The organism is Paenibacillus sp. JGP012 (assembly GCF_014203995.1).
GTDB classification, from domain to species: Bacteria; Bacillota; Bacilli; order Paenibacillales; family Paenibacillaceae; genus Paenibacillus; species Paenibacillus silvae.
On sequence record NZ_JACHKG010000001.1, the window covers coordinates 519,043 to 572,325 of the forward strand.

General features: G+C 48.1%; 51 protein-coding genes (1 of these 51 only partly in view). 44 read left to right on the forward strand and 7 right to left on the reverse strand.

The annotated features are described in order from the left end of the window. From HNR77_RS02310 to HNR77_RS02420, 23 genes are all read left to right on the forward strand, one after another. On the forward strand, window positions 1-153 hold the 3' portion of the coding sequence (locus HNR77_RS02310; RefSeq protein WP_145402751.1) for a DUF3243 domain-containing protein. 111 nt of this gene lie to the left of the window's left edge; 153 of the gene's 264 nt are visible here — the last part of the coding sequence; its start codon lies beyond the left edge, outside the window; its stop codon occupies window positions 151-153. Window positions 154-350: 197 nt separating this feature from the next. Further along, complete coding sequence (locus HNR77_RS02315) at window positions 351-1,118, forward strand: DUF3388 domain-containing protein (protein ID WP_145402750.1); 768 nt, start codon at window positions 351-353, stop codon at window positions 1,116-1,118. A gap of 66 nt (window positions 1,119-1,184) precedes the next feature. Beyond that, entirely contained in the window at window positions 1,185-2,264 is a 1,080-nt protein-coding gene (locus HNR77_RS02320; RefSeq protein ID WP_184180340.1) for a helix-turn-helix domain-containing protein, read from the forward strand. Between the two features lie 73 nt (window positions 2,265-2,337). After that, window positions 2,338-2,502, forward strand: a complete 165-nt coding sequence (locus tag HNR77_RS02325; protein WP_184180342.1) for a hypothetical protein — start codon at window positions 2,338-2,340, stop codon at window positions 2,500-2,502. 152 nt (window positions 2,503-2,654) lie between these two features. Beyond that, window positions 2,655-3,146 carry a YajQ family cyclic di-GMP-binding protein gene (locus HNR77_RS02330; RefSeq protein WP_110893041.1) on the forward strand — a complete coding sequence of 164 codons (492 nt, stop codon included), beginning with the start codon at window positions 2,655-2,657 and terminating at the stop codon, window positions 3,144-3,146. A 341-nt stretch (window positions 3,147-3,487) separates the two neighbouring features. After that, on the forward strand, window positions 3,488-4,075 hold the full coding sequence (pgsA, locus tag HNR77_RS02335) for a CDP-diacylglycerol--glycerol-3-phosphate 3-phosphatidyltransferase (protein WP_145402748.1): 588 nt from the start codon (window positions 3,488-3,490) through the stop codon (window positions 4,073-4,075). A 140-nt stretch (window positions 4,076-4,215) separates the two neighbouring features. Next, complete coding sequence (locus HNR77_RS02340; protein WP_184180344.1) at window positions 4,216-5,472, forward strand: competence/damage-inducible protein A; 1,257 nt, start codon at window positions 4,216-4,218, stop codon at window positions 5,470-5,472. A 240-nt stretch (window positions 5,473-5,712) separates the two neighbouring features. Then, the gene (gene recA, locus HNR77_RS02345) at window positions 5,713-6,777 is read left to right on the forward strand and encodes a recombinase RecA (protein ID WP_111268738.1); all 1,065 of its coding nucleotides are present in this window, start codon (window positions 5,713-5,715) and stop codon (window positions 6,775-6,777) included. 222 nt (window positions 6,778-6,999) lie between these two features. Beyond that, window positions 7,000-7,773 (forward strand): regulatory protein RecX, encoded by a 774-nt coding sequence (locus tag HNR77_RS02350; protein WP_397365954.1) that lies wholly within the window; start codon window positions 7,000-7,002, stop codon window positions 7,771-7,773. Window positions 7,774-8,087: 314 nt separating this feature from the next. Further along, window positions 8,088-9,629 (forward strand): ribonuclease Y, encoded by a 1,542-nt coding sequence (gene rny / locus HNR77_RS02355; protein WP_184180346.1) that lies wholly within the window; start codon window positions 8,088-8,090, stop codon window positions 9,627-9,629. Window positions 9,630-9,709: 80 nt separating this feature from the next. After that, window positions 9,710-10,504, forward strand: a complete 795-nt coding sequence (locus tag HNR77_RS02360; protein ID WP_184180348.1) for a TIGR00282 family metallophosphoesterase — start codon at window positions 9,710-9,712, stop codon at window positions 10,502-10,504. Between the two features lie 117 nt (window positions 10,505-10,621). Further along, the gene (locus tag HNR77_RS02365) at window positions 10,622-10,882 is read left to right on the forward strand and encodes a stage V sporulation protein S (protein ID WP_007430104.1); all 261 of its coding nucleotides are present in this window, start codon (window positions 10,622-10,624) and stop codon (window positions 10,880-10,882) included. A gap of 119 nt (window positions 10,883-11,001) precedes the next feature. Next, the gene (locus HNR77_RS02370; protein WP_184180351.1) at window positions 11,002-11,979 is read left to right on the forward strand and encodes a dipeptidase; all 978 of its coding nucleotides are present in this window, start codon (window positions 11,002-11,004) and stop codon (window positions 11,977-11,979) included. 153 nt (window positions 11,980-12,132) lie between these two features. Next, window positions 12,133-12,705, forward strand: a complete 573-nt coding sequence (gene pduL, locus HNR77_RS02375; RefSeq protein WP_184180352.1) for a phosphate propanoyltransferase — start codon at window positions 12,133-12,135, stop codon at window positions 12,703-12,705. Between the two features lie 380 nt (window positions 12,706-13,085). Continuing rightward, on the forward strand, window positions 13,086-14,642 hold the full coding sequence (gene miaB, locus HNR77_RS02380) for a tRNA (N6-isopentenyl adenosine(37)-C2)-methylthiotransferase MiaB (protein WP_184180355.1): 1,557 nt from the start codon (window positions 13,086-13,088) through the stop codon (window positions 14,640-14,642). Window positions 14,643-15,205: 563 nt separating this feature from the next. Beyond that, on the forward strand, window positions 15,206-15,619 hold the full coding sequence (locus tag HNR77_RS02385) for a YlbF/YmcA family competence regulator (protein WP_221443664.1): 414 nt from the start codon (window positions 15,206-15,208) through the stop codon (window positions 15,617-15,619). Between the two features lie 284 nt (window positions 15,620-15,903). Further along, on the forward strand, window positions 15,904-16,308 hold the full coding sequence (locus HNR77_RS02390; RefSeq protein ID WP_184180359.1) for a PaaI family thioesterase: 405 nt from the start codon (window positions 15,904-15,906) through the stop codon (window positions 16,306-16,308). Window positions 16,309-16,440: 132 nt separating this feature from the next. After that, a complete protein-coding gene (locus HNR77_RS02395) occupies window positions 16,441-17,202 on the forward strand; it encodes an NUDIX hydrolase (protein WP_184180483.1) in 762 nt (253 codons plus the stop codon). Window positions 17,203-17,250: 48 nt separating this feature from the next. After that, a complete protein-coding gene (locus tag HNR77_RS02400; RefSeq protein WP_145402742.1) occupies window positions 17,251-17,808 on the forward strand; it encodes a cysteine hydrolase family protein in 558 nt (185 codons plus the stop codon). A 91-nt stretch (window positions 17,809-17,899) separates the two neighbouring features. Beyond that, window positions 17,900-19,354 carry a nicotinate phosphoribosyltransferase gene (locus HNR77_RS02405; RefSeq protein ID WP_184180361.1) on the forward strand — a complete coding sequence of 485 codons (1,455 nt, stop codon included), beginning with the start codon at window positions 17,900-17,902 and terminating at the stop codon, window positions 19,352-19,354. A gap of 359 nt (window positions 19,355-19,713) precedes the next feature. After that, on the forward strand, window positions 19,714-20,391 hold the full coding sequence (locus HNR77_RS02410) for a hypothetical protein (RefSeq protein ID WP_184180363.1): 678 nt from the start codon (window positions 19,714-19,716) through the stop codon (window positions 20,389-20,391). Between the two features lie 13 nt (window positions 20,392-20,404). Continuing rightward, window positions 20,405-21,412 carry an oxidoreductase gene (locus HNR77_RS02415; RefSeq protein ID WP_184180365.1) on the forward strand — a complete coding sequence of 336 codons (1,008 nt, stop codon included), beginning with the start codon at window positions 20,405-20,407 and terminating at the stop codon, window positions 21,410-21,412. Between the two features lie 95 nt (window positions 21,413-21,507). Continuing rightward, window positions 21,508-22,122 carry a hypothetical protein gene (locus HNR77_RS02420; protein WP_184180367.1) on the forward strand — a complete coding sequence of 205 codons (615 nt, stop codon included), beginning with the start codon at window positions 21,508-21,510 and terminating at the stop codon, window positions 22,120-22,122. A 22-nt stretch (window positions 22,123-22,144) separates the two neighbouring features. Here HNR77_RS02420 and HNR77_RS02425 read toward each other — a convergent pair whose 3' ends face one another. Continuing rightward, a complete protein-coding gene (locus HNR77_RS02425; RefSeq protein WP_184180369.1) occupies window positions 22,145-22,663 on the reverse strand; it encodes a MogA/MoaB family molybdenum cofactor biosynthesis protein in 519 nt (172 codons plus the stop codon). 186 nt (window positions 22,664-22,849) lie between these two features. On the opposite strand from HNR77_RS02425, the gene HNR77_RS02430 reads away from it, so the two are divergent. The 4 genes from HNR77_RS02430 to HNR77_RS02445 all read left to right on the forward strand — a co-directional run bounded on the left by HNR77_RS02430 (window position 22,850) and on the right by HNR77_RS02445 (window position 27,308). Further along, window positions 22,850-23,935, forward strand: a complete 1,086-nt coding sequence (locus HNR77_RS02430) for a CobW family GTP-binding protein (RefSeq protein WP_184180370.1) — start codon at window positions 22,850-22,852, stop codon at window positions 23,933-23,935. 192 nt (window positions 23,936-24,127) lie between these two features. After that, window positions 24,128-24,463 carry a four-helix bundle copper-binding protein gene (locus HNR77_RS02435; RefSeq protein WP_184180373.1) on the forward strand — a complete coding sequence of 112 codons (336 nt, stop codon included), beginning with the start codon at window positions 24,128-24,130 and terminating at the stop codon, window positions 24,461-24,463. A 455-nt stretch (window positions 24,464-24,918) separates the two neighbouring features. Beyond that, the gene (gene argS / locus HNR77_RS02440) at window positions 24,919-26,625 is read left to right on the forward strand and encodes an arginine--tRNA ligase (protein ID WP_397365960.1); all 1,707 of its coding nucleotides are present in this window, start codon (window positions 24,919-24,921) and stop codon (window positions 26,623-26,625) included. Window positions 26,626-26,753: 128 nt separating this feature from the next. After that, on the forward strand, window positions 26,754-27,308 hold the full coding sequence (locus HNR77_RS02445) for a hypothetical protein (protein WP_184180375.1): 555 nt from the start codon (window positions 26,754-26,756) through the stop codon (window positions 27,306-27,308). A gap of 156 nt (window positions 27,309-27,464) precedes the next feature. On the opposite strand, the gene HNR77_RS02450 is transcribed toward HNR77_RS02445, so the two are convergent. Together HNR77_RS02450 and HNR77_RS02455 are read right to left on the reverse strand one after the other, a co-directional pair. Beyond that, the gene (locus tag HNR77_RS02450; RefSeq protein ID WP_184180377.1) at window positions 27,465-29,558 is read right to left on the reverse strand and encodes an ABC transporter ATP-binding protein; all 2,094 of its coding nucleotides are present in this window, start codon (window positions 29,556-29,558) and stop codon (window positions 27,465-27,467) included. A 12-nt stretch (window positions 29,559-29,570) separates the two neighbouring features. Then, entirely contained in the window at window positions 29,571-31,316 is a 1,746-nt protein-coding gene (locus HNR77_RS02455; protein ID WP_184180379.1) for an ABC transporter ATP-binding protein, read from the reverse strand. A 514-nt stretch (window positions 31,317-31,830) separates the two neighbouring features. On the opposite strand from HNR77_RS02455, the gene HNR77_RS02460 reads away from it, so the two are divergent. Beyond that, window positions 31,831-32,130 carry a HesB/YadR/YfhF family protein gene (locus HNR77_RS02460; protein WP_184180381.1) on the forward strand — a complete coding sequence of 100 codons (300 nt, stop codon included), beginning with the start codon at window positions 31,831-31,833 and terminating at the stop codon, window positions 32,128-32,130. A 672-nt stretch (window positions 32,131-32,802) separates the two neighbouring features. After that, a complete protein-coding gene (locus tag HNR77_RS02465) occupies window positions 32,803-33,267 on the forward strand; it encodes an NUDIX domain-containing protein (RefSeq protein ID WP_184180383.1) in 465 nt (154 codons plus the stop codon). A gap of 269 nt (window positions 33,268-33,536) precedes the next feature. Here the strand turns inward: HNR77_RS02465 and HNR77_RS02470 are convergent, their stop codons facing one another. From HNR77_RS02470 to HNR77_RS02480, 3 genes are all read right to left on the reverse strand, one after another. Then, window positions 33,537-34,049: an ADP-heptose synthase gene (locus tag HNR77_RS02470; RefSeq protein WP_111268950.1), complete on the reverse strand. Its 513-nt coding sequence runs from the start codon at window positions 34,047-34,049 to the stop codon at window positions 33,537-33,539. A gap of 174 nt (window positions 34,050-34,223) precedes the next feature. Further along, entirely contained in the window at window positions 34,224-34,667 is a 444-nt protein-coding gene (locus tag HNR77_RS02475; protein WP_184180385.1) for a DUF441 domain-containing protein, read from the reverse strand. A 5-nt stretch (window positions 34,668-34,672) separates the two neighbouring features. After that, window positions 34,673-35,692, reverse strand: coding sequence for a YpdA family putative bacillithiol disulfide reductase (locus tag HNR77_RS02480; protein ID WP_184180387.1), 1,020 nt, complete (start codon window positions 35,690-35,692; stop codon window positions 34,673-34,675). Window positions 35,693-35,869: 177 nt separating this feature from the next. On the opposite strand from HNR77_RS02480, the gene HNR77_RS02485 reads away from it, so the two are divergent. From HNR77_RS02485 to HNR77_RS02510, 6 genes are all read left to right on the forward strand, one after another. Beyond that, complete coding sequence (locus HNR77_RS02485) at window positions 35,870-36,463, forward strand: DUF2087 domain-containing protein (RefSeq protein WP_184180389.1); 594 nt, start codon at window positions 35,870-35,872, stop codon at window positions 36,461-36,463. A gap of 643 nt (window positions 36,464-37,106) precedes the next feature. Beyond that, window positions 37,107-38,210, forward strand: a complete 1,104-nt coding sequence (gene rsgA / locus HNR77_RS02490) for a ribosome small subunit-dependent GTPase A (RefSeq protein ID WP_184180391.1) — start codon at window positions 37,107-37,109, stop codon at window positions 38,208-38,210. 58 nt (window positions 38,211-38,268) lie between these two features. Next, window positions 38,269-38,607, forward strand: a complete 339-nt coding sequence (locus tag HNR77_RS02495) for a L,D-transpeptidase (RefSeq protein ID WP_145402730.1) — start codon at window positions 38,269-38,271, stop codon at window positions 38,605-38,607. A 90-nt stretch (window positions 38,608-38,697) separates the two neighbouring features. Then, window positions 38,698-39,240: a GNAT family N-acetyltransferase gene (locus HNR77_RS02500; RefSeq protein WP_184180393.1), complete on the forward strand. Its 543-nt coding sequence runs from the start codon at window positions 38,698-38,700 to the stop codon at window positions 39,238-39,240. 52 nt (window positions 39,241-39,292) lie between these two features. After that, complete coding sequence (locus HNR77_RS02505) at window positions 39,293-40,774, forward strand: aldehyde dehydrogenase family protein (protein ID WP_184180395.1); 1,482 nt, start codon at window positions 39,293-39,295, stop codon at window positions 40,772-40,774. Between the two features lie 245 nt (window positions 40,775-41,019). After that, window positions 41,020-41,169 (forward strand): hypothetical protein, encoded by a 150-nt coding sequence (locus tag HNR77_RS02510; RefSeq protein ID WP_167433928.1) that lies wholly within the window; start codon window positions 41,020-41,022, stop codon window positions 41,167-41,169. A gap of 133 nt (window positions 41,170-41,302) precedes the next feature. On the opposite strand, the gene HNR77_RS02515 is transcribed toward HNR77_RS02510, so the two are convergent. Then, window positions 41,303-41,542, reverse strand: coding sequence for a hypothetical protein (locus tag HNR77_RS02515; RefSeq protein WP_024630323.1), 240 nt, complete (start codon window positions 41,540-41,542; stop codon window positions 41,303-41,305). Window positions 41,543-41,963: 421 nt separating this feature from the next. Between HNR77_RS02515 and HNR77_RS02520 the strand changes: the two genes are divergently transcribed. The 9 genes from HNR77_RS02520 (at window position 41,964) to HNR77_RS02560 (ending at window position 53,016) form a co-directional block, all read left to right on the forward strand. Continuing rightward, the gene (locus HNR77_RS02520) at window positions 41,964-42,284 is read left to right on the forward strand and encodes a hypothetical protein (RefSeq protein ID WP_111268942.1); all 321 of its coding nucleotides are present in this window, start codon (window positions 41,964-41,966) and stop codon (window positions 42,282-42,284) included. Between the two features lie 54 nt (window positions 42,285-42,338). Then, complete coding sequence (gene essC, locus HNR77_RS02525) at window positions 42,339-46,343, forward strand: type VII secretion protein EssC (RefSeq protein WP_184180397.1); 4,005 nt, start codon at window positions 42,339-42,341, stop codon at window positions 46,341-46,343. 16 nt (window positions 46,344-46,359) lie between these two features. Beyond that, on the forward strand, window positions 46,360-47,190 hold the full coding sequence (locus tag HNR77_RS02530; RefSeq protein WP_184180399.1) for a hypothetical protein: 831 nt from the start codon (window positions 46,360-46,362) through the stop codon (window positions 47,188-47,190). Window positions 47,191-47,196: 6 nt separating this feature from the next. Continuing rightward, window positions 47,197-47,745 carry a WXG100 family type VII secretion target gene (locus HNR77_RS02535; RefSeq protein WP_184180401.1) on the forward strand — a complete coding sequence of 183 codons (549 nt, stop codon included), beginning with the start codon at window positions 47,197-47,199 and terminating at the stop codon, window positions 47,743-47,745. 184 nt (window positions 47,746-47,929) lie between these two features. Continuing rightward, on the forward strand, window positions 47,930-48,205 hold the full coding sequence (locus HNR77_RS02540; RefSeq protein ID WP_110892970.1) for a WXG100 family type VII secretion target: 276 nt from the start codon (window positions 47,930-47,932) through the stop codon (window positions 48,203-48,205). A gap of 179 nt (window positions 48,206-48,384) precedes the next feature. Beyond that, a complete protein-coding gene (locus HNR77_RS02545; RefSeq protein ID WP_184180403.1) occupies window positions 48,385-50,436 on the forward strand; it encodes a protein kinase family protein in 2,052 nt (683 codons plus the stop codon). A 34-nt stretch (window positions 50,437-50,470) separates the two neighbouring features. After that, the gene (locus HNR77_RS02550) at window positions 50,471-51,223 is read left to right on the forward strand and encodes a vWA domain-containing protein (RefSeq protein WP_110892966.1); all 753 of its coding nucleotides are present in this window, start codon (window positions 50,471-50,473) and stop codon (window positions 51,221-51,223) included. 10 nt (window positions 51,224-51,233) lie between these two features. Continuing rightward, window positions 51,234-52,076 (forward strand): protein phosphatase 2C domain-containing protein, encoded by an 843-nt coding sequence (locus HNR77_RS02555; RefSeq protein WP_184180405.1) that lies wholly within the window; start codon window positions 51,234-51,236, stop codon window positions 52,074-52,076. A gap of 133 nt (window positions 52,077-52,209) precedes the next feature. Next, window positions 52,210-53,016, forward strand: coding sequence for an SDR family oxidoreductase (locus tag HNR77_RS02560; protein ID WP_184180407.1), 807 nt, complete (start codon window positions 52,210-52,212; stop codon window positions 53,014-53,016). Window positions 53,017-53,283 lie beyond the last annotated feature (267 nt).

A 53,283-nucleotide genomic window follows, 5' to 3' on the forward strand; every position in this document is an offset into this window, starting at 1 on the left:
CTCGCGTACGAGATCGGTGACTTTCTGGATGAGAAGGTTGATCCGGCGAACCATTCCAACCGGGCATTGAAGGAACTATGGGATGTCGGCGATGCAGATGAGCGTCGTACGATTGCGTGCCTGATGGTCAAATTGGCCAAACAAAACGCATAAGGTAAAAGATGGAGAGCTCCCGCAAGGGGGCTTTTCTCTAATGATTACAAACGGATTACAGAGCTGTTCTTGTAATTCATTTTCATTTTATATATCATTAACGTGACCCATTTTTAGAAGATGACTCCGAATTTCGTTCAGTGGACGCGTTCAGATGTTGTCGAATAATGTGGAATAATGCATTACGGGGTGTATAAATGGAAACTAAACAATGGTATATGGAATATAAAATACATAAGAACAGACCTGGTCTTCTAGGGGATATTGCCTCTATGCTGGGTATGCTGGAAGTCAATATATTGACCATCAACGGTGTAGAAGGCAAAACAAGGGGCATGCTGCTTGAATCCGATGATGACGAGAAAATCCGTCTGCTTGGAGAGATGCTTAGCAAAGTCAACAGTATTACGGTATCGGCCTTGCGTCAGCCCAAGCTGGTGGATATTCTTGCTGTTCGTCATGGCCGGTATATTGACCGGGATTCGGATGACCGCAAAACATTTCGTTTTACTCGTGACGAACTTGGGTTACTTGTGGATTTTTTGGGTGAAGTATTTAAAAGAGAAGGCAATCAGGTCATTGGCTTGCGCGGAATGCCGCGTGTAGGCAAAACAGAGTCAATTATCGCAGGCAGTGTATGCGCCATGAAACGGTGGACCTTTGTATCCTCCACCCTTCTTCGTCAAACGATTCGGAGTCAGATGTCCGAGGATGAGCTGAATCCGAACAACGTGTTTATTATTGACGGCATTGTGAGTACAATTCGATCCAGTGAAAGGCATTATAATCTGCTTCAGGATATTATGACGATGCCAAGCACGAAAGTGATTGAGCATCCGGATATTTTTGTGCAGGAATCCGAATATGACTATAATGATTTTGATATTATTATTGAACTGCGTAACAACCCTAACGAAGAAATTATTTATGATACCTTTACGGCAAGCTACACCGACGAACTGTAAAGCTCCGTACGGAATCATGGAATAGATGAGCAACTACTGAAGAGATAAACATAAGGAGGAGATGGCATGTCTGAACTGGGTCAGCAGTTAAGAGAGGCCCGGCTGCAAAAAGGGATGAGTCTCGACGATGTACAGGAAATGACTAAAATTCGCAAGAGGTACCTGGAGGCGATAGAGGCGGGGGACTATAAAGTGTTGCCCGGCAGCTTCTATGTGCGTGCATTTATTAAAACCTATGCGGAAACCGTGGGACTGAATCCGGATGAGCTGCTGGAAGGACATAAAAAGGACGTGCCTGCAGAGGCAGCAGAAGCAACGATGGAGCCTGTAATCCAGAAGCGCGCAAACAGACCGGTGGAGCGGAGCAATCGATGGATGTCTGTTGCGCTGATGTGGACGTTCCCTATTCTGATTATCGTTCTTTTGTATGTTTACATGGCTAACAACAAAGCAGACGATACCAATCCCCAAGGACTGGATGATACGAAAATTACAGACAGCCAGAAGCCGCCTGCGGACAAACCTGATCCATCGACGGACAACGGTCAAGCAGCGACTCCGCCTGCAACGGACTCGGGTTCGGAAGATACGGGTAAAGGTGAAGCAGGTGGCAACGGTGGCGGTACGGAAAGTAACGGTCAGACCGATGAACAAGGCAGCGGGCAGACTGAAGGGCAAACGGATGGACAGACAGGTGATAACCAAGGAGAACAGACTCCTCCAAGTACACCTGGCTCAGTCACCGTTTCGGAAGATGGCAAGTCAGGTAACATTACAAACTTCAAGGTTGCCGGAAGTGCGGGTCAGCCTGTAACGGTGACGATCAAAGCGACGGGAAACAGCTGGCTAGAAGTGTATAAAGGCGAGAATTCGAGCGGGGAAAAGCTGCAGTATGGCAATACTGCAGACGGGGATTCATTTACTTTCACACTGGATAGCGCAGGTATGTACATTAAGTCTGGTTATGCGGCAGCAACCACCATTGATGTTGGCGGTCAAGTGGTAACGGACGGCAAAGCGACAAACCGTATTCGTCTCAAACTTGATACGGATAGTACCGCTTCATCTGCGGGAACTGAGGGCACAGGTGCAAACAGTTCCGGAGATTCTACAGAGGGCGGAAGTTCAAGTTCAAGTGGCGAATAACCAGGTGAACTGCAGGGGACAATAACGTTGTCTCAAATTGCAATTAACTTATGGTGAAGTGAGGTGGACGGCCATGACAGTCAGCTGGATCGTAACGGGTTTAGGCATTATTGTCAGCCTCCTGGGTTATTACCTGACTCCAAATGCCTGGGGCTACGGAATATTGGGCTTTGGTCTTGCACATATCCTTCTTGGTGTGCTTGATATGTTCAGACAGCCTGACCGCAGCCGATATTAGAGGGCAGCTTAACCAGCAAGCATTTTTGGTGACCGAGAGGTGTGCCAAAAATGCTTTTTTCTATGGTTTCACCCTGCTCAACATTAGACTTTTGTGTGAAGTTTACTCTATAATGTTACAGAACATATGATTAACTGAAAGGGTGACTCGATTTGAGTTCAGAAAATTCATTTGATATCGTGTCCAAAATGGACTTGCAGGAATTGACAAACGCCGTTACACAAACGGAAAAGGAAATTGGCACTCGTTATGATTTCAAGGGCAGCAAGAGCAGTCTGAAGCTTGACAAAGATGCTCTGACAATTGTGTCAGATGATGAGACAAAATTGAAGGCTGTTATTGATGTACTGCAATCCAAAATGGCAAAGCGCGGTCTGCCGCTGAAAAATATTGATTACGCCAAGGTAGAGCCTGCTTCCTCAGGAACGGTTCGTCAGCGTTTGAATTTCAAACAAGGCATTGATCAGGATGTTGCCAAAAAAATCAATATTCTGATTCGTGACTCCAAGCTGAAGGTTAAGAGTCAGATTCAAGGCGATCAGCTTCGCGTCACAGGCAAAAGTAAAAATGATCTGCAAGCCGTGATGCAGATGCTTAACGGGGCTAACTTGCCGCTGGATCTGCAGTATACCAACTTCAAATAAAAGTTGAGATGACACCAACTGTTTTGACACCATTTCATATTGCTTTTTTGACACTATATTGATACGTATATTATACTGAATGTGCATTGCTGGCAGTCATGCATCAAGTCCAGTCCTCATCGTTTGCTGACTTTGTGAAAAGCAGTATACTTCTGGAAGTCACCGAAGCGATTCAAAGCGGTTTTGCGTTTGAGCGGTAGACTTTATTTTTTGCGTTTCTACATAGGGTTTCATGTGAATACAAGTCGAACGTTTGAAACGTTTATTCCATGCTTCAGATGATGAATACGGGATTAAGATGAATGTTTGAAGTAATGGAGGATACAAAGGGAGGGCGTCTTGTGAATTTACCCAACCGGATTACGCTTGCACGAATTTGCTTAATCCCTTTTTTAATGGTGTTTCTGCTTGTGGATTTTCCGTTTTATCCCGAGCCGCTACAGCTTGGAAGTCTTGCGCTTCCATATAATCAATTAATTGCTGCTTTCATTTTTATCGTAGCTGCAAGCACGGATGGAATAGACGGCTATCTTGCAAGGAAAAACAATATGGTCACCAATCTGGGCAAACTGCTTGACCCTCTTGCAGATAAACTGCTGGTTACCGCTGTTTTGATCTCGCTGGTGCAGATGGGCAAGCTGGATTCCTGGATTGCTGTTGTCATTATCAGCCGTGAATTTGCTGTAACCGGGCTGCGTCAAATTGCTTTGCTTGATGGTTCGGTTGTTGCTGCGAGTGCTTGGGGCAAACTGAAGACGGTGGTGCAGATTGTAGCGATTGTTTTGCTGCTGCTGAACAATTTCCCGTTTTCGTACACAGGCATCCATGTGGATGTTATTGCAGTGTGGGCAGCAGCGCTGATCACGATCTGGTCTGGGGTTGACTACTTTATCAAAAACAAAAATCTGCTTCATCTATCCAAGGTGTAATATTTTACTTTATCCGAAGCGTAATGTTTTACGCTGAAACGGGTAATGATGAAAGACTCATCGGGTCAAAGGGCAATAGGAACTTATCCTATTGCCCTTTGATTACGCTCTACTCAACATGTGTACAGGAGGATACTGAAATGAAGGCAGAGATTATTGCAGTCGGAACCGAACTGTTGCTGGGACAAATCGTTAATACGAATGCCAGATATCTTTCCCGGGAACTTGCAGCCATGGGAATTGACGTATACTTTCAGACCGTGGTTGGTGATAATCTGAATCGGCTTAGTGAAGCGATCCGTATTGCGCAGGGACGCGCTGATGTTATTTTATTTTCAGGCGGCATCGGTCCTACCCAGGATGATCTGACCAAAGATGCGCTTGCGGCTGTGCTCCAACGAAAGCTGCACATTGATCGTATGGCGATGGACAAGATTGAAGGTTTCTTCCGTGAACGCAATGTAGAGATGACAGAGAACAACCGGCGTCAAGCCATCGTTATTGAAGGTGGAACACCCTTGGCGAATGAAACGGGTCTTGCCGCAGGCAATGCCATTGCGGACAATGACAAATATTATGTCGTGATGCCTGGACCGCCTAAAGAGCTCATTCCGATGTTTGAGCAGGAGGTCAAGCCGTGGCTGCTGCAGCATGTTCTTACTGAAGAAATGCCGATTTATTCACGTATGCTCAAGTTTGCAGGCATTGGTGAATCCGCACTGGAGGATCGCCTGCTTGATCTTATTGATGCGCAGACTGATCCTACGATTGCCCCTTATGCAAGCGAGGGAGAGGTTACTGTACGTGTATCTACCAAAGCAGCAAGCGAAGGAGAGGCCAAGCTGAAGCTGGATGCGATGGAGGTGCAGATTCGTGAGCGTCTGGCCGAACACCTCTACGCGACCGAGGATGTGCCTATAGAGTACACAATTGTCACGATGATGTCTGATATGGGACTGACCCTGAGCGCCGCTGAGAGCTGTACAGGAGGGCTTGTAATGCAAAGCCTCACTTCTGTGCCAGGAAGTGCCTCGATGCTGAAGGGTGGCATCGTCTGTTATTCCAATGAAATTAAAGAAAAGCTGCTTAACGTGCCGCACAGCTATCTAGAAGGTGAGGACGCTCCGGGTGCGGTTAGTCCTGAGGTGGCTAAAGTGCTTGCAGAGCAGGTTCGTATGATCGGGGATGCTGATTTCGGTCTGGCGATTACGGGAGTAGCTGGTCCAGGATATTCGGAACGTAAACCACCTGGGCTTGTGTTTATCGCTTTGGCTGAGCGTGGAAAGGATACTGAAATTCATGAGCTGCGAATTAACGGTAACCGGGAGACGGTCCGTATTCGTTCGGCAAAAGCGATCCTGTATCGTTTGTGGCAAAAGTTAGTCGCCATTGACTGATAAGCATGGAATGGTTTGCTTTTGTGTAATGAAGGAAGTATAATGTGTTGAGACGGAAGAACCGTAAAATGTGGCTGTACAGCCTTGTTTACGGTTCTTTTTCTGTTTCTTGAATACATTTCGATGAGGAAGAGGCGCCTCGGCCTGAACAAAAAAACGAATGTATGTTCGAAAAAAAGCTTGGCAAACGAGTAAAAACAAGGTATCATTACATTATAAACAGTAAAGGGTGTGAGTTTATTGTCAGACCGTCGTGCCGCGCTTGATATGGCGCTCCGTCAAATAGAGAAGCAATTTGGTAAAGGTTCCATCATGAAACTGGGTGAGTCAACTCACATGAATGTGGAAATTATTCCCAGTGGATCATTGGCTTTGGATATTGCACTAGGAACAGGCGGCTTGCCTAAAGGCCGTATTGTTGAAATATATGGACCTGAATCTTCAGGTAAAACAACTGTAGCACTGCACGCGATTGCCGAGGTTCAACGCGTGGGTGGACAAGCAGCATTCATCGATGCCGAGCATGCGCTTGATCCGAATTATGCGAGCAAACTGGGCGTTAACATTGATGAGTTGCTTTTGTCCCAGCCGGATACGGGAGAGCAGGGCTTGGAGATTGCGGAGGCACTTGTACGCAGTGGTGCAGTAGACATCATCGTTATTGACTCGGTAGCAGCTCTTGTACCGAAAGCAGAGATTGAAGGAGAGATGGGGGATTCCCACGTAGGCTTGCAGGCGCGTTTGATGTCACAAGCACTGCGTAAATTGTCCGGAGCGATCAGTAAATCCAAAACGATTGCAATCTTCATCAACCAGCTTCGTGAGAAAGTTGGCGTAATGTTTGGTAACCCTGAAACGACACCTGGCGGTCGTGCATTGAAGTTCTATTCTACGATTCGTCTCGATGTGCGCCGTATTGAGAGCATCAAATCAGGTAATGACATTACGGGTAACCGTACTCGTATTAAAGTGGTAAAAAATAAAGTAGCACCTCCATTTAAACAAGCGGAAGTTGATATTATGTACGGTGAAGGTATTTCCAAAGAGGGAAGTATCATCGACATTGGTACAGAACTGGATATCGTTAATAAAAGTGGTGCCTGGTATTCTTACGAAGGTGAGCGCTTAGGCCAGGGTCGTGAGAATGCAAAGCAGTTTATGAAAGAACATAAAGAAATTGCTGATGTAATCGAGCAAAAAATTCGTGAAGCCAGCAATTTGACAACAGCTGTTCCTGCACCAACGAGCGAAGAACAAGAAAAAGAAGCGGCTGAGGAACAGGAATTATTTGAAATTAATGAGTAATCCTTTTTTTCGGGACAGATTCTTGTCCTCTGACATGTCCTAAAACTTGTATTGAGCGGGCGCTTATGCTTATTTAGCTAAATAGGATTGGTTTCTCGCGCTAACAGCCTCTGTCCATTCCGGACAGAGGCTGTTAGCATCTATGCCATCTGAATGAAAGAATGAGCAGAGACAAGTGTATTTTAACCCAAACAGAGAATAACGGGGAGTGTGAAGAACGTAGTGAGGCATCGCCAAAATCAGCATGAATATGATGAAAATGATGAACTTGAAGAAGAACTGCATGGACAGGCCGAGGCAGACGGCATCTCCCAGCTTCCAGACAATGAAGAGCTTGTCATTACAATGGTAGAACGAACCAAGAGCAGAGAAGCCCGCTATCGGATTTCATTTGGTATTCATTCCATTACTGTTCTGGAAGATGTCATGATCAAGTACAGGCTTACTCGCGGAAGTACCTTTATGAAGAAGGATCTGGAGGCGATCCTGATTGCGGATGAGCGGCAGCGGACGTATGTGCAATCATTGCGTTTTTTGGAATTTAAGCAACGAACACGTCATGAATTGAGACAAAAGCTAAAGCAAAAGGAGTTCGCGATATCGATCATAGAAGAGGTTCTTGATCGGCTTGAGCAAGAGAAGCTTGTTGATGACGATCTTTTTGCCAAGGAATGGACAAGACAGCGTATGGAGGGCCAGCGGAAGGGAAAACTGTGGATACGGCAGGAACTGCGTCAAAAAGGCATCGCGAATGAACTCATTGCAGAGGTGCTGGATGATGTGAGTGCTGAGGCAGAGCTGGACACTGCATTGACAGCTGGCCGTAAAAAATGGAAACAGGTGCGGGGAGACGTGCAGGAGAAGAAGCGCAAAACGTTTGCTTACTTGATGCGGCGCGGTTTTAGCATGGATATGGTGCGCCGGGTCGTGAATCGTTTAATAGAAGAGGATGGGGCGGAAGACCTCGAAGATGACGAAGCAATGTTATGGGACTAGACGAGAAGACTAACAATCCTGCATTCTCTTGACAATTTCTTTCGTCAAATACTAAAATGGACATGAGTCTGTAAGAAAAGGACAACCCTTTTTCCTTCCAAAAAAGCGGTTTCTGCTTCTGCAGGTTTATACCATTCCTGATTATGGGTTCACTGGAAACAGTGAATAGTACATGTAGAGTCATGTACATGTGAAATGAAAATCGGCGGGGGATCGCCGTGAGTATTCTTTATTCCCAAACATATGTAAGGTATGAAAACAGAAAAAGTTGACCCAAGGCGTGCCTTGGAGGAACCAACGAGGAGGTGAACAGTATGGACATTGCTATCACGATCGCTCTCGTTGTGGCCGCGCTCGTTATTGGGTTCGGAGTCGGATATTTTATTCGCAAATCTCTTGCAGAGGCTAAAATCTCTAGTGCGGAACAAGCTGCCGTACAAATCGTGGAGAACGCGAAAAAAGAGGCAGAGGCACTGAAGAAAGAAACGGTGCTGGAAGCGAAGGATGAGATCCATCGTATTCGCGCCGAAGCTGAAAAAGACACTCGTGAACGTCGGAACGAAATTCAACGACAAGAGAGACGATTGTTGCAAAAAGAAGAGTCGCTGGATAAAAAATTGGAATCACTCGAACGTAAAGAAGAGCAAGTGGCAAACAAAGAGAAACGTATCGATGAAACACAGCAGCAGATCGAAATGATCTACAAAAACCAGGTAACAGAGCTTGAACGGATCTCTAACCTCACTATGGAGGATGCACGCAGTATCATACTGTCCAACGTTGAACAGGAAGTTCGTCATGAGACGGCTCAAATGATCAAGGACATTGAACAGCAGGCGAAGGAAGAGGCGGACAAAAAGTCTCGCGAGATTATTACACTCGCCATCCAGCGCTGTGCAGCTGACCACGTGGCGGAGACAACGGTATCCGTTGTAACGTTGCCTAATGAAGAAATGAAAGGCCGGATTATCGGTCGTGAAGGACGTAACATCCGTGCGCTTGAAACCCTTACCGGGATTGACCTCATTATCGATGATACGCCAGAAGCTGTTATTTTGTCGGGCTTTGACCCGATTCGCCGTGAAATTGCCCGCACTGCACTGGAGAAGCTGGTCGCAGATGGACGGATTCACCCTGCGCGCATTGAAGAGATGGTGGAGAAATCCCGTAAAGAAGTGGATGAGCGTATACGTGAATACGGTGAGCAAGCTACCTTTGAAGTGGGTGTGCATGGTCTGCATCCGGATCTGATCAAGATTCTGGGTCGCCTGAAGTTCCGTACAAGTTACGGTCAGAACGTCTTGAAACATTCGATGGAGGTCGCTTATCTGGCAGGATTGATGGCGGGTGAACTCGGAGAAGACGTAACTTTGGCAAGACGTGCAGGTTTACTGCATGACATTGGTAAAGCGCTGGATCACGAAGTGGAAGGATCGCACGTCGAAATTGGCGTGGAGCTGGCGAAGAAATACAAGGAACATCCAGTGGTTATTAACAGTATCGCTTCCCACCACGGGGATTGCGAAGCGACTTCTGTTATTGCAATGCTGGTTGGCGCAGCAGATGCGCTGTCGGCAGCAAGACCAGGTGCACGCCGTGAAACGCTGGAAACGTATATCAAACGACTGGAGAAGCTGGAAGAAATTTCGGAATCCTTCGAAGGTGTCGAGAAATCGTACGCCATTCAGGCTGGACGCGAGGTTCGTGTCATGGTGCAGCCTGAGAAGATTGATGATGCTGAAGCCTTCCGTCTCGCACGGGATATTACGAAGATGATCGAGAATGAACTCGATTATCCAGGTCATATCAAAGTCACCGTCATCCGGGAAACCCGGGCGGTTGAATACGCAAAATAAACCATTACGGAAAAGTGGCCGCATCTGCGTGCCACTTTTCCTGTTCATAAGCGATGCAGGAACTTGAGGAGGCAGTATTCGTGAAAGTTTTATTTATCGGAGATATCGTAGGAAATGTTGGTCGTAAAGCACTCAAGGAAAATTTGCCTTACCTGAAATCGAAATATAAACCTCATGTCATCATTGTCAATGGGGAGAATGCAGCAGCAGGGCGCGGAATTACAGGTGCAATTGCAAACGAATTTTTTAATTGGGGTGTGCATGGCATCACGCTGGGCAACCATACTTGGGACAATAAGGACATTTTTGATTTTATAGATGATGAACCTCGCATGATCAGACCGGCAAACTTCCCACCAGGCACACCGGGCCGCGGTTATACAGTGGTCAAGGGCGAAGGCAAGGAACTTGCCATTGTGAATCTGCAGGGCAGAACGTTCCTGCCAGCGATTGATTGCCCATTTCGTGCAGCGGATGAGATTGTAGACGAGCTGCGCAAAAACTATAAATGCATTCTGGTCGATATGCACGCGGAGGCAACTTCGGAGAAGATTGCCATGGGATGGCATCTGGATGGGCGCGCCTCCTTTGTTGTAGGTACTCATACCCATGTGCAAAGTAATGACGAACGGATTCTGCCTGGAGGTACAGCGTATTTGACGGATGCAGGCATGGTAGGACCTCGTGATGGCATCCTTGGAATGGAACGTGAAGCGGTGCTGCGCAAGTTCTATACCCAGCTTCCCGTGCGGTTTGTCGTCGATGACGGGAAATGGCATTTTCATGGTGCTGTTGTTGATATTGACGAAGCGACCGGGGCGGCAACACGCATTGAGAAGATTCGTTTGATGGAAGATGAGTGGCGCATGGAATAGGGGTATTGTCCCATTTTGCCGGGCAACTCTGCTAAAAAGAAGGAATTTTTTTGCCTCCCGCGAATAACATCTAGTAAGTGGAAACAAACTTTCAACATTCCCAGGGAGGTACTTACCATGGATGTATTAAAAGTTTCAGCAAAGTCCAATCCTAACTCTGTAGCCGGCGCTCTTGCAGGAGTTCTTCGTGAACGTGGAAATGCTGAACTGCAGGCAATTGGAGCGGGAGCACTGAACCAAGCCATTAAAGCGGTAGCGATTGCCCGGGGATTTGTAGCACCAAGCGGAGTTGACCTGATTTGTATTCCAGCTTTTACAGACATTGTGATTGACGGTGAGGACCGAACGGCCATCAAGCTGATTGTGGAGCCCAGATAATACATGTATCAAGCGTATGCATGAGCCTGTTTACGAATAAAGTAGACAGGTTTTTTTGCGTTATTTTCAGACATTCGGCAGATGAATTGGGTAATTTACAGTTAACAGGGGGATGAGAGATGACGAGAACGGACTGGCGCATAGCTGATTTTCATTGTGATGCACTGAGTAAACTGCTGATGAAGCCTGAGCTTTCATTCGAGACTGCTTCTGAGCTGGATGTGAATTTGCAGCGAATGCAGGAAGGTGGAGTGAACCTGCAGGCGTTTGCGATCTATTTACCCGAGGTGCTGGGCCGAGGCAAGTTTGAACATGTAATGGGACAACTGGAGCTGTATCGTAAAAAGGTGGAGTACAGCGCAGAGCGCTCCAGCGGGGTTCAAACGCTGCTTTGGCGGGAACAGGCTGTACAGATTCAACACGGGGTGGCAAGCGAACCCTGGGGCCTTATTACGCTTGAGGGCGTGGATGGGCTTGAGGGCAACCTCTTTTATCTCGAACTGTGTTTTCAGATGGGGGTGCGCATTGTCGGACTCACTTGGAATCACGCGAACTGGGCCGCGGATGGCATTATGGAGAAGCGCGGAGCGGGCCTGACTGCTAAAGGCAGGGAACTGGTGCTGCTTTGCAACCGGACGGGGATGCTGCTGGACGTATCTCATTTATCAGAAAAAGGGTTCTGGGAACTGGCCGATCTGAGCGAACGCCCCTTCATAGCCTCTCATTCGAACAGCTACAGCGTATGCCCGCACGTACGCAATCTGAAGGATGATCAGATTCAGGCTATCATCGCCAGAGAAGGACGAATTGGACTGACCTTTGTACCGTGGTTTGTCCGGGAGGAAGAGAAAGTCCGTATAGAGGATTTACTTCCGCACATCGAGCACATCTGTTCACTCGGCGGGGCTCATCACTTGATGATGGGTTCAGATTTTGACGGAATACCTGTGAAAATTCAAGGGCTGGAGAACGCGGGATGTTACCCGAAGCTGACTGAAGTTTTACTGAAGCACTATGACGAAGGTCTTGTGCACGGATGGTTATGGGGGAATGCGATGCGGTATCTGGGGGAACACTTGCCAGAGAGAAGACCATAAGAGACTTAAAATGGAAAACATTTTGATAAAATAAGTGTATTTCATGAATTTTCAAGCAGTTCGTTTTCATTTCACGATAAAAAGGAGTATAATACCACTTGGATTGTTAAGAGCCTGTCTACAGGCCATAGATAAACAAGGAGTGAATTTAGGATGAGTAAAACAGTACCTGTGGGCGTATCTGCCCGTCACATTCATGTATCCCAAGAGCACGTTGAGATTTTGTTCGGCAAAGGTTATGAACTGACTGAATTTAAACCACTGTCCCAGCCAGGACAATATGCTGCTAACGAAACAGTAGCAGTTATTGGTTCCAAAGGGCAGTTTGATAAAGTGCGTATTCTCGGCCCTGTTCGCCCTGAAACACAACTGGAAATCTCCATGACAGATTCTTTTGCCATTGGTGTTAAAGCACCTGTGCGTGAATCCGGAAGCATCGAAGGCACACCAGGCATTACAATCAAAGGACCAGCAGGCGAAGTAACGATCGACAAAGGTGTTATCGTTGCGGCTCGTCACATTCACTTCCACACGTCCGATGCAGCCAAATGGGGTATTGAAGACAAACAAATGCTGAAAGTACGCTTGGGTGGAGAACGCGGTCTGGTACTCGAAAATGTACTGGCTCGTGTATCCGATTCCTTTGCACTGGATATGCATATTGATACAGATGAAGCCAATGCTGCGGGCGCACGTAATGGCGACACAGCTGAAATCATCGACTAATTGATCTTAGGCGACCTTCATGCGCAGTGCAGGCTGTATGAGGGGAAGTCCCTAGGTGATTGCAAGAAACCTGAGTGTTCTGGAGCAGACAGTTCTTTTGTTGAACTGCTCTCCAGGCTGCTCAGGTTTTTTGGTATTAAATAGCTCTGGTTTTTGTTGGATAAACGATGGGTCATTTTGTTGTGGAAGAGGGTATAAGCAGAGTGTTCTTCAGACAAAACCGATAAGGCAGCAGCGCTGTTTGCAGGTGGAACTGCAGCCCAATTCATGTTATAATTTGCTGTAATGCTCTTTTGATGCATGAGAATTGAAATGCTTGCAAAACAATGAAGAATTGAACGCTTTTTATGAATAGAGGCTGTAAGGAGTGACCGAAGGAAATGGCTAAAGACTCAAAAAAGGATTACTCCCAATATTTTGATTTCTCCGATGCCAAAGTAATTTCGCAAGATGAATTCAGCAAAAAAATTAGAATTCGTGGCCGTGAGATTAATATCAAGGCGGAACCGAACCATCGACAGGAGAAACAAAGGGGCAAGGAAGATATCCAGGTTCTGTATGACACTGCGGTTCCTGATGAACTCAGGTCCATCGGAAAGGGCAAGCATTATATCGTGTATACCTATGGATGTCAGATGAACGAGCATGACTCGGAGACGATTAAGGGCCTGCTCGAAACGATGGGGTATGAAGCGACAGAGGATCGTAAAGAGGCGGATATTATTCTGCTTAACACTTGCGCAATTCGTGAGAATGCAGAGGACAAGGTGTTTGGCGAGCTGGGTCATCTGAAAACGCTGAAGCTTGAAAACCCGGGCCTGCTGCTCGGAGTATGCGGATGTATGTCTCAGGAAGAAGGTGTCGTTAACCGGATCATGCAGAAGCATGGTTTTGTTGATATGATCTTTGGTACACACAATGTACACCGACTGCCACATCTGATTCAGGAAGCAATCTTCAGCAAAGAGATGGTTGTTGAGGTATGGTCCAAGGAAGGCGACATTATCGAGAACCTGCCGAAAAAACGTGAAGGCATGCGCGGCTGGGTGAACATTATGTACGGCTGCGACAAGTTCTGTACATACTGCATTGTGCCGTTTACCCGGGGTAAGGAGCGCAGCCGCCGTCCAGAGGACGTTATTGCGGAAGTGAGAGAGCTTGCCAGACAAGGCTTCAAGGAGATCACACTGCTGGGTCAGAATGTGAATGCGTATGGCAAGGACTTCACAGATCTGAAGTACAGCTTCGGTGACCTGATGGATGATATTCGCAAAATAGATATACCGCGTGTGCGCTTTACAACAAGCCACCCGCGTGACTTCGATGATCATCTGATTGAAGTGCTTGCCAAGGGTGGCAATCTGGTGGAGCACATCCACCTGCCGGTACAATCGGGCAGCACAGAAGTGCTTAAACGTATGAGCCGGAAGTATACGCGGGAACACTATCTGAATCTGGCAGCGAAGATCAAAGCGGCTATTCCGGACGTTGTTTTGACGACTGATTTCATCGTGGGCTTCCCTGGTGAAACGGATGAGCAATTTGAGGATACTCTTTCACTTGTACGTGAAGTTGGTTATGATTTTGCATATACGTACATCTATTCTCCACGTGAAGGCACACCTGCAGCGGTGATGGAGGATAATGTTCCGATGGAAGTGAAGAAGGAACGTCTGAAACGCCTGAACGAAACGATCAACGAATACAGCCACCGCAGTAATGAACAGCAGCGCGGCAAAATTGTTGAGGTGCTCGTAGAAGGTGAGAGCAAACGAAACTCGTCCGTTCTGGCTGGACGTACGCGCACCAACAAGCTGGTGCATTTTGAAGGGCCTAAAGAATTGATCGGTACGTTTGTGCAGGTGGAAATTACCGACCCGATGACGTTTTATATTCGCGGCAATTTGCTTACCGAACCCGTAGCCGCTAATCAGTAGGAAGAGAGCCGACTATAGGAGCGGGCACCAAAGCCGAAGAAATACTAAAACTCACCGAACAGGATGAGAGTTCAGGTTAAATCTCAGGTATGGACATCGGCTTGCTGTAGCGGAGGTCGGAATCGATTCTGAAGAAGCGAAGCGTTCGCCTTTATCCGCGGATTTTCCCCTTTGAGAAGGGAATCAGAAAAATCCGGGGATAACAGCGATCGGAAGAACGATCCGAACCCGAGCGTCTACCCAAGCCGTACTATACAAAACTCACCGAACAGGATGAGAGTTTCAGGTTAAATATCAGGTTTGGACTTTGGCTTGCTGTAGCGGAGGGTCGGAATCGATTCTGAAGAAGCGAAGCGTGCGCCTTTATCCGCGGATTTTCCCCTTTGAGAAGGGGATCAGAAAAATTCGGGGATAACAGCGATCGGAAGAACGATCCGAACCCGGAGCGTCTACCCAAGCCGAAGTCCAAACAAAGGGTTTAACCGCATTCTCATCTTATATCATCTCATACGAATGGAGCGATCTCAGTGGCGCAGGAAGAAGTGCAGTACAACCATTATGGAATGCCTACCTACGATACGCGCAATCTGGTTATACGCGACGACATTATGGGAAAGGCCAAAGAACTGGCGGACATGCTCGGAACGAGCGAGGAAGTGAAGCAGTTCCAGCAGGCGGAGGCCAAAATTCGAGATCATGAGCGCATTCAGCAATTGATTGCAACGATCAAGAAAAAGCAGAAGGAAATTGTTGCTTTTGAAAGCTTCAACAATAGTGCGATGGTTAGCAAAATTGAGCAGGAAATTGATGACTTGCAAAACGAACTGGATAGCATTCCTTTAGTGACTGAATTCCAGCAAAGTCAAAGTGATATCAATTATCTGCTTCAGCTTGTCATTTCTGTCATTCGGGATACAGTATCCGAAAAAGTCAATGTCGAAGCCGGAACGGATTCACCTCCAACCAGCTGCGGTTAAAAGAACGGAAGGGTGCGGACGTAGTCCGCGCCTTTTTTGACATCGGCGTGCCCAGCTAAGCACGCATCAGGTAAACTAATCGAGTTACAGGTACGGAGCGGCGATCATCTGCACACATCAGAAAGATTGAAGGGTCATGCTCCACGCTGTGGGGTTATTTGGTCTTGGGTACGTGTGGCGCATGCAGAGGCATACAGTACATGTGAACAGCACACGTATTAACGAATAAATATAATGACAACTAGAGCTGGTCAGACAACAAGCGGCAAAAGGAGAAATGAAACATGAGCATTTTGGACAAAATGGTGAAAGACGGAGACGGTCGTTTTTGGGGATTTCTTGGATGTCGTTATATTAAAGGCAGTAGCCGAGAGGTTCAGATTGCGCTCACAGCGGGAGAGCATCATACCAATTCGATGGGCATCATTCATGGTGGTGTGCTGACCTCATTGATGGATCAGGCGATGGGAATGGTCGCCACAGCAGCAATGGAGGTTGATGGTTGCGTAACAACTAACCTGAATGTGCATTTTCTTGCGCTGATGAGACAGGGTGAATTAATCGTAACGTCGAGTGTGCTGCATCAGGCAGGACGCAGCATCACAACTCAATCCGAGGTGCGGGATGAATCAGGAACGCTGGGATGTATGGCTACAGCAACATTCCGTGTAGCAAAACCGAGAGGTTGAAGACAGAAATTTGAATCATCGGTTGACAAAAGATATTATTATGTCATAATGAGATTATCAAAATGAAAATAGTCGGTGGTGCCCATGAGCGAAAATAACAAACATGTTAACACGGAACCAGATCAGGATGAAATGGAAGCACGAAACTACAGCTCCAAGAAATATCGCACCCCGGATGGGGTTCCAGCGGACATCGTTATGTTCACGCTGACGAAGAGGGAACGCAAGACGGTAACGAAAACCCTCCCGATTCGGGAGTTGAAGGTGATGTTAATTAAACGTAAGGGCTGGCCTTTTGCAGGGCGATGGGCATTGCCTGGCGGTTTTTGCCAAGAGAATGAGTCCATATACGGCGCAGCGAAGCGAGAATTGATGGAAGAAACCGGCATTGACGGTGGACACCTGGAGTATCTGAACGTGTATAGTCAACCGGGACGTGACCCAAGGGGCTGGATCATCTCACACGCGTTTTTCGCTCTTGTAGAGGAATGGATGCTTGAACACCGACAGGCAGCGGATGATGCCCAGGATGTCGGATTGTTTACCATTCAGGAAGCGCTGGAAGAGCTGGAGCTGGCTTTTGATCACAGAACGATCATTGAAGATGCGTACAGACGGATACAGCAGCAGATGCTGGAGACCACGATTGCGAGACAGTTTCTGCCACGTGATTTTACGTTAAGTGAATTATATCAGGTTATCCAGAGTGTGGTGCCGGATTTCGAAGAGCCTAATTTTATTCGTAAAATTACTTCTACACGCAGCCGTAAAGGCATTGTCGAGGAAGTGCGTGATGAGGAGGGCAATCTGGTCAGCTCCAATCAATACTCTCAGCGCCCGGCACAGCTGTACAGGTTTACCGAGCTTGTACCTCGTTTATCAATTTACACGTAAGACACGGAAAATGCATTCAACCATATTCAAACCAAGGGAGTGTGGACGATGAAAGCATTAATTGTTATTGATTTTACTCGGGATTTTGTTACAGGTGCGCTGCCTGTAGGTCAGCCTGCGGTTGATATTCAGGAGACGGTTGCGGCGATTACGGAGGCATACTGTAATAACAAAGACGAAGTCGTGATGGCTGTAGACCTGCATGAAGCCAATGATCCGTACCATCCGGAAACGGTGCTTTTCCCGCCTCATAACATTCGTGGTACGGAAGGCAGAGCGCTGTATGGTCGTTTGGCCGAGGTGATGGAGAAGCGCAAAAGCGAGATTCGGTGGATGGATAAAACGAGATACAGCGCGTTCTGCGGCACAGACCTGGAACTCAAGCTGCGTGAACGGGGCATTACCGATATTGCACTGATCGGGGTATGTACCGACATATGTGTGCTGCATACTGCTGTGGATGCCTATAACAAAGGATTTCATATTACGATTTATGAAGATGCCGTAGCGAGCTTTAACCCGGCAGGGCATGACTGGGCGCTTGGTCATTTCCGTTCCAGTATGGGTGCACAGGTGGTTAAGGCAAGTGAAACGATTTTGGCCTGATTCGTCAGCGAGTATTGCGGTGTAATCAGCTTTAAGCCCGTATTCAGGTATGGATCTGGAGAACGAGCGGAAGTCAGAGAGGATGAGACAAATGCAGACAACAAGCCTGGCTTTACATACGGATAAATATCAGATCAACATGATGTATGCGCACTGGGTTAATGGTACACATAAACGGAAGGCGGTATTTGAAGCCTATTTCCGCAAGCTTCCTTTTGGCAACGGATATGCCGTATTTGCCGGACTGGAGCGTATTGTGAATTATATCAGCCAGCTTCGCTTCACGATGGAGGACATCAAATTTTTATCCAAACAACAAGAGAATTATGATCCGGTCTTTCTGGAGGAATTGCTTCAGTTCTCGTTCCAGGGAACGATTCATTCCATGAAGGAAGGTGCAATTGTTTTTCCTGACGAACCGCTTATTCGGGTTGAAGGCACCATTATGGAGACACAACTGGTCGAGACGGCCATCCTGAACTTCATGAATTACCAGACACTCATCGCTACGAAGGCTTCCCGCATTAAACAGGTCGCACAGCAGGATACGCTGCTTGAGTTCGGAACACGCCGTGCACAAGAAGCGGATGCTGCGATCTGGGGCGCTCGTGCTTCATATGTTGCCGGATTCCATGCCACATCCAATATGCTGGCGGGTGAACAGTTTGGCATTCCGACAGCGGGCACACACGCACATTCCTGGGTGCAGAGCTTTATGACCGAGCAGGAGGCGTTTGATGCGTATGCAAGAGTGCTGCCCGATCAGGTGACGCTGCTGGTGGATACGTTTGATACACTGAACAGCGGTGTTCCTCATGCGATCAAAACAGCGAAATGGCTGGAGAGTCAGGGCAAAAAGATGAACGCCATTCGTCTGGATAGCGGTGACCTGGCTTATCTCTCTATTCAGGCTCGGCAGATGCTGGATGAAGCCGGACTGGATTATGTGAAAATCGTAGCCTCGAATGATCTCGATGAAAATACCATTTTCAACTTGAAAGCTCAAGGTGCTCGAATCGACACATGGGGTGTCGGTACACAATTGATTACCGCATCAGACCAGCCATCTTTGGGCGGTGTATACAAGCTGGTAGAGCGTGAAGTGAACGGCGAGATGCTGCCGACGCTGAAAATATCCGCCAATCCCGAGAAGGTATCCACTCCGGGTAAAAAAGAGGTTTTTCGGATCATCGATCCGAAGCACGGCAAGGCGATAGCAGATTATATCTGCTATCCGGGTGAAGAGCAGCCGCTTCAAGGCGGACCGCTCAAGCTGTTCAATCCGCTCCACCCTTACCTCAAAAAGACGGTTACCCGCTATGAAGCGGTGAATATGCTGGAGCCGATCTTTGTTAATGGTCGCAAAGTATATGAACTGCCTACGCTCGATGAAATTCGCGCATACCATAAGGAACAGCTAAACTTGTTCTGGCCGGAGTACCAACGGAAGCTGAACCCGGAGATTTATCGTGTGAACATCAGCCCGGCGGCATGGAATATGAAGCAGAAGCTGATTGCTGAACATGTGAAATCTAACGAAGAATAGATGAAAGAACGGATTTACAGCATACATCCAGAAGGCATAACCAGTGCAAACGAAGCCTGGCTTATGCCTTTTTCATATGAACCACGCTAGGCGATAAGTACAACACCTCTGCAACAATGACATGTGTGCAGCTTCATAGAGGTTCGAGGCAAGATGAGGTATATTATTTCTCGGGAAAGCGCAGGAAACGCCAAATACCGTCACATTCCGAAATACGTTGCCGATATGCTGAAATCCGCCAGATCATCTTGAAATATGCTTTTTAAAAGATGGAAGACGATGAACAGCTCCTTGTCCTTGAGATGATCCTGTTTCAATCTGCTGACAGCAGGGGATGAAAAGGGTGAGGAGGGATGTGTATGAGATACATGCTTTGGCTGCTTTGGCTTGCTTTTATCGTGTATGCACTGTTTATCGCGCCGGGAAATTCCCCGGGGAATGATCCGGTATTTAAGGAGCTGCTTACATTGCAAAGCAAGGAGCCTTGGCTACTGACCGTGTTTTCGTGGCTAGGTATATTCCCTGTCGTTTATGCCTGTCTTTTGCTGCGAAAATCAGTGAGGATCCGAGGGGCACGAGGTGGAAAACATGTTCCTGCTTGGCCTTTTGTCTTGTTTTCTTTCGGGCTGGGTGCATTTGCATTGCTGCCCTACTATGCGTGGACTTCCCCTTCGCGAACAGGGTCGGCTTATGAAGCAGGTGCTAGTGAACACTCGCCTTCTGTTGAACGCAACGAGACGGGCATTGCGCGAGTGGCCGCCAGCAGACTGACCCATCTGATACTGTTGTTATTAACGCTGGGTCTGGCTTTTTATGCCGTAAACCAGGGGAATCCAGAGCGTTATGCGGAAGCGTTCAATCAGTCCTCGTTTGTGCATATTATGACGATTGATTTTGGGGTACTAACGCTGTTGTCCACCCTTGCAATCTTTCGGGATGCCAGAGATAACAGGCGTACAGGTTACTGGGCCTGGTTAGGTCTGCTGCCGCTTGCGGGGCCATTGTTATATTTACTTACAGAATCTGAACAACAATAAGGAGAGGATACAGATGAAAGAGCAATTTCAAGCCTATGTGATTCGCAAACATGACCAAGAGGGAGTCACTGCCAGCATAGAGCAGCTGAAAAAGGAGGATCTTCCGAACGGTGATGTTACCGTGCAGGTGCACTATTCCAGTGTGAATTATAAAGATGGCCTCGCAATACTTGAAAAAGGCGGGGTTGTTCGTCAGTATCCGATGGTGCCTGGCATTGATCTGGTCGGAACGGTTGAAGAATCGGTAAGCGGAAGGTTTGCACCTGGTGATCGGGTGATTAGCACCGGTTTTGAACCCGGTGTATCTCATTATGGTGGCTACAGTGAATATGCCCGTTTGCAGAGTGAATGGCTGGTGCCTTTGCCGCAAGGCTTGAGTGAGCAGGAAGCGATGGCCATAGGAACAGCTGGCTTTACTGCAGCACTCTCAGTGGACGCCTTGATCCATGCGGGCATTACGCCGGAGATGGGCAAAATTCTGGTTACGGGAGCGACCGGCGGGGTGGGCAGTATGGCGATTGCCATTCTTTCCAAGCTTGGCTATGCGGTGACTGCAAGCACGGGGAAAAAGCAGCAGGAAGAGGCCCTTCTCCGCAGTCTGGGAGCAGCTGAAGTCATTTCACGTGAAGAAGCGGATGCACCGATCAAGGGAGCAATGGGTAAGCAGCAGTGGGCTGCTGTCGTTGATCCGACAGCAGGTCCGGCACTCGCAGAGCGATTGAAGCAGGTGCAATACGGAGGGGCAGTAGCGGTATCTGGTCTAACCGGAGGCAGTGGTTTTGAGTCGACGGTATTTCCGTTTATTTTGCGCGGCATTCAGCTGATCGGGATTGACTCTGTATACTGTCCAATGGCAAGGAGAGAACGAATCTGGACCAAGCTGGGTGGAGAATGGAAACCGGATCAGGCGCTTGCACTGGGTGTTCAGGAGATTACATTGGAGCAGCTGCCGCATACTTTGGAGAACATATTAAAGGGTGGGGCAGTCGGTCGTACCGTTGTGCGAATCTGCTCGGAATAGTTTCTTTGGAATAAAATGTTTATCTCTTAGACATGCTAACTCTACCTGAGAGAGTCACGCTGCTGTGGCTTATGGAAAGGGAGATGTGCATGTTTTTGAGTATGGATAGCAATGGCAGTCAAAATCGAAAAGCAGGAAAAGACCAAAAAGTGAAGACGGGCAGGCTGGGTCTAGCGTGGCTTAATGTAACACGGATCATGTTCATTGGTGGAGTTGTGGTGCTCTGCGCAGCCTCTTTGACCGCTTGCACAACATCGTCCATTGAACAGGAGCGAAAGCTGTATAATGGTCAAGCAACCACGGAAGGTAATTTTCGAGCCAAACAGCAGGGTCATGGTTTAAACGGTGCATTAGCACGGGAACTGACAGCAGGTTTCGATGCGAAACACATTAAACTGATGAATAACATGTTTGAAGATGATGGCGATGGCGGCATGACCTACATGTATTTATTAAACGGCAGTGCAAGGCATATCATCAAAGTGCATATCTATCGCGATGCTCAAACCAGGGCTGCACGCATGGAGGAAATGTATGGCGAGCGCCGAGATCATGCGGTTCTGGAAAATGCACTGGGCAAAACCACAATTCGCAGCCAAGGACATGTATCCTTTGTTTATACGGCTTCCGGCGGAGAGAAAGATGTGTATGAACGGGATGTCATGCAGGTTTTTGGGCAGGTGCTTGATCAATTAGGCCAAAATAAATAAAATGACAAACCCGTCTGAAACATCAGACGGGTTTGTATATTTCACGCATGACATGGCGCAGCTCTGGCAAAATTATGCGTTCCATCGCCAGTTTGACGGCCCCGCGGGAGCCTGGCATGGAAAATACAGCTGTCCGACCAATCGTTCCCGCAACAGCCCGGCTCAGAATAGCGGCAGAACCGATATCCTCCGTAAAGCTCAGGTATCGGAAAATCTCTCCAAACCCCGGCAGCTCCTTGTCCAGCAACGAAGATACGGCCTCGTATGTAGTGTCTCGGGGAGCAATGCCTGTCCCGCCGCTTAACAGCACGGCTTCAATATCCTCTCGTACAGAAGCGTTCTGCAAAATGCTTTGAATTCGCTCTGTCTCATCCGGCGTAATGATGTACTCCACTACGTGATAACCGGATTCCTGCAAAAGCTGGTGCATCAGCTGACCGCTGGTATCGGTTTCTTTGGTGCGTGTGTCCGAGACAGTAACAATCATGCAGGCTACCGTTGGCGGAGCCTCCTGTCTGTGCTGTTCGACTGAATTGGTCATCTCGTAACCTCCTTGAATACACATGTCCTCATAGCATAGACCATTCAGGTGAATCAGGCAATGGAGTACTGCAGATGGGCGATTGGAACGAGCATATTGCAGAACATTTGACGGATAGTGTACACTCGCTAGATAGAGTAAGCTCAGATTCAGAATTTTGATGATTGACAGAAGGGTGTGTAAAGAATGAATACGATCGTAGAAAAAGAACAAAGCATTCCTGTATATATATTGTCAGGCTTTTTGGGAAGCGGCAAAACGACGTTGCTCGTAAAACTCATCGAACACTGGAAACAGCAGAACCTGCGGCCCGCTGTCGTAATGAACGAGCTGGGTGAGGTAAATCTGGATGGTCAGATCGTGGATGAAACTGTCCCGATGACAGAAATGCTGGGTGGCTGTATCTGCTGCACGGTGCGTGGCGATCTGGGACTTCAGCTGGCTGATCTTGTTCAAGAGGAGTCGCCGGATGTCATTGTCATTGAAGCGACAGGCGCAGCGAATCCGATGGAGATTCTGGATGCTGTAACCGAAACTTCGCTGTACATGCGTCTGGAACTGAAAAGTTTGATCACCGTGGTAGACGCGGCTCATCTGTCAGGCTTGTACTCGGAGCAGAAGGGCAAAACCTTCAAGCTGATGCAAGAGCAGATTCGCTGTGCATCCGTGCTGCTGCTGAATAAAACGGATCGTGTACAGGCACAGGAGCTTCAGGAGCTGGAGCAGCTGTTGAACAAGTGGAATGGCTTTGCCCCCGTCATTCCTACGATCAGATGTGAAGTGAATGTGGAGCATTTGCTTCATAGCGGTACTGACGTTCACATCCAGCAGTCCGCCGAAGCGGGTGGTGCGTCCGAATCAGAACATGCAGCCAAGTCTCATGTGCATACAGAAGCTTGCCATACGCATGGATGCAGCCATAACCATGACCATGCAGAAGGGCATCTCCATGAGCATTCCTCCAAGCCGCATACTTCACACGAACATGTGATGGTTTACACGCATTATTTTAAGGAGCCAGTGAACAGTGAGGCTTTTGAACAGTTTGTGGCGGCCCTGCCACGTGACATCTACCGGGCGAAGGGCATATTATCGTTTAGCGATACGGCCAGCCGTTTCTGGTTCCAGTATGCATACCGTGAGTCCGATTACATGAAAATTACACCACAGGGTGATGTACCGAATGTTGCCGTGTTTATCGGTGAACATTTTGATCAGACACGTATTCGAGAGCAATTGCTGGAACTGGAAGCCGTAAGTATCAACGAATAAGCTAAGGGATCTGAACCGCGAATGCTCTAAAATAAAACGACAAAAATGGCTAATTAATGGTGTTAAGAAAGCTCTAAAACAACTGCGATATAAACGCTTTCAAAAAAACGTCCTAGTAAAACTTATGGTTCAAAGTTCCTCCGTATTGGGTATTAGGAAGCATAGCAAACTTTGCCTGGGAGGTAACTTTAAATGACACAACAACAATACCAACAATGTATCGATGCTTGCCTGGAGTGCATGAATGCCTGCAACGTATGTTACATATCCAGCCTGAAAGAATATGATCTGGCGATGCTGCGTGATTGCATTCGTGTGAACCGCGAATGTGCAGATATCTGTGCATTTGCTGCACAGGCGATGACACGCGGCAGTGATTTTATCGGTGAGATCTGTGAGTTGTGTGTGAAGGCATGTGAAGCCTGCGCAGCAGTATGTGGAAAACATGAGCATGATCATTGTCAAGCCTGTGCGGAAGCGTGCCGTAAATGTGCGGAAGCTTGCCGTTTAATGGCTGCTGTGGCCTAATCTTTATTTTAAAACGTACTGGCTCCTGCCAATGAGCAGCATACAGGTTGCCAAGGCAGACCAGGATATGTATAATGATGTGAAATGAATGCAATACAGCAATATCAGTGATCGGGAGAGTAGCCCAGATTCAACCAGACAGCGAGCCGGGGCAGGTGTAAGCCGGTATGGGATGAAATGAGTGAACCGCACCCGTGAGATGGTTATCCGAAGCCGTATATGTTCTCCGAGAGCAGAGATCTATGGACCCTGAGGGTAATCCCGGCATGCAGCCGTTATTTGCACCGAGCGGATCAGTTATACTTGGCATGCAGCCTTATGCAATTCAGGTGACTGTTCACTTAGAGTGGTACCGCGGGAACTGTTCACACAGCTCTCGTCTCTTGTTGAAGAGACGAGAGCTTTTTTGCGTCTAGCGTTGGGAGCATGACAAAACTGGAGAAGGAGTGTTTGATGTGTTGATGAAACAGGCAGCAGCCCGGATTGCACCGTTGACCGGGCTTGCTCAGGAAGACGTGCTAAAACTAATGGAGGTACCTCCGCAGGAGGTGATGGGAGATGTGGCATTTCCCTGTTTTGTTCTGGCCAAAACACTCAAGAAAGCACCAGCTGTTATTGCCAGTGATGTTGCAGGGGCATTGCAAGGCGAAGGTCTGCACGCCGAAGCTGCGGGGCCTTATGTCAATATTCGTTTTGACCGGGATGTATATGCTGCACAAATGCTTGAAGAACTGGGCAGCGAGACTTTTGGAAAATTGCAGCTGGGTCAAGGAAAACGTGTTGTAATCGATATGTCTTCGCCTAACATTGCCAAACCTTTCGGCATCGGGCATCTGCGCTCAACCGTTATTGGTGCAGCATTGTACCGTCTCTATAACGAGGCAGGCTATACATCGGTCAGTGTGAATCATCTGGGGGACTGGGGAACCCAGTTTGGCAAGCAGATTGCAGCGTATAAGCGGTGGGGGAGCGAGGAAGTACTGCAGGCTGATCCGATCCGCAACTCGCTTGAGCTGTATGTCCGTTTTCATGACGAGGCAGAGCAGGACCCTACCCTGGAGATCGAGGCACGGGACTGGTTTCGCAAGCTGGAGCAGGGTGATGAAGAAGCACAGCGCTTATGGTCCTTTTTTGTGAAGGTGAGTATGCAGGAATTTAACCGGATGTATGAGCGTTTGAATGTGACATTTGACCATACATTGGGCGAGAGCTTCTACAATGACAAGATGGGTGCGGTAGTTGAGGAGCTTCAAGCCAAGGGGCTGCTGGAGGAAAGTGATGGCGCACTCGTCGTAAGGCTGGATGAAGAGAACATGCCGCCTTGTCTTATTATCAAGAAGGATGGAACAACGATCTATCCTACCCGTGATTTGGCGACAGCGATTTATCGTCATGATGTGATGCAGGCGGATAGGTTGGTATACGTGGTTGGCGGGGAGCAGAAGCTTCATTTCAACCAGGTGTTTACGGTATTGTCCAAAATGGGTCACGAATGGGCAGCAAAATGTGAACATATTCCGTTTGGGTTGATGCGGTTTGAAGGACGCAAGATGTCAACACGCCGGGGCAAGGTGATCTTTTTACAGGAAGTACTGGATGAAGCCGCTGCTCGTGCCCTGCAGATTATACAGGAGAAAAATCCGAATCTGGAGCACCCTGAACAGGTGGCCGAGGCGGTGGGTGTCGGGGCTATCGTCTTTGGGGATTTGCGTAACAACCGGCTGAACGACGTTGACTTCTCCTTGGAGGATGCCGTGAGTTTTGAAGGGGAGACCGGGCCTTATGTGCAGTATACGCATGCGCGGATTCAAAGTGTGCTCGCTAAAGCTGCGGAGACAGGTTCACAGGATTGTTCCGGGACACAGGAAGGTGCAGAGAACAGCAGTGGGGCTATAGCAGGCGATACCTCATGGTCACTGCTGAAATTACTATGTGATTATCCGGCTTATCTGGAAAAAGCAGTACTTCGCAGCGAGCCTTCCGTTATTGCCAAATATACGATTGACGTTGCTCAAGCCTTTAACCGCTTCTATCACGCGGAGCGGATTGCAGATGCAGCACCTCATGTGAAAAGTTTCCGGGTGAAGCTGGCGGAATATACGGCAGAACGTCTGGCGTACAACTTGTCTTTACTTGGCGTGCAGGCTCCCGAGCGGATGTGATGTGCAGAGAGGGGAAGTGCGAGGTTAAACGCTTCCCGCTTCCGGCAGCTTGAATGTTGAGTTCTGTTTGGGTACGATAGAGGCAGAATAAACATTTATGAGGAACGGATGGAAAGGAGCGCTCGCCTATGCAAAACACCGATTTCCAGAATGGCCTCATGCTGGACAGCGAACACTCCAGAGAACTGTTTGCTTACTATGGCTTGGCTGTATATTATGGACAAGCGCTGGAACAGCAGCTGGTTAATCTCATTCTGCTAACCAAAATGTCTCAGGGCAAAGTGGTGACGGAGGAAGAGTTAGAAGAACTGTATGAACGGAAGATGAGCAGCTCTTTGGGACAGCTGATTCATGAGGCACGTCATCATTTTACGTTCTCGGAAGAGGAAACGGACAGGCTGAATGAATTGTGGCAGCAGCGCAATCGGATCGTGCATCATTATTTCAAGGAACGTATTCATGAAACCTTCAGTCCGGAGGGCCGCTCACGTATGATCAAGGAACTGGATGACTTCAAGGAACGGGCTCAGGAACTGGAGATCACCCTCCAGCAGTATACAGGTGCCTGGATTGCAGAACTGGGTCTGAATGCTGAATCGGCAGCTGCATGGGCTGCCCTGGAACGCATGCATGCTGCGAATCTGGAGGAGCAGGAACAGGAACGGAGTCTGGATGAGCCATAATGGAACGAAGTCATGCTCTTAGGCCGGGCAGTACACTTCGATGAAAAGTAGATATTTCGGGGTATACCAAAAACCCGTTCTGACAGTATGCGGAAGGCTGCTGCACAGAACGGGTTTGTTGTATTTATTCAAATGGATGTGTGCAGGCAGGGTAGGTTAAGCCTTCCCTCCTGCGAGCGATGCCGAGGCTGTACCGAAGGAGTTCACGGATTGAGCCGACTCGTCAATGACGGTTTCACCTTGAGCACCTTGCTGTAATTGATACATCTGGTAATATCGGCCTTTGAGCTCCATCAGTTCATGATGTGCACCTTGCTCCACAATTCTGCCGCGATGCAGAACGAGAATTTGATCCGCGGAGCGAATGGTTGACAGACGGTGAGCGATGATGAAGGTGGTACGTCCTTTTTTGAGGACCTCCAGTGCGTTCTGAATCAATGCTTCCGTCTCCGTATCAATGTTGGCGGTGGCTTCATCCAGAATAAGAATTGCCGGATCAAAGGCCAGTGCGCGAGCAAACGAGATCAGCTGCCGTTGTCCGGCAGATAACGTCGCGCCTTTCTCGACAACCGGCTCGTCAAAGCCCTGCGGCAGATGAGCCAGAATTCGTTCAGCACCCACATCACGAAGTGCCTGTTCAATGCGGTCACGAGAGATCTTTTCGTCACCCAGATTGACGTTGGAAGCGATCGTGCCTGTGAAGAGATACGGGTCCTGCAGCACAATGCCCATATGCTCCCGAATCCACTGTTTTGGCAGTTCCTTGACATTTTGCCCGTCAATCGTAATCTTGCCTTTTTGCGGATCATAGAACCGGAAGAGCAGGTTGATGATGGAGCTTTTGCCTGAACCGGTATGACCGACCAGAGCCACTGTCTGCCCTTGCGATGCCTTGAACGAAATGTTGTTCAGCACATAGTCCTTTTTATATGCAAATGATACATCGTCAAACACGACATTCCCTTTATATCTTGGCATAGAGCCATCCGTCACGGGTTCTCCCTTTTCGTCCATCAGCTCAAACACACGTCCGGCGGAGACCAGAGAGGAATCCAGATTCGCAAGCTGGTTCACCATGCCGATGATCGGCTGGAACAACCGACCGAGAACATCGACAAAGGCATAGAGTACACCAAGTGAGATGATGCTTGTGCCCGTGATGGCACCTGTCCCGAAGTACCACAGAACCACCGCAAAGGCGATATTCCGCAGGACATTAACGAGGTTATGGGAGGTAAAGGCGTTCAGGTTGAGCATTTTGTTCTGATGTTTCATATAATCTGCATTCAGTTCTTCGAATTCCTGACGGGTTTGCTTCTGGCGCCGGAAGACACGAATGATGGACATGCCCTGAATGGATTCGTTAATGATGGCATTGATCTCACTCAGTCGTGAGCGAATGATTGTGTTGTATCGCGTAGCAAATTTGCGATAGAGCACAATCCATGCAATCAGCATCGGCACAACAAACAGCGATATCAGACCCAGGCGAACATCGAGCAGGAACAGAGCGATATATACCCCTGTAATCGTAATGATGCCTGAGAAAAAGTTGGATAACACGGCGACAAAAAGATCTTTGACCGCCTCGGTATCATTTGTAACGCGTGATACCACCTTACCTGCGGGCAGATTATCAAAAAAGTTCACTGGCAGCCGCTGAATGTGTGCGTACACATCATTGCGAAGCCGCTGAATGACCTTGTTGGCAGAGGATTGCAGCCAGAAGGTTTTACCAAACTCCATAATAATGGAGATCACAAGAAAGATCAGGTAATACACAATCAATTGATAGATGCCCGGCATCTCGGGTTTGTAGAAAGCAAACAGTTCACCAGCGGACAGCGGAGCAGCCGCGTACTGCCCAACGACTTCACCTGAGCGGGTCACGGTTAACGTTCCGTTTGCATAGGTGCGGTCGCCGTCAGGAGCGCTGACAGGCTCGTTTACAAAATAAAAGCTTTTACCGGCTTGCAGCACCCGCACCTCGGCTCCTTTGTTTTCGTCGGGTGCAAACAAACCTTCACGTTTATAAAGTTTTCCTTGATAGACCGCAGCATCCTTGGAAGATGCAGTCTCATAGAATGGCTGCTCAATGGCGAGCAGATGATTATCAATCATGGATTTGGCGATAAAGGGGCCGGCAAGTTCTGCCGCAACACCAATCGTCAGCATGATCAAGGCAGCGATAAATGTGCCTTTGGCTTTCAAGGCATACTGAAGCAGCCTTTTACCTGTATTAGACTTCAATGCGTTGACCTCCTACGTGGACAGATTGGACTCCACCTGTTGCCGTTCATATTGTTCACGGTACCAGCCGTTCTTGGCGAGCAGTTCCTGGTGAGTGCCTTCTTCTGTAATTTTCCCGTGCTCCAGCACGATGATCCGATCGGCATGTTCAATGGCGGACAGGCGGTGAGTCGAGATCAGCGTTGTTTTACCCGCACGTTTGCTGCGAATATTTTCAATAATTTTAGCTTCTGTTCGTGCATCAACGGCGGACAGGGCGTCGTCGAGAATCAAAATGTCCGGTTCAGCAATAAAGGCTCGTGCCAGAGATACCCGTTGTTTCTGTCCGCCTGACAAGGCAATGCCTTTCTCACCTACAAGGGTATCGAGGCCGTCAGACAGCGTGCCAAGATCACCGTCAAAGGCAGCGGTACGAATCGCCTCCATAATGACGTCATCCGAAGCGTCCGGGTTGCCGAACTGAATGTTCTGGCGAACAGATTTGGAGAACAGGATTTGCTCCTGCGGTACGTATCCAATCCAGCTGTGCAGATCATCCTTGGCAATATCCTCAATGGAATGTCCTGAAATGCTGAGTGTGCCTGAGCCGGTCGGATATTCATGTAGCAGCTGCTTCAGAAGTGTGGATTTACCACTTCCTGTACGTCCTACAACGCCTAGTGTCTGTCCGCGCTGTAGCGCAACGTTGATATGACTGAGATTATCCACGGTTGAGCTTGGATAGCGGAATGTCACATCTTTCATCACAATTTCATCCGGCTTCGTAATATGAACAGGCTGTTCGCGATCCTGCACAGCGGGTTCAACCGACAAGGTTTCATTCACCCGGTCCAGGGAAGCGCTGCCGCGCTGCATCAGATTAATTAATTCGCCAATGGCAAACATCGGCCAGATCATCATCCCCAGGTACATGTTGAACGATACGAGATCCCCCAGGGTAATTTCATTATGAAATACAAGATAAATGCCGTACGCGAGTGCGATGACATAACTGAGTCCTACGAATAACCGAATCGTTGGCTCGAAGAGCGCATCCATACGGGCAACGGCCAGATTTTTGCGATATACATCTTCCGTCACATCCGCAAAGCGTTTCTCGTCCAGTCGCTCCTGAACGTACGCGCGTACAACGCGGATGCCAGCAATCGATTCGAGGACCTGATCGTTCATGTCGCCGAAAGCATCCTGTGCCAGTGTATAACGCTGATGTACGGCTTTACCGTAGATCATCATGGCAATTGCGATAAAAGGCAGGGGAAGGATGGCTGCCAAAGTCAGCTTCCAGCTGACCAGGAAACCCATGGCGAACAGCACGGTTAGCAGAAACGCTGTCGAGTCTGTCAGGGTAAGCATACCGAAGCCTGCGGTCGTTGCAATGGAACGAAGATCGTTGGTGGCGCGAGCCATCAGATCCCCGGTTCTGTTTTTTTCGAAAAAGGGAGGTGTCATCCGCAGCAAATGGTCCATGAAGCGGGAGCGCAGTAGCCGCTCGACCAGGTTGGCTCCGCCAAACAGTTTGTGCATCCATATGTACGTTGTCAGATAGATAAAGATAACGGTCCCGAGAATCAGCAGGATGTAACGGGTTAATGAAGCGCTTGTAATGGAGCCGCGCACGATTTCATCGATGGCGTTCCCCAGCAGGCGCGGGGGCAGCAATTCGACGATGCCCACCAAAATGAGCAAAATGACACCAATCAGGTATCTTTTGCGTTCCAGCCGGAAGAACCAGGCCAGGTTTTTAAGTACAGAGAACAAGTGTTATCCCTTCCTTTCGATATCCAAGAAATGCAGTTTTCGTTCAAAATAACAGTTGAAATTTGTTGAAATGCACGTTTATCTCCCTTTTAACCCACAAAAAAAGACACACCGCACGCAGGCGGTATGTCTTGATTTCTTCATACGGCAGCATGACTCCGAGAGCAGAGCCACCGCCGTACATAAGGTTATCGTGAGCAAACTTCACAAGGGTCTTGAAAAAGACACCTGAAGTGCTGTCTTATGAACGAAATAATGATTTCGGGGATACTCCGGTATTTAATTGTGTGTGAATGTGAACCAGCTTATGTCTGTTAAACACCGTAATCACCCTTTCTTGTTAATGGAAATTAATGCAATGTAGACCTCGTATGTTTGCATCTTACCACCGCGTTTTACGATCTGTCAAACATTTTTCACAAGATAATACGCCTGTGCATGATTCACAGGGTTTGTGTTCAGGACGCTCTAGCGATATGATGTAACATATATATACAGAAGGAGCTGACAGCATATGAGTACCATACATGTATCCGAACAAGCTGCTCGTTGGTACAAAGAAGAATTGAACCTGAATGAAGGAGACAGCATCCGCTTCTTTGCAAGATACAGCTCTGGCGGAGGTCTTCACCCGGGATTTTCGCTCGGAATTGCCGTGGAAAAGCCAAAACATCCTGCCGAACAAACTGAAGTATCCGGCATTCAGTTTTTTATGGAGGATCACGATTACTGGTATCTGAAGGGGCATCAGCTGCATGTCGATGTCGTTGATGAAGGCCATGACATTGAATACCGTTACACAGAAGTGCAGTAGAAACTTAACTGTTCAAACTTAACAGTTCAAACACTAAACAGCACAGAGTAAGAAGCGAAGGCAATTCAAAGCAATCCATGGAAATTCAAAGCTACCTAAGGCAACCCAAGGCAATTCGAGGCTATGCATGGCTACCCCTCTTCTGGCATCAGTTAGATGATTCTAACGATCTCAGGAAACGCTATTTGTATGTTTTTTAACTCTTTTGAATTCTAACGATCCGCACAGACCTTATTTCCTGCAAATGGACTGTTTTGATGCGTTTTATCCCATTTGCAGAGAGAATAAGGTTCCTGGAAATCGTTAGAATCGGAAACGGCTAAAAAGTGTACAATTAAGGTTTCTGGTGATCGTTAGCCGGTGAATTACTTTGAAAGCTCTACAACTCCTCACTGACTGACGTTGTACCGAAATTGGAGTGGAATTCGATCAGACTCGAAATAGAGGTTGGGAGGGTTCGAACAGGATTTGAAGAGGACTTGGCGCCACTTGGATCGTTTTAAATTTTGCCGAAGCCGCTTGAGCAGGATTCTTTAGAGCTGATGGATTTGGTTCAATCGACACAGAGGTGTTTCCGTTCCGAAACCTGTTGCCATCATACATTTTAGCCCGGACCAGGACTATATTATATTATTGTTGACCACCGTCTTTTACTGGAAGGAGGGATGAGGAGTGAATCTGCCAGCGCGAGATATAGGCCAATATATTGCCAAGCGGGCAAATATTGTGGTCAAAGCGGCTATTATGGCTGCAAATGAACGGGGTGAGCTGCTGCTCATCCAGCATGCCGAACAGGGGCATTGGCGTCTGCCTGTTGGTGAGATGCGTCCTGGTGAGACGATTGAAGGGGCTGCGCATCGTGAGCTGTGGGAAGAAACAGGATGGACAACGGATTTCATGACCTTTAGTGCGTTATATTCTGGCCCGGAGCTGCGGCACGTGCATGCCAACGGGGATGAAGAATATGATGTTATTGCCCTGTTCCATGCCCGGATCGTTCAGGATGATCTGGTGGAGGCAAGAGTGAACAGCGATGCGGGATTGAAGTTTTTCGACCCGGCCGCATTGCCAGTTATGAATGGAATCAGTAAAACCCTGCTGGAGCGTTCAGATCTTGCAGTACAAGCGCCAGATTGAACTTATCTTGTTGCTTATTCCAAAATCAAAACAAAATCCATGCAGGTTTTTTTTCAGAGATCACATCAAATGTACTCGCTCAGAATTCAGGTTTGAGAAATTGGTTAGATATGAGTTTCTTTGTTTCTGAATCCTGAATATATCAAAGACCTCGATGTCCGCTGTAAAAGTGGATACCGAGGTCTTTTGGCGTTTATCGTAAACATACTCAACTGTATGATCCAGTTCATCTGCTCCGTCCTTTTGTCCAGACCATCTGAAAAGTCGAATCACACTTGATCGAGCGGTTCATCGTCCATTGCAAAATCAAAATCATCAATATCAAATACCTGTACCGGAGATTCCGATTCGATAATTCGGGCAATCAATTCAACCTGATCCGTTAAAATTGGAATGCCCAGACGTTGGGAGGTGAGCAGCAGCTCTGTCTCAATGGGATCAAAGAATTCTCCAAACTGTGCAGTATCCATCGCGTTAATAATCGTAAGGGATACCTGGTCGCCGAACAGGATTGCAGGGCTTTTGGCCCAAGGAACAGATAGCGCTCGTTCAATTTTTTTCTTGTTGAGAGGTTCCTCGAAGTACGAGATCATTTCACCGATTTTAGTTTTAACGTGCTGGTCATCTGCAGGATTATCCATCATCGGATCAGCACTGCTTTGAAATTCATATAATTCAAGGATGGTGGTGTAAGGAACAATATATTCAACAGGCGCTGGTGGCGCAAGTAATTGACCGTAGATGGCCACCATCACGGCTTCGGTAACAAAGGGACGTGACATGGTTCCTGAATCCTCCTGAGGACGATAATTGTCGTTGATGAATTCATCTGACAAGGAGAAAGATGATGTTTCCTTGCATCAGATGCATGTACCTGAATTGCATGAATAGAAGTATAGCATACAACTGTGGGAAATACATCCAATCCGCAAAAGTGTACATGGTTATGCTGCGGTTCAGGATTTGCCCAATAACATGGCCAGAATACCTGCTGCAATCAGCGGTCCGACCGGTACCCCTTTGAACAAGGCAACACCAAGAACAGTGCCAATCAGCAGGCCTGCTACAACAGTGGGCTGTGTAGTCATCAGCGAAGCACCTCGTCCGCCGAGGAAAGCAACGAGCATGCCTACGCCAATAGCCAGCAGTGATTTCCAGTGCAGGAACGATTCACCGACCGTTTGCAGACTGATCTTACCGCTGGCAAGAGGTGCCATGACACCTATCGTCAGAATGATAATACCCACAGTGAGGCCGTACTTTTCAAGCCATGGAAAGGCCTGATTGACATTCAGCACACGGAGCAGCAGCAAAAATACCATCGCAACAGTCACCGGGGTATTGCTGCTGATGATGCCAAGTGCGACAAACCCCAGCAGTAGGAGGGAGGTCAAGTCCATTGATTTCATTGCTCCCCGGATTGAGCGCCTGATGTGCTGTTCATCTGCTCTGACTTGCTAATGATATGTTCTGCAATATATCGTCCATGCCAGCGACCTGACTCGATAAATACTTCGTTGGCATTACGCCCGGATGCGATAACACCGCCGACGTAGATGCCAGGTACACTGCTTTCCATCGTTTGCGGATTGTACACCGGTTTATCCATATCTTCGGACATTTCTACACCGATGGAAGTCAGCAGCTGGCGATCCGGTCTGAATCCGGTCATGGCGAGCACAAAGTCATTGTCCAGTTCGCTTTCTGAACCGTCGGCGTGTACGATGCGAATCGAGTCATCCAGAATTTCATTTACCCGTGAGCCGAGATGCAGTGTAATGCGATTTTTCTGCACCATGCTTTCGAATAATGGACGAACCCAAGGTTTAATGTGGTCGGACAGACCTGTGCCTCGGTAGACCATATCGATGTGTGCTCCGACCCGGACAAGCTCCATGGCAGCATCAACGGCAGAATTGCTTCCACCAATAATGGCTACGCGTGTCCGAGTATATGGATGGGCTTCACGGAAGTAGTGTGTTACTTTTTCCTTCTCTTCCCCGGGAATACCGAGATAATTCGGGTGATCAAAGTAGCCTGTCGCTACAACGACATGACGACCTTGATGTACAATAGCTTCGCCGCGCCGGTTAACTGTATGTACCTCGAATGTGCCATCTTCTTTGCGCTGAATCTCACGGGCTTCCTCATAATTATGAACGCGCAGGCCGAAATGTTCGGCGACTTTGCGATAATAGGCAAGTGCTTCATAACGAAACGGCTTGTCATTCGGACTGCTGAACGGTATGTTCCCGATCTCGAGCAGCTCGGCTGTACTGAAAAACTGCATATGGGTTGGATAGAGATAGATGGACTGTACGATATTATGTTTCTCAATGATAACCGCTGACAATCCTACCCGTTCACACTCAATTGCCGCGGACAGACCGCACGGGCCTCCGCCAATAATAATGACATCTTCCATGTTCATAATCCTCCTTCATTGCAAGCAATATAATCCTACCGTAAATAACACTTCAATGCCAGTTTTCACGCAGGAGCATGAATAGAAAAATCAAAAAAACGATAAGATTGACTTCTCTAAAACAATAGACTAATATCAAATTAGATGATCATCTAATTAATGGAGAGGTGCATAACGATGCAGCTGGAGAAAATAGTGGCCTATCACAAAGCCTTGGCTGATCCTACCCGGCTTCGAATGCTGCTGCTTCTGTCCGAAGGAGAACTGAATGGGCAAGCGCTTGCTGAGCGTTTGAATCTGTCGCAGCCAACCGTGACACATCATGCAGCCAAGCTGAGAGAAGCTGCGCTTATTCAGGAGCGGAGAGAGAAAAATACGGTGTATTTCACATTAAACCCTTCGTTTATCCGGGAGCATGCGCAGGCCTCGGTTGATTTTATTTTCAAAAGAAAGGAGCATTCTGATATGACCGATGTTAACGAGACACTTAAAGCCTCCATCATGAGAAATTTCTTCTCCAAGGATGGCCGGCTTCGCCAGATTCCGGCACAATACAAGAAAAAGCTGGTTGTGCTGGAGCATCTGGTGGAGCAGCTTGAATTCGGACGCAAGTACAGCGAGAAGGAGATCAATGCGTTTATTCAGAATTATCACGAGGATTTTGCCACCCTGAGGCGAGAGTTTATTATGCATCAGTTCATGTACCGGGAAGACGGAGTGTATGAGCTGAATCCACGTGAAATGTGGACCCGCTGGGATCAGGTGAATTAAAGTCAAGAGCGGTCTCAATTCAATTCTAATTCCAATGCAATTCGAAATAGGCTTGACAATTATATGCATGACTGTGTAACATGATGGCATATTCTACTAGGGAGGCGATGTTAAATGACAAATCTAACGGCAGTATACGTGGACTTGAATAAAAACAGCGTCTCCGGAACGGATCAGGGCACATTCATTTTGGCATAGCAGGTAGGGATAGACCTATTTATGTGATGCAATAATGATATGACCTTCAGACAAAGTCACGGGTGACGTACCCGTGGCTTTTTTTGTGTCGATGAGGGAAGAATGGGCAGGTTTGGATAATGGAGGAGATGCAGAACAACCGATATTCCATATGCTGTGCAGCCTTCACTTTATTTCGGATAACTTGAAGTTGCCACGGGTGTGTAAACGCTCGTGGTTTTTTTGTTTGGGATCTGTAGCCGGAGAAGCAGGACGAATTGCAAAACGAAAGAGGCTTAAAAGAGCAAGCATTACATCGTAAAATGTAAACGATCTGGGAGGAATTTTTATTTTAAATCAAGATAATAAAAAGACTATTGAAAGTAGTATAAAAGAGGCTAATGAAAGCAGTAGTATAAAAGAGGCTAATGAAAGCAGTAGTATAAAAGAGGTTATTGGGAGCACTATGGAAATTGAAAAGAACGGTATTCATAGATATGGTTGGTCTGCGGCATGGGAGAAAGTATGGACAGAGGAGCAGCAGGAAGCGGCTTCCAGACAGCCTGCCCGAATTATAGCGGATCATGGACATATGCAGCGACTGATTACAGCAGACGGAGAATGCTGGGGCAAGATGTCGGGACGACTTCGGCATGAGAGCCTGGAGTCAGGCTTGTCCCCCGCCGTCGGTGATTGGGTAGCTGTAGCGTGCAAGCCGGGTGAGGAAGTAATTATTCATCACCTGCTTCCGCGTCAGAGTCGTGTGTCGAGACAGGCTGCAGGGCCGATAACGAAGGAGCAGCTCATTGCGGCCAATGTAGATACGTTATTGATCGTTGCTGCGCTTAATCATGATTTTAATCTCAGAAGACTTGAAAGATATGTGTTAATGGCCTGGAATGGGGGCGTAAGACCCGTTATTGTCCTGAGTAAAAGTGATCTATGTGACGATGTGCAGACACGAATCAGTCAGGTGGAGGGCATTGCTCCGGGTGTAGAGGTGCTGGCAATCTCGGCAGTCGAAGGACAAGGGAAAGAGCAGCTGGAAATGGTTCTGAAGCCTGGGGCAACGGTGGCACTTACTGGCTCATCAGGAAGCGGCAAGTCCACATTGGTTAACTGGATGATGGGCAGGGAGGTGCAGGTTACACAATCCGTTCGTGAAGGGGATAGTCGAGGCAGACATACAACGACACATCGGGAGATGTTTGTATTACCGCAGGGAGCCGTCCTGATCGATACACCGGGGATGCGAGAGCTTCATCTATGGGATGAAGGAGAAGATGGGCTGTCTCAGGCGTTTGGCGAGATTGAAGAGCTGGCTTCTGCATGCAAATTCATGGATTGCAGCCATACAAAAGAAGAGGGCTGTGCGGTCAAAGAGGCGATCGAGAATGGAGAGCTTGAGGCAAAGCGGCTGAGTAACTTTCTCAAGATGCAGAAGGAGCTTCAGTATCAGCGGCGCAAGGAAGAGGTGGCTTCAAGAAAACGAACAGCTTCAAGCAAACCGGCCAAGACACGTAAGGCCAAGCATGCACATCGGGTCAAGGATTGGGAGCAGCAGTATTGACAGGAGCCGGGGAAATCCGCATCTGCCTTGCATAGGATAGGGCAGGAGGGATGACATCATGCCGAATTATAGAATTATCGTAGATTTGTCCGACCATATGTTATATCTGCTGGACGGAGATCAAGTTGTGAAGGGATATCCCATAGCCACAGGAAAGATGCTTACAGAGACGCCGAGTGGCGAGTTTACCATTGTGAATAAACAAGAGAATCCCGGGGGCCCCTTCGGTGTGCTCTGGATGGGATTGTCCGAGCCGCACTATGGCATCCACGGCACTAATCAGCCTTCGTCCATTGGCAAGTCCGTCTCCCACGGCTGTATTCGTATGTACAATTCAGACGTGCTGGACCTGTCCTCCAAGGTGCCTGTAGGCACGAGAGTCACGATCCGGCCCTAGGCCGGATTGCTGTATCTCACCAGATGCTGCATCCCACCAGAAGACTGTACCTCACATGTATGGTAAGAAAATGGAGAAGGGAGCAAGATAATGATACAGATCAGACAGGCACGTCAGAGGGATGCAGAGGCAATCGCTTATGTACATACAGAGAGCTGGAAAACAACGTATCGAGGAATTGTGCCCGATCATGTTTTGCATCATTTGACAACTGAATCGAGATTGCCGCAGTGGGAGAAGCAAATACGCTCTGGCGAAAAAGATCAGATTTTGCTTGTTGCCGAGGAGCTGAACGGGAAGATTGTCGGTTTTGCTTGCGGTGGAAAGGAACGGGAAGGGAAACTTCCCTATGATGGTGAGCTCTATGCTATCTATCTGCTGCAGTCTTACCAGCAATCAGGAATTGGCAGACAGCTGGTCCAGCAGGTAGTTCAACATCTTCTGAAATGTCAGATGCGCACCATGCTGATCTGGGCGCTGGAGCGTAATCCGGCTTGCCGGTTTTATGAAAAGTTGGGGGGAATCCCTGTTCATACACAGCAGATTCGTATCGGGGATGAGGATGTGGCAGAGGTTGCTTACGGCTGGTCTGATTTGACCGTTTGCCTGACTTCGAACGAGGTTAATGAATGAGACATTGTTTTTTTATATGTACATTCTAATCTAAGGATCGGAGGCGTGCGTAATGACTTTAATGGATAATCAACGTACAGCGGCAACTTGGACGAAGCAATATATTTCAGGCAAATGGGTGGACGGCACGGGTGAAAAAATGCTGGAGAACATCAATCCGTACACGGATGAAGTGATCGCTGTATGGCGTTCTTCCAGTAAAGAGGACATAGACCGGGCGTATCAGTCTGCGAAAAAAAGTGCAGTGGAATGGAAGGCAGCTCTGCCATCCGTTAAGGAAGGCGTGCTGCGCAAGATGTCTTCCTTGTTGGACGAACGAAAGGAAGAGATCACCCGGCTTCTCATCACGGAATCAGGCAGCACAAGAATCAAGGCAGAAGCGGAATTTGTAGCGGCAAAACGTGTTGTAGACGAGTCGGCATCATTTCCTTTTCGAATGAAAGGAGAGCTGCTCCCGTCGAATACGCCTGGCAAGGAAAATCGTGTAGTCCGTGAACCCAAAGGTGTTATTGGAGTCATTGGGCCATGGAACTTTCCGCTGCATCTGTGTCTGCGTTCGGTTGCGCCAGCAATTGCACTCGGTAACGGTGTTGTGATCAAACCTGCATCGGATACGCCAATTACAGCCGGCTGGGTGATTGCCGATCTGTTTGAACAGGCTGGCCTGCCAGAAGGGGTATTAAATGTTGTTGCCGGAAGCGGCAGCGAAATCGGAGATTATTTTGTAACCCATCCGGTTCCCAAGGTAATCTCGTTTACAGGTTCTACGGAAGTCGGGCGAGGCATCGGCAAGCTCGCAGGTGAGCAGCTCAAGGAAACTGCACTGGAGCTTGGCGGCAACAACGCCATGATTGTTTTGGAAGATGCCGATATTGAGCATGCGGCTCAGGCTGCGGTGTTTGGCAAGTTTCTTCATCAGGGACAGATCTGTATGGCGCTTAATCGCATCATTGTGCACGAGGGTATCTACGACAGGTTCCTGCAATCGTTTGTAGACAAAGCGAAAAACATTCAAGCGGGTGATCCTGCTGATCCAAGCACGCTGGTGGGACCTTTGATTCGCCAAAAAGAGGTCAAGCGCCTCCTGGAACTGGTGAAACAGGCTGAGAAAGAAGGTGCGAAACTGCTGCTGGGAGGCACACATGAACAGGCCGTGCTTCAACCGACAGTGCTTGCAGATGTGAAGCCGGATCAAGAGATTGTGCAGCAGGAGCTCTTTGGCCCGGTCGCATTAATAATGAAAGCAAAGGATGAACAGCAGGCCATTGAACTGGCGAACGATACACCTTACGGGCTTAGTGGATCGGTATTTACGACGAATCTGGAGCGTGGTTATCACGCAGCTCAGCAGATCGAATCCGGTATGGTGCATGTAAATGATCAATCGGTAAATGATGAAGCTCATGTGATGTTTGGCGGTGAAAAATCGTCAGGGATCGGCCGCTTCGGCGGAGATTGGGCCATTGATAAATTTACACGTACACGCTGGATCAGTCTGCAGCATCAACATCGCGACTATCCGGGTGTGAAATGAGTCGAATAAACGGGAAAGCATGGGGTGCGTTCCCTGTCTCAAAGGTATGTTCGCTATAAAGTGACAAGAGGTGTGTAAAGCCTGTCTCAGCGCTGGTGGGACAGGCTTTTGCATCATTTTACAACCGGTTCAGATATGGTGCGGTTTCCGTAAAAAAAGCTGTTTGGGTTCGTCTTGATCTGGTTATTTATGGATACACGGAACGAAGTGCTCCGTAAATATTATGGCAAAGGGGCTTGGAACTCATGTCCATTGACCGCTTTATTTTAAGAAAAATAAATACCTGTCAGGAAGAACATACACGAGCCAATCTGGTCAGACTATTTGTCATTCGTATTCGAAAAGCCGAGATCGCGGAGGAGCATGAGGTGGCCTATGCTCTTGAGAAGATGTAATTAAGCAGGAAAACATGCGAATAGCAGTTAAACAGAAAGTCATGCAAAAAGGAAGCTTGTCCCTTGAGGGGAGGCTTCCTTTTTCATGGTAACGTATAAGCGAAGGAGAACGGGTTCTTCTTCAATGTGTCCTTCAATATAAGGATAGAGCAAGAGAGTCATTTTCACTGCGGCTGTGAAGGATCGCTTCGCCACCAACAATTTCAATACTAATCAAAGATTGCAGACATTTTTGCAAAGCGCGTTTACCGTTACTGATTTTGTGTTCCAAAGCACTGCTAAGCAAGCGTAATGTTTTTTGCACAGGTTGTTTGTTTTCTTGATTAAAGTATACAGGAATTGATTTGTTTTGAAATGTTATTAGAGTTCTCACTTGAAATCACCTCACGAGAGTTATTTCATACAGGTAATATTAAATACCAATGCTTAAAATTACCTTAAAATCAGCTTATGAAAACATAAAGGTGCATAAAGTTTGAAAAGTGTTCACAATTCAATTGTGGGCGAAGCATTAGAAGTCCCATTTAGTATACTATAATCTGCAAATAAATGGAAGAATGTCCGAAACTTTCGCATCTTTGCATTTGTTAAATCAAACAATGACACGAAAGTTCTGAGTCAAATGGACGATATTTTAATATATACGTGGGTCATATGTAACAAAATTACAGCTGGTACGTTGCAAACAGGGGTTTTATATAAGAAAATAGGGTGGAATACCGTTTCATCCGCATTTTTTTGATTTAATCTGACATTAGGACATTTTACATATGAGACTTTTGGGAGGGATTCACATGATATTAACCGTGTATTCCGGCCGGGAGGAAGGCGAATGGTTCGACATCGATGTTCCTGATGAATGTACCATTGAACATCTGAAGACGCTGCTGGGTGTGCGCATTTTCGGGCAGGCCCCTGGAGACGGCATTCAATATATTCTCGAGGCCAAATTTCCGGAGGGGCTGTGGTTTACCCCGCAGAATACCCAGCAGTTAATGGAAACAGGGCTTCGTCAGGGAAGCTGTGTGCGTGTGCAGCGCGCATTTTCAACCACTTCCGAAGAGGCGCCGATCTATGGAAGACGCTCCTTATTTCAACAAGAGAGCAACGAATAGCGCTCTAAGGCGTATCATTCATTAAATGAACGATTAAAAGGAGGTCTTTTCTTCGTGAATGTGTTATATCAGCGTTCTCCAAGAATGACACCAGTTCTAAAGGAAGAGCGACTCGAAATTCTAAGGCCGCCTTCGGAACCGAACAAACCTACGTTTTCGATGATTTCAATTATTATTCCCGTGATGATGACAATGGTCAGCATCGGTTTTTATGTATATATCAATATGACCGGCAAAATGAACAACAGCAGTTATATGATGTTTCAAATGATGACCGTTATGATGATGCTCACATCGTACACGATTCCTTTTTTCGTCTATCTTAGCAACAAAAAGACCTATCGTAAAAAGATCGAGGAACGTAAAGCAATGTACCTTGCACAACTGGATAAACACCGTGAAGAGCTGAAGGAAGCGCAGGCAGAGCAGGTGAAAAGTCTGCATGAGATCCATGGTGATCCGTCTGTATGTTTGCAGATTGTAAAGAACCGCAGCAGTTCGCTTTGGGAGCGCTCGCCGGAGGATGATGACTTCCTGCAGGTGCGAATTGGTACAGGAGAAATTCCGTTTCGGATCAAACTGCAGGTTCCGCGTATTGATGGATATGAAAAGGATGAGCTGATAGAAGCAGCACACGAGCTCGCTGCTGAATTCCAGACGGTTCCGGATGCATCCATCACGCTGCCGTTGTTCGAATCCAAGGTGATGGGCCTTGTTGGTGATCGGGAAGAAGTTATGGCTTCGCTCCGGGTCATTGTATCCCAGCTTGCGGTAAGGCATTCACCGGACGAGCTGAAGCTGGCTGCCTTCTATGAAGAAAAGGATACGAAGGAGTGGGATTGGCTCCGCTGGCTGCCGCATATCTGGGATGAGGATCAGGGGCAGCGGTACATGGCTGACAGGCACAGCAGTGCGCATCAATTGGCGGACAGCTTGTTTTCCGTATTAAACCGTCGTCGGAACAATAAAGAGGACCGATACAAAAAAGCAGTGCAAACACCATGTTATGTTGTGATTCTGTCCGACACCCAGCTGATTGAAGAGGAGCCTTTACTGCCGCTGCTGCTGGAGGCTGCGCAAGAGATTGATGTGTGCACGATTGTACTGGCGAACCGCAAACAATCGCTTCCTATGCATTGTCAGTTAATTATGGAGGCTGGCAAGGGCAAAGGGCTGTATATCAAAAAAACGGAAGATGCTGATGTCATTCAACAGCCATACAAGCCGGATGCCATCTCCAGGGAGATGGCTGAGGCATTGTCTCGTTATATGTCACCGATTCGTCTGAAACGATCCTCGGCTTCGGAGATTCCACAGGTGCTGCCATTGTTTGATATGCTCAGCACTTCGCGTGTGGAGGATCTGGATGTCTTATCCCGCTGGGAACAGACCCGCTACCCCGATACTCTTCCGGTACCGATGGGAGTAAGAGCCGGAGGCAAGAAAATAGCGATTAACCTGCATGACAAAATCGAGCGGCAAGGCCATGGCCCACATGGCTTGATTGCTGGCACGACCGGTTCAGGTAAAAGTGAGGTCATCCAGTCCATCGTTGCTTCACTGGCCGCAGAGTTTCATCCTCATGATCTTGCATTTATGCTGATCGATTACAAGGGTGGCGGCATGTCCAATACGTTTGTTGATCTGCCGCATGTGGTAGGCACAATCACCAATCTGGACGGCAATCTGATCGAGCGGGCGAATGTTTCACTTCGGGCAGAGCTGGTAAGAAGACAGAAAATTCTGAATGATGCTGGAAATCTGCAACATATCGATGAGTATTACAAAATTTTACGATCCAGACATGAGCAGCCGCTGCCGCATCTCGTTATTATTATTGATGAGTTCGCTCAATTAAAGCGGGATCAGCCGGAATTCATGGATGAGCTGATCAGTATTGCAGCCATTGGCCGGACGCTGGGTGTTCACCTTATTCTGGCAACCCAGAAGCCTGCCGGTGTTGTGGATGATAAAATATGGAGCAACTCGCGTTTCCGTATCTGTCTTCGTGTACAGAGTGAAGGAGACAGCCGGGATATGATCAAAATTCCGAATGCGGCCTGGATTACAAAGCCGGGTCGAGGTTATTTTCAGGTCGGCAGTGATGAAGTTTTTGAAGAGATGCAGTTCGCCTGGAGCGGAGCGCCTTATAACCAGCAGGAGGATACTTCGACGGTGCTGCCTGTCATGGAGGTACGTCTGAATGGCAAGCGAGAGCCTCTCCTGACTGGTGAGCGAAGAGCCGTGCTTAAAGGGGATGATGTTCCTAAACAGCTCCAGGTATTTATTGATTATGTGGCCAAGGCGGCCGCAGATGCTGGCATTGATCGGTTGCCGGGGCCATGGCTGCCGCCGTTGCCGGAGACACTGGAGCTGGAGAGCTTGCATGATTGGAAGCAGGAGGGCAAGAGTGAGTCTCTGCTTGAGGCCGGCGCGAGTAGTCTCAAGCCTGTTGTAGGCATGCTGGATGACCTGCCGAATCAACGACAGCTGCCGCTGGCCCTGCCTATGGATCAAGGGCACCTCGTAGTATACGGGATGCCTGGTCTTGGCAAAACAACGTTTGTTCAGACGCTGCTCATGTCTCTGGCCAGCGCGGAGCGAACCGAGCCATGGAATGGATACATTATTGACATGGGCCGAATGATGAAGGACTTTGCAGGACTGCCGCAGGTCGGCGGTGTGATGATGGCCGAAGAGGAAGACCGGATCAAACGCTTATTCCGTTACATTGTCAAAATTTCATCACAGCGCAAGGATATCATCTCGGAGGCAGGCGTTAAAACAATTTCGGCATATCGTCGAACAGCCCATACGGCTGTGCCACAGATTGTAGTGGTTATTGACGGATATCTGTCGTTCCGCAATGCATACCCGGACGAAAATGAATTGTTGGAGACCATTTTGCGTGAAGGTGGGAGTCTGGGTATCACCTTTGTACTCACAGCGAATCGGGTAACGGATATTTTTGAAAAATTCAGAAGCAACATTCCGAATGCAGTTTCGTTCGAGCTGTCTGATCCGAGTGATTATTATTATGCGGTAGGACGGCCGTCCAAGGCTCCGAGTCAGCTGCCTCCCGGCAGAGGTCTGGTGAAAGGCCAGGTGCCTCCATTGATGTTTCAGGCTGCACTGCCTTCTACCGGAGCGGATGAGGGTGAACGCTCCTCTGCACTTCGCCGCACAATTGCAGCGATTCGCCAGGGCTGGACGGGGGAAGAAGCACCGCAGATTGCACCGCTTCCGGATGAAATCAAGCTGAAGGACCTGCTTGTACGCACAGGTTCCTTTGGCAAGGCTTGGGAGACCTCAAGCGTTAATGTACCCGTCGGGCTGCTTACGGACGATCTGGAGCCGTTTGAACTGAATCTGCGTGAAGGCCCGCACTTTATGGTGACCAGTCCGATGGAGGGGGGCAAAACGACATTTTTGCAAACCTGGATGTTGTCTCTTGCCTATCACGCTTCACCAAAGGATGTGCAAATATACACCGTTGATATGAGGTATGGCTCAGGAGGGCTGGGCGAAATCAGCAGTTTGCCCCATGTCCGTGGACATGTTTCGCGAGAAGAACAGCTTGCACCTGTCATTCAGGAGTTGTACGATGAAGTTCTGAAACGCGGGGAGATTGCGGGAGGGCCGGCCATCGTGCTCGTCGTTGACGACGCAGATACGCTGTCCAAACAGCTGACTGACTTTAATGTAAAAGATCAGCTCGGGGTCATTGTTCGTCAAGGAAGAGACAGGGGCATTCATGTGATTCTATCTGGAGTGCCTGCAGACTTTCCGACGTTCGGCTCCGATTGGGTAAGTGATGTAAAAGCATCTCAGAGTGGATTGCTGTTCGGGACTTTGGACCCTAATGATTTATCGTTCTTCCGTATTCCTTATTCCGAATCCGGGGGCAGCACAAGTGGGCTGAAGGTACTGCCACCAGGTCAGGGTTATTATATAAAACGCAAATATTCCAGGGTTAAAGGTGCAGTTCCATGCGATAACAGCTGGAAGATGAACAATTGGATTTCTGAAATTCGTGACCGATGGCATGTTGTAGTTTGAGGGGAGGTGGCTCATAATGTTGACGGTTCATGATTCTAAGCAAAAGGTAGTCACACTGCAAATTAAGGAACTGTTTTTCCTTGCCGGCATACTCGGTTCCGATCGGCTGCTGGGGGTGGAAGATCCGTTTCGCGGTTATATGGCAGAAGAAATTGCCATGGAGTGGGAGCGTGTCAAAACCTCCTTGCTGGATAAAGGCTACTTGATTCAGGATCAAGATACCAATGAGCTGATCATGACTCCAACCGTTTTTTCCAGAGTAGCTATAGCCGGGTTGTCGGACAGAGCATGCTGGCTTCGCTATACTGTTTGTGGCAAGTCGTATGAAAGTTATATTCATTGTACAGATGAACGGGTCGTTGAAGTCACCCGCGCTTCGGATGCTTCCGATTCATTCCGTCTGCTTGATCTGGGCAATGTACGTGAAGCCATTGATATCCTCATTGAGCGGATGAAATGGAGTGGTCATTCTCCAGCGGAGAAACCGGCATTGATGTGTTCCAAGAAAAAGTTTTACGATGTGATGAATGGTCTTGAGGGCTTTGAGCTACAGTCTCTGGCAGATGAGCTCTCACAGGAAACGAGTGATCCTGAAGGCTCGCTTGCTCTGGCCCGTTGCCTGACGAGCAAGCAATCGGATGGAGAGCTGCGATTACTCGTATGGGGGCAGGAGGGATGGCAGTCACAGTCGGCTGCATTCACCGCTAGTCCGGCTTCTAACTGGTTATTCCGCATGAGCACAACAGCTTCGGATGATTGGCTTGTTGCAGCGCTCACAACAAAAGAACAGTTTCACGAAATGCTGCTGGACTGGCTTAAACAGCCTGCAGGGGAAGAGGAAAGGTGATGGTAAATGCGCATTCGTGTGGAACCGGATGTGCTTCGGGCACTGAGCAGGCAGATTCAGTATGCAGCGGAGCAAATACAGCAAAAAATGGCAGTGTTGGATCAGGCAATTCATTCGCTGGATTGGGATATCGAATCCCGTGCGGCGGTGATGAGTGAATGGGATCGCAGTAAACGTCTGGGGGAAGATGCTCTTCGTCGATTGATGGACTTAAGTATGCTGTTAGGTCGCAAGGCATTGTTGTTCCAACAAGTAGATATGGATTATCGTTCCGTGCTGACGCATGTCAACGTTGTCTATGGTAATGCAGTCAACATGCTGAATGTTCTTCAAAGCAGCAGTGCAAGCGAAATTCTGCCTGCTCATGCTGCTGATGTAGCTGTTGTATCCGATCCCCTTTCCGCTATGGCGGCGGTGTATCGAATACAGGATACAGCCCCGCCTGATGGTTCTCCGGCTACTCTTGTTCAGGCAATGCAGCCTGAGCCTGTCGCCTGGAGATTTAGAGACCCTTCCTTTCGGGACAGGAGAGGAACTGAACCTGTAGTTTCCTGAGCATGCTGCGAAACCAAAGTACAGCAGGAAGTAAATTTAATTGTAAATAGGCTGTTAGTTGAAGTTTCATAGGCTGAAAATGGGGTAAATAGGATTAGGTCCTTCGGCTTTTGTCCGATCGATCCTTGTATAGTACAATTTGAACAAACCAAAACAATTGCACACATCAAGGAGGAATTTAACAATGGCAGGACGTATTTTAGTTACCCCGGAACAACTGGATCAGGTGTCTAACCAATTCAAACAAAGTGGAGAGCAAAGTCAGCAGATCGTATCTACTTTGACTCAATCCATCACGAGCATGGAAGGTCAATGGGAAGGTATGACGAAGCAGCGCTTCTTCCAGGAGTTCCAGGAAGCAAGCAAACAAATGCAGTCTTTCGTTCAAACACTCAACAGTATCAGCGCAGAATTGTCAGCAATTGCGACTAAATTCCGCACTGCAGACCAAGCTCGTTAATCTGCTGTACATAGATCAGGGCGATGAGAGCCATACAACCGCCTTGAATATATGCGGGCAGCAAGAACAAGGTTGTGCAATTTATCAAGAAAATGGATTGTACAATTACAGCGAAACCGGGTGTATTCACGCCCGGTTTTTGTTGCAACTATGACACAAAGACAGAGAGAGGGATAAGCATGTCTTTTCAACTGAATCCCGGGGATGAAGTGGTGATTAACGACATTGCCTATACGATTGGGCAGCATCCGGCTGCGCCGGGGCTTGCTTATGCTCAAGCCGGGAGGCAAGGGATTGTTTATCAGTTAATTCCCCGCGGCGGCTCCGTGCATGGGGCAAAAGCACTAAAAGTATTTTTTCCGAAATTTCGTATCCCGGCGATGGTATATCAGTCTGAGCATATGGAGCCATACAGTGAACTGCCTGGGCTGCAGGTATGCAGACGTGAAGTGCTCACTCCGGAAAGAAACGGAGCGCTTATTGGAGAACATCCTGATCTGTTGTACGCCGTGTTGATGCCATGGGTACAGGGACTGACCTGGTTCGATGTGATCAGTGACCAAAAACAGCTGACATCGGAAGAAAGCCTGAAGCTGGCAAGAGCACTTGCGGGCACAGGTTCTGCGATGGAGCAGCGCGGACTGGCACATTGTGATCTGTCTGCGCCTAATGTAATGATTCCGTTTTTTTCCGAAGTGCAGAACTCGCAGCTTACTTCTGCAGTTGAACTTGTTGATGTCGAGCAGATGTATGGTTCCAAGATGGATAGGCCAGATGCGCTGCTAGCGGGTTCACCCGGTTATGCAGCCCATCGTACGGTGCATAGTGGTCTGTGGAGCTCTTACGCCGACAGGTTTGCTGGTGCTGTCATTATTGCGGAGATGTTATGCTGGTCAGACCCGGTCATTGTCGAAAAAGCATGGGGAGAAAGCTATTTTGATCAGCATGAGATGCAGACTGCCAGCGAGCGTTATTTTGCAATGCGGAGTTCTCTGGAGAAACGCTGGGGTTCCAAATTATCGGATCTCTTTATCCGGGCTTGGGAAAGCCATGACCTAAGCAGCTGTCCAACCTTTGGTGAATGGTACATTGCTCTTGCCGCTGCAGATACAGAACAGGCGGATGCGCTTCTGGTTTCACCTGTCGAAGTGCAAGATGATGCACAGCATTTGTCAGAAGTTCCTGCGGATACGGAAACGGAGCACGATGCAGGACATTCTGATCATAAGGGCGATACTGCCGCTGGTATGTCAGGTGCCAAACAGGCTCCAGAACAGGAAGCTGTGGTGAATCGTCTGTTCCTTCAAGCCAGAGCATTGGAGGATGAAGACAAACCGGCTGCTGCACTGGAGGTATACCGCTCACTGTATCACTTCATTCCGAGCAACAGTGCAATGCAGATGGAAGTGGAGGCAGCGATCAAGGAGCTGGAGGAACAGATTCATGGGAGCAAGGAAAGCACAGAGCCGGCACCGATTCCATTTTACCGTTCCAAAAAATTCATGATCTCTTCAGCGGTGCTTATTGTGCTGCTGGCCGGGGGAGTGCCTACGGTTAAAATTCTTGCCGATCAGGCTGAGGTAAAACAGCAGGAAGCTGCGCGTCTGGCTGAAGCAAAGGCCGCTGAGGAGGCTGTTGCTGCCAAGCTCCAGCAGGAAGAGGCTGACAAGCAAAAGGCCGCTGAAGCTGCGAAGCTTGCAGCCGAGGAAAAGAAAAAGCTTGCGGAAGCCAAACAAAAAGAAGCGGAAGCGAAGAAAAAAGAAGCAGAACGCAAGGCATTGCAACAAAAATATGATAAACAGGCCAAATATGAAGCTTACCTGGCGAAGCAGGAGCAGCAGAAGAAAGAAGCAGCCAGAAAGGCATTGCAGGAAAAATACGATCAGCAGGCCAAATATGAGGCGTATCTGGTTTGGAAAAAAGAAAATGATGCTAAAATCGCCAAACAAAAGGCAGAGGCTGAAGCGAAGCGAAAGCAAGAGCTTGCTCAGAAGGAAGCACTCAAGAAAAAGCGTGCACAAAACGTGGTAACACTGATCGCACATTATAACAAAGCTTATAACGCACAAAAAGGCAGAAAAACGGATAATGCTCTTTCTTATGCCCGGGATTTTAAAAACCTGTACAATACGGACGCATCGTATTTCAAGGGAGTAGGAAAAGTGGCTGCACGAATGAGTGCAATCAACAAATTTTTGAGCAATTCCAAGTATACGCTGCCTGACCTGTAACTTTATATTAAATAATAGAGGTGACACACTCTAGATGAACTATACAATTCAAGCATCACAGCGCACCCCTGCACTTATTATCTATTTGATAGATATCAGCGCCTCGATGAATATGGTTTTGGATAATCGACGGCGAATTGACATCGTATATGATGCTTTATCCTTGGCGATTCGCCAGATGGTGTTTCGTTCAACCAAGGGAAATCGGCTGACGCCGCGGTATCGGATTGCTATTTTGGCATACAGTGATGACGTATATGATGTGTTAAACGGCATTAAAGGAATAGACGAGATTGCCGCAGTAGGCTCACTGCCTGATTTGACCCCAAGACGTTTCTCGGATTCGGCAAAAGCATTTTTGCAGGCGGAGAAAATTTTGCAGGCAGAAATACCGAATATGCAGGATTGCCCTGCGCCACTCGTATGTCATATGACGGACGGCGTTGCGACGGGCGAGGATCCGGAGCCGATTGCCAAACGTATTATGGGCATGAGTGTACCAGATGGCAACGTTCTGGTGGAAAACATATTTATTAGTGATCATCTGCTGGAAGGTCCTATTACAGAACCGAGACGCTGGAAGGGCATCTCTCCAGAAACCATACTTCAGGATGAGCATGGTGAGAAATTACGCAACATGTCCTCCGTGCTGCCTGAAAGCTATCGTGAAATGCTGGTGGAGGCCGATTATTTACTTGCACCGGGGGCACTCATGATGCTGCCTGGCACTTGTGCAGAGCTGGTTTCCATTGGATTCCAGATGTCTGCTGCGACACCTGTAAGATAGGAGGGGAATCATGCGAGCGATGCGTATGGCTACATTGTCTGCCAGTGATCGGGCAGGTCATGCCAAACAGGGGCATGAACATTTTCGCTATGTAAGCGTGCAGACCGGCGAGCAGCCGTTGACACGTTATCAGGGCAGGCTGAAATGCAGATATGGATACGGCCGGGCTGCGGAGACAGTGAATCAAGGTGATGCAGGTCAAGACTTTGTTGCAATTCGCATGCACGACAATGTCTGTCATTTTGTATTATGTGATGGAGTTGGTATGAGTTATCTCGGTGATTTTGCAGCCCGTTTTCTGGGCAACGCATTGCTGGAATGGATGGAAACGACCCCCAGTCTTACAGCTGAAGGCATTGAGCGCTACCTTCAATACATCACAGCTGTGGCTTCCAAGCAGCTTGAACAATTACAGCCTTTGGACAGCTCGCCTCTTCTGCTGCGGGAGGTATTAATGGAGAAGCGGAGCCAGGGAAGCCAGGCAATGTATGTATGTGGACGCATTGCGCTGACCTCGGGTGGACGTAAAAGCAAGGTATGGATCGCTTGGCAGGGTGACTCCAGAATTCGGCTCTGGTGCAACGGCCAGGAGCAGTCCAAGCAGTTTCAGAAGCATTGCAGCACTAATGAACGATGGTCTACTCGCGAAGGTCCTGTAGGTGGCAAACCTCATGTCTTTGAAACGAAAGCTTCGTCTAATGATGCTTGCCGTCTTCAATTGTATACAGATGGATTGAATGATCTGGATGCCATTGATACGTACATTCCAGATGAGCATATTCAGGTGCTGCTGGATGCCGCCCATACGGGCGGCCTGGAAGATGATGCCGCTTTCATCGAAATCGAATGGTAAATTTTATTTGAAAAATGTTGCGGGTGTTGATTTAAAAGCTGCTCGTTTTGGGTAATATTGTGAAGAATTGATTAAACTTCAGGTTGGATCGAATCTTCTTACATAACTTCCAAATCGAAGGAGTGACTAAGTGATGACACAGCACAGCAATAAGCCCCAGTTCCAAGGCAAGGTAGCGATCATTACTGGAGCGGGCTCCGGTATTGGGAAAGCGACGGCACTCAAGCTGGCGAACGAAGGAGCGCATGTGGCACTATTTGATCTGGTGAATGATCGGATCTCACAGACGGAAGCAGAAATTAACGCGCAGCATGAAGGGGCCGCGAGAGCCTTTGATGTGGATATATCTGATCCGGCACGGGTGGAAAAGGCTGTGCTTGAAACGGTAGAGCTGTTTGGCGGTTTGGATATCGTATTTGCCAATGCAGGTATTAACGGAGTATCCGCGCCGATTGAGGAAATTCAGGTGCAGGATTGGCAGCAGATCATTACAACAAACCTGGACGGTACGTTTTTCACTGTGAAATATGCACTGCCTCATCTGAAAAAACGTGGCGGGGGCAGCATTATTATTACGAGCTCGATTAATGGAAACAAGCGTTTCTCCAGCTTCGGAATGTCAGCCTACAGTACGTCAAAGGCAGGACAGGTCGCCTTTGCCAAAATGGCAGCTCTCGAGCTGGCGAAATTCAAGATCAGGGTTAATGTCATCTGTCCTGGCGCCATTGCAACTAATATTGATCAAAGTACCATTAAAACGGACGATCTGCAGGATATTATTATTCCCATTGAGTTTCCTGAGGGGCAGCAGCCACTCGCGGACGGACCAGGGCAGCCTGAGCATGTGGCCGATCTGGTGAGTTTTCTCGCTTCGAATGCCTCCAAGCATATTACGGGTGCAGAGATTGTCATTGATGGTGCAGAGTCATTGCTGAGCTGAGTTGGTACGATAAAAGACAAGAGCCGGCAACCACAGTTAGCGACAAGTGCACGGACAAGATAGGTCATGATTGTACACCGTCCATATGTTACGGATACAGCGTAGTCGTTCCTTCGGGACGGCTTTTCGTATTATTAGGTCAGCCAGAAATTTTCTGGTTGGCCTATTTATAGTGCGCCCGGCACGGGCGATAACTTGGCGGTGAAAGTCCGCTACAGGCTTGGCAGTAGGAACTGTTAGCCAAGGGCAAGGGTGTCCGTCGCGAGG

What these genes read in the sequence shown, in the direction of transcription:
- HNR77_RS02315 (WP_145402750.1), top strand. Translation starts at nt 351, where the DNA reads ATGGAAACTAAACAATGGTATATGGAATATAAAATACATAAGAACAGA.
- HNR77_RS02320 (WP_184180340.1), top strand. Translation starts at nt 1,185, where the DNA reads ATGTCTGAACTGGGTCAGCAGTTAAGAGAGGCCCGGCTGCAAAAAGGG.
- HNR77_RS02325 (WP_184180342.1), top strand. Translation starts at nt 2,338, where the DNA reads ATGACAGTCAGCTGGATCGTAACGGGTTTAGGCATTATTGTCAGCCTC.
- HNR77_RS02340 (WP_184180344.1), top strand. Translation starts at nt 4,216, where the DNA reads ATGAAGGCAGAGATTATTGCAGTCGGAACCGAACTGTTGCTGGGACAA.
- rny (WP_184180346.1), top strand. Translation starts at nt 8,088, where the DNA reads ATGGACATTGCTATCACGATCGCTCTCGTTGTGGCCGCGCTCGTTATT.
- HNR77_RS02365 (WP_007430104.1), top strand. Translation starts at nt 10,622, where the DNA reads ATGGATGTATTAAAAGTTTCAGCAAAGTCCAATCCTAACTCTGTAGCC.
- HNR77_RS02370 (WP_184180351.1), top strand. Translation starts at nt 11,002, where the DNA reads ATGACGAGAACGGACTGGCGCATAGCTGATTTTCATTGTGATGCACTG.
- pduL (WP_184180352.1), top strand. Translation starts at nt 12,133, where the DNA reads ATGAGTAAAACAGTACCTGTGGGCGTATCTGCCCGTCACATTCATGTA.
- miaB (WP_184180355.1), top strand. Translation starts at nt 13,086, where the DNA reads ATGGCTAAAGACTCAAAAAAGGATTACTCCCAATATTTTGATTTCTCC.
- HNR77_RS02385 (WP_221443664.1), top strand. Translation starts at nt 15,206, where the DNA reads ATGCCTACCTACGATACGCGCAATCTGGTTATACGCGACGACATTATG.
- HNR77_RS02390 (WP_184180359.1), top strand. Translation starts at nt 15,904, where the DNA reads ATGAGCATTTTGGACAAAATGGTGAAAGACGGAGACGGTCGTTTTTGG.
- HNR77_RS02395 (WP_184180483.1), top strand. Translation starts at nt 16,441, where the DNA reads ATGGAAGCACGAAACTACAGCTCCAAGAAATATCGCACCCCGGATGGG.
- HNR77_RS02400 (WP_145402742.1), top strand. Translation starts at nt 17,251, where the DNA reads ATGAAAGCATTAATTGTTATTGATTTTACTCGGGATTTTGTTACAGGT.
- HNR77_RS02405 (WP_184180361.1), top strand. Translation starts at nt 17,900, where the DNA reads ATGCAGACAACAAGCCTGGCTTTACATACGGATAAATATCAGATCAAC.
- HNR77_RS02410 (WP_184180363.1), top strand. Translation starts at nt 19,714, where the DNA reads ATGAGATACATGCTTTGGCTGCTTTGGCTTGCTTTTATCGTGTATGCA.
- HNR77_RS02415 (WP_184180365.1), top strand. Translation starts at nt 20,405, where the DNA reads ATGAAAGAGCAATTTCAAGCCTATGTGATTCGCAAACATGACCAAGAG.
- HNR77_RS02425 (WP_184180369.1), bottom strand. Translation starts at nt 22,663, where the DNA reads ATGACCAATTCAGTCGAACAGCACAGACAGGAGGCTCCGCCAACGGTA.
- HNR77_RS02430 (WP_184180370.1), top strand. Translation starts at nt 22,850, where the DNA reads ATGAATACGATCGTAGAAAAAGAACAAAGCATTCCTGTATATATATTG.
- HNR77_RS02435 (WP_184180373.1), top strand. Translation starts at nt 24,128, where the DNA reads ATGACACAACAACAATACCAACAATGTATCGATGCTTGCCTGGAGTGC.
- HNR77_RS02445 (WP_184180375.1), top strand. Translation starts at nt 26,754, where the DNA reads ATGCAAAACACCGATTTCCAGAATGGCCTCATGCTGGACAGCGAACAC.
- HNR77_RS02460 (WP_184180381.1), top strand. Translation starts at nt 31,831, where the DNA reads ATGAGTACCATACATGTATCCGAACAAGCTGCTCGTTGGTACAAAGAA.
- HNR77_RS02470 (WP_111268950.1), bottom strand. Translation starts at nt 34,049, where the DNA reads ATGTCACGTCCCTTTGTTACCGAAGCCGTGATGGTGGCCATCTACGGT.
- HNR77_RS02475 (WP_184180385.1), bottom strand. Translation starts at nt 34,667, where the DNA reads ATGGACTTGACCTCCCTCCTACTGCTGGGGTTTGTCGCACTTGGCATC.
- HNR77_RS02480 (WP_184180387.1), bottom strand. Translation starts at nt 35,692, where the DNA reads ATGGAAGATGTCATTATTATTGGCGGAGGCCCGTGCGGTCTGTCCGCG.
- HNR77_RS02485 (WP_184180389.1), top strand. Translation starts at nt 35,870, where the DNA reads ATGCAGCTGGAGAAAATAGTGGCCTATCACAAAGCCTTGGCTGATCCT.
- rsgA (WP_184180391.1), top strand. Translation starts at nt 37,107, where the DNA reads ATGGAAATTGAAAAGAACGGTATTCATAGATATGGTTGGTCTGCGGCA.
- HNR77_RS02495 (WP_145402730.1), top strand. Translation starts at nt 38,269, where the DNA reads ATGCCGAATTATAGAATTATCGTAGATTTGTCCGACCATATGTTATAT.
- HNR77_RS02500 (WP_184180393.1), top strand. Translation starts at nt 38,698, where the DNA reads ATGATACAGATCAGACAGGCACGTCAGAGGGATGCAGAGGCAATCGCT.
- HNR77_RS02505 (WP_184180395.1), top strand. Translation starts at nt 39,293, where the DNA reads ATGACTTTAATGGATAATCAACGTACAGCGGCAACTTGGACGAAGCAA.
- HNR77_RS02510 (WP_167433928.1), top strand. Translation starts at nt 41,020, where the DNA reads ATGTCCATTGACCGCTTTATTTTAAGAAAAATAAATACCTGTCAGGAA.
- HNR77_RS02520 (WP_111268942.1), top strand. Translation starts at nt 41,964, where the DNA reads ATGATATTAACCGTGTATTCCGGCCGGGAGGAAGGCGAATGGTTCGAC.
- HNR77_RS02530 (WP_184180399.1), top strand. Translation starts at nt 46,360, where the DNA reads ATGTTGACGGTTCATGATTCTAAGCAAAAGGTAGTCACACTGCAAATT.
- HNR77_RS02535 (WP_184180401.1), top strand. Translation starts at nt 47,197, where the DNA reads ATGCGCATTCGTGTGGAACCGGATGTGCTTCGGGCACTGAGCAGGCAG.
- HNR77_RS02540 (WP_110892970.1), top strand. Translation starts at nt 47,930, where the DNA reads ATGGCAGGACGTATTTTAGTTACCCCGGAACAACTGGATCAGGTGTCT.
- HNR77_RS02545 (WP_184180403.1), top strand. Translation starts at nt 48,385, where the DNA reads ATGTCTTTTCAACTGAATCCCGGGGATGAAGTGGTGATTAACGACATT.
- HNR77_RS02550 (WP_110892966.1), top strand. Translation starts at nt 50,471, where the DNA reads ATGAACTATACAATTCAAGCATCACAGCGCACCCCTGCACTTATTATC.
- HNR77_RS02555 (WP_184180405.1), top strand. Translation starts at nt 51,234, where the DNA reads ATGCGAGCGATGCGTATGGCTACATTGTCTGCCAGTGATCGGGCAGGT.
- HNR77_RS02560 (WP_184180407.1), top strand. Translation starts at nt 52,210, where the DNA reads ATGACACAGCACAGCAATAAGCCCCAGTTCCAAGGCAAGGTAGCGATC.